The following is a 57,671-nucleotide window of genomic DNA, read 5'->3' as shown; positions in this document are numbered from 1 at the left end:
ACGGCAACGTTGGCAATCGGAATCATTGATGTGTTTAGCTGTGAAATGATCGGTTTGGAAACCGACGCTGGTAACTGAACGGATGCAAGTATTTCCTGTACATCCTGTTTTGCCTGTTTCATATCCGAACCGCCAGGGTAGACGAGATCCACTTTCGAATATCCATCTCCGGTTCGTGAGTAGATACCGGTTTTTCCGTTGACTTTGGCCAGTGCCCGTTCAATCGGGTCTGTCACTTCCGATTCCATCGTTTTGGAATCCATTCCTTGCCCCATTGAAATAATGGTCACTTGCGGATTATCGGCCTCCGGCAAAAATTCCATTGGCAGCCTGAAGTAACTGACTACACCGATCACCAGAACCAAAATGGTTAGTACACTGACGGCAGCCTTATTACCCATGGCCCATTTAGTGAATTTAGACATTCATAATTCCTCCTGAAAGTTAATGGCAAATGAGGATTGTTCTAAGCTGTAACTTTATTGTAGAAAACGAAATGCTCGCAAACATTGAGCCGGAGGATTAACTTTTCCTAAGTCTTTAGTCTTAGCTGGTGATGGGTCAGAAGTGGGGAGGTTGAGTAATATGTGCAACTATAGTGGTCGCAGCAAGGTGCTTATTTAGCGGATAAGATCTTAATAAGGAAAATTTCCCTTCTTAATGAACGAATACAAAAAGAGCGTGTTTCGAATCCGGCGAATGGATTTGAAACACGCTTTTATGTATATTTTTCAATTATTGACAAGGTACATGATTCTGTACTTAAAGGGCAAGTTTCACATTAGTTAGTGCTTGCTGCAGACTTCCTCTTGTTATTTGATCGCTGAAATCCAAACCGAGACTGACGGCAGTTTGGGCAATTTCAGGTCTAACCCCGGTGATGATTGTTTGAACTCCGAGCAGCTTTAGAGCAGAGGACAGATTGAAAATTTGCTGTGCGACCATGGTGTCAACAATGGCTACCCCTGACAAATCGAGAATCAAATTGGTTACCTTTAATTTCCCAACTTCTCTCATCGTATTCTCCATCAATAATGAAGCACGTTCAGTATCTATATTTCCGACTAAAGGCAGGACGGCGATTTCCTTGGAAAGGGGAACAACCGGCACTGATAATTCAATGAACAATTTTTTAGCATTCTCGAGATTGGCTGTGTAATACTGAACAAACGTTAAACTGAAACAGTAAACTGCATGGTCGAGCATCGGGTCAACAATCCTACATGTTGCGAACAAAGTCCTTACAGACATATCATGTTCTAAAACTACTTCTTCTATCACTTTTCTAATATATGTACGATATAGAATTGTATCTTTTAAAGCTTCATCTAAGGACACACCCAGTTTAAACACATAATCAGAAGCTTCCTTCGCCCAATTTTCAATTTGTTCAGTTGCAACTTCCTCTTGAACATTTTGGATAAGGAATTCTCCAAAAAGACCAATGAAATTTGCTCTGATCTCGGTGATTTTTTCTTCAATTGAAGACGGGATTGTTTGTCTTTGTTCTATTGAAATTTCTGATAGTCTTGTTTCATGTATTTCCTTGGCTAACTTAAATTTTTTCTCTAACAATGTTTCTCCGATTAACTTCAACTCGTTTTCCATGCTCATCCCCTCCAGAGTTTATATTTATTTAACTTCCCATTATATAGTAAAGCATTCGAATATATACAAGCAAACAAATATGTTTAGCTTCAATCATTATAAATGGTAGAAAGATAAAAAGTATAATCGAGTTACATGGTTAATTCGGGGAAGGGATTTTTGTTCTTTTTGTTGAAGTAATTGTTCTATAGGTAAAAATAACAGTTGGTTGGGTGGATCAAGGAATGAATAAATCAATAGCAATACTCTTTTTAGCTTTGCTAATATTTGCTTTAAATGCTTGTTATAGTAGTAGTACGATCTCGTTGGTTAAAAATGAACGAAATTTTGTATTAAGGCAAGGGGTTATTATATGAACAAAATTAAATACATATCTATTCCGCGTAATTCAAGAATTATTGTAATATCAGATATCCATGGTGAATTAGAGCTCTTTAAAAGGCTATTAGATAAAGTCAACTACAACGACAAGGAGGATTACTTAATTATAAATGGAGACCTTTGTGAGAAGGGGAGGAACAGTAAAGGCGTTGTTGAATATATATTGAAGCTAACATCTAATAATAGTAAGGTTCATGTTACAGAAGGAAATTGTGACACGTTAGTTGAAGATTTAATAGAAGAAAACCCGAAATTAATAAATTATTTAGTTGCGAGAAAGAACTCATTATTAAATGAATGGCTTATTGAGTTGGATTTTAATATAACTGATAAAACTACAGTTCAATCGATTAAAGAAGTATTAATACATAATTATTCTAAAGAAATAAAATGGCTATCAGAGCTTCCAACAGCTATTGAAACAGAAGACTATATTTTTGTCCATGCCGGGTTGGATAGTATTGAAAATTGGAAAGAAACTGATCGTCTTAAAGCGATTAGCCTTTCTGCTTTTTTAGAAAAAACTCATAGTGCTAATAAGTATGTAATAGTCGGTCATTGGCCAGTTGTAAACTATTCAGAAGAAATATTTTCACACAATCCGATCATAAATCCTACTAAAAGAATTATTGCAATCGACGGTGGAAACGTCATTAAACAAACAGGGCAATTAAATGCATTTATCATAAACAGGGGTTCAGTTGAAGATACATTCAATCATCTATATATTGATCAGTTTCCAGAGGTGAAGGTTACTAAAGATTTTGAAGCAGATTCAAAAATGATCGGTTCTGTGAGTTACCCAAAATTTGAAATACAACCAGTTGAAAAAGGAACTGATTTTACCTTAAGTAAACAATTGAATACGAACCAATTACTATATGTGAAAAATGAATATATCCAAAGAAATGATAGTGGAGCTTATTTTGTTAAAACAGATTTATCTTGTTCTCAGATAAATTTAAACACAGGAGAAATAGTTTCAGTAATTGACGATGCCTGTAGTGGATATAGTTTAGTTAAAAAAGATGGTGTCGTAGGTTGGGTACCAAAAGAAAGTTTAGCGGATTTTTAAAAGAGGATTTCTTTAACAATAGGGGGCGTTAATTCTTTTAAAAAGGATTAACGTCTTTTTTGTTGAATATCTTAACTAATAAACGCAGCATTCCTACCCTGAAAATTCACGATCTAAAAAGCTATAAATAAAAAGGAGAAGATTTTATGAATCAATATAGCCATATTCCACAAGGCTATGTTTGTCCATTTTGTCTATTAGTATCTGGAGTTGAGGACGAAGAAAATAAACTGATCCAGTCTAAACAGAAAGATATTATATATAAAGATGACTATGTAACAGCACTAATTGCATCACTATGGTGGCCAAATAATAAGGGCCATGTAATTATCATTCCTACCAAACACTATGAAAACATATTTGACTTGCCTATTGAAGTTGCAACTCGTATTCATGAGTTGGCTAAGACGGTTTCGTTCGCCTTAAAAGAGTGTTACAAATGCGATGGGATTTCCACTCGTCAACACAATGAACCGGGTGGAAGTCAAGATGTCTGGCATTATCACTTACACGTGTATCCCCGTTACTACAATGATAATCTATATCAAACGAAAGGCAGTTTAAGTTCCCCAGATGAAAGGGTGAACTATGCTGAAATGCTAAAATTGTGGTTGGAGAAAAATAAGATTTAAACGGAGTCCAAAATGCAATTTAGCGGATGGTATAAGGGGGAAGGTATAGATTAACTACCGAAAATAGTTTCTCTAATTCTTATTTTTAGGTCAATTATTCTTTTGTTCCTACCATCAATTGTAAATCCCGTTTCACCTAAAGGGGTGTTGATCCAAGAAGGGATGGATGCCCTGTTTGTTAAATACTTTAGCTAAAGGACAGGTAAGTTGAAAAAGTATGTACAGACTTACAATGGGAGAATGGAGAATGAAATGATAGAAAAAAACTTCAAAGAACAAACTGAGAACCAATTACAAGTATTGTCTGAAGTTAGTACAATTTCTAAAAAAATTGGAATTGAGTTTTGGTTACGTGGCGGGTGGGCAATCGATTTTTTGCTCGGAAAGATTACTCGTCCACACGATGATATTGATTTAGTTACATGGATAACAAATCGGGAACGTTTAGAAATTGAACTTGAAAAGGCTGGATATGTGAAGGCATTCGTTAAAGAGGAATTTCGTGATTGGCAGTCTGATTTTTGCAAAGAAAATGTAGAAATTACACTATCCTATATAACACGAACAGTGGATGGAAACCTTATTATGCATGGATTACCTGAATGGATCTGGAGACCCGATTCTTTACATCCTCAAACTTTTGTTTTGAACCAAATAGCTGCTCAGGTATTAAACCCTAAACAACTTTTGGAAGAAAAAGAAGTCTATGAGCAGATTGGTCGAATACCACGACAAAAAGACTCAGAAAGCAAAAAGATACTACAACAAATAATTGATGAGACAATGCGTGAAACAGAGGCGTAGAGTCATTAAAGGATTAAGTCCCTTTTGTTGAATAAGCAATTTTTAATTGGCAAATAGAATATTTATATTTAACAGTAATGTTTCTTTGTTCATTTAATATCAACAACTGGGAACGATGGGTTTTATAGAAAACTTGGATTTAAAAAACGATTCCGCTAATTTAGTGGAATCGTTTTTCTTGTTAATGAACCGTCCGGTAAATTTCCGAAGCGAAAACTTCGTACCCTTTTTCAGTCAGATGAATTCCATCGTCACTGATCAGTTCTTTTAAATCGCCTGCACGTTTAATCGCAGTCCGGACGTCAATAATCAGGACATCCAGTTCTTGGGCAACTTGCTTTAGTGCACGGTTATATTGGCTATGCCAATGTTCAATTCCGCCGACTTTACAGATCCAATCACTTACATTAGAACTGAAACTTTGAACAATCCGATTATAATAACGAACGGGATCTAATGGGGGTAAGCTCGAAAGAATTGGTGTGATACCTTCATCCTGGATTTTGCTTATCATGGTAGTCATATTTTCTCTGTACTGTTCCAAAGGAACGGTCGCTTCATACTCATCCTGTTCACGCTTGGCCACTTCCACCCATGGAAAATCACAATCATTTCCACCAACCCCGATGATGACGTAGTGAGGCTTCTCTGCGAAGACATCGCGTTCCAAGCGGTCCATCATTAAACAGGAATTGTCGTTAAACACGCCTTTATTGACAATTTCCACTTCGTTAGACTGTTCATTGAATAAATTTTGTAAAACATTTGGGTAATTATTCTTCAATATCTTTAGTCGGCCATTAATGAACGATACACCACGTGTCAAACTGTCTCCAAAGCATAAAATTTTCATTGTTTACCTCGAATTAATTAGTATTTTACAATACCATTTTAGCAACAATGTAAAAAATATCATAATGGTAACCATCGTTTGGCTCGCATTCTTTGTTCAGTGGAATGAGTGAAGCATTAGAGATAGTAAAACAATCTAAATCTTAATTTAATCCGAACGGATAAACGTACTTTGCAATAAATAGCATACACAGTTTTTGATAAAAAAGGACAAAAATAAAATCTGTATCTTTGATATAGTTACAACAAAGAGGAGTTCTTACAGAATATCGATAGAGTATTGTTAAAAAGGTGGTGAATAATGAATTACTTAGTCAGTGTACAAGCGGCAATAGATTTTATAGAGGAAAATATCGAAGAGAAAATAGAGTTAGAAGAAGTCGCAAAAAAAGCTTCCATGTCACTCCCGCATTTGTACCGAATGTTTTATTCTCTTACTGGGTATCCAGTAAAAGACTATATGCGTAAAAGAAAAATCAGCATTGCTTCAGACCACCTAAAATACTCAAAACGATCAATCTTGGACATTGCCATTATTGTTGGTTTTGAATCACAGGCTTCTTTTACAAAGTCATTTAAGAAAATAGTTGGAATTACTCCGAAAGTATATAAAGAATCTGATATGTTCTTTAGTTTCGATCGGATTGATCTATACGAAAAAATAAATTACTTAGAGGGAAGGGATCTGTTCGATAAATATCCAGATATTAAAGTAATTCAACTTAAAGAAATGACTGTACTCAGTTATATACATAAATTAGACCATTTAGATGGAATTGAAAAGGATGCACTTGTGGTAGTTCAAAAGATAGTTCAGAAATCTGATTTAGATCAGAAAAAAATGAAGATTTTTGGACGAAATATAGAAATCGATGAAGTTTTGGATGAGAAATCAAATCTATATGCATATGAAATACTAATTTCATATGAAGATCCTATCACTAACCAAATAGCAGAAATGCAAATTAAAACTATCCAGGGTGGAATGTATGCAGTCGGTGTCACACCATCAACTAACGATTACGCTATATTATCATTATGGAACCAAATGTATTCTGAGTGGTTACCTAAAAGTTCGTTTACAGAAGGCTCACATACCTATTTGGAAGAGTACATTACCTTTAATGAGAAACTTGTTCGAATGAAACTATATTTGCCTATTAAACGCCAGTCAAAACCTGAAATGATTAAAGTAGAGGAAACAGAATCTTTTTACGTGACATATAGTAGGTTTTACGGATCCGAATGCCAGAAGAAGGCTGATGAAACTTTATCTGAATGGTTGCAGCTAAATCCATCAACAGACTATTCTAGTTGCTTGCTTTACTTCTCATACAACTATGATGCTGAAAATGAAATGGAGCATTGGTGTGAATATGGTATTACCAATTATTTTAGCTATGAAGATATAACCACTCAAAATGTTCATCAAAAGAAATTGGACGGTGGGTTATTCGCAGTAATAGAAACAAAATCATACGGAACACTTACTGGTATTTTAGAAATCATTCACCGCTGGATCGTAAGTGGAGAAAAATATATATTAGATGAATCTAGACAATGGTTTGCTCAATATCAATCCTCTTTTATAAGTTCGTCTGATATTAACGTGTGTGTGCGAATCTATTTACCGATTATAGAAAAGGAGCAAACTGTATGGGTGACAGAGCTGTAAGAAACATTTTTCCTTTAGAAGATTATCTTCCTCAACGAACTCCACAATCATTACAAGTTCTATTAGGCCAACGAGGGAAGCATCAAAAAAGCGGAAAATTAGAAGTGAATACAGTTACTATTGAACCGATTCACATGATAGCTTTAAAAGTTAAAGGTCGCATGGAAAACTTTGAGGCGGGGCAGGAAGTCAGAAAAGGATGGAAAAAACTAAAGGATATCATTTCTTCTGATCGTTCAATAACAATGGAAGGTAATGAAGGAATTGTCTTTTATAATCAACGGAATATGCTGCAATCTGATGGAACAGTTGAGCTTTGGATCGGAGTTAAAGTAAGTGATATTGCTCATACACCTCAGGAGTGTATACGCTTGACGATACCCAAAAGAAAGTACGCTAAAATCGATTGCTGTTGTTTTAGTAGAGCAGAGATGAATCGTAGATATACTTATTTGAGTGAATGGATTAAAGAAAATGGATACCAAATTGAGAATGGTATTGATGCTTTTTCTCTTGAACCAAATCGACTTGACTCATTTAATCCTTTTGAAATACCAGCTCATGAGATTCAGGCATTTGATTTTGATATTTTATATCCAATTATATAAAGGAGAGAAAAATTTTGAGTAAATCATTCATTGAACAAGTACATTATATCAGAATCCCTGTTAGAGATTTAGAGCAGTCTGCACAATGGTACAAAGATGTGTTAGGACTACAATTATTAACTATTACTGAGGATCCATTTGCGATTTTAAAAATTAATGAAGGACCCTTTTTGATAACTTTAGTTCCTACTGAAGATGATACATTTGCACATTTTACAATTGACAATAAGCCTGCCTTTAGCATTGGCTTTACTAGTCCAGAGTTATCTAATTTTCATCAACACTTACTTGATCATCAAGTTAAGGTCGATGATATAGAAGAAGATAATGGTCATGCCTATTTCCACTTTTATGACCCAAATGGTAATAAACTTCAAGTACACTGGTAAGATAATGATAAATAAATTTCCATATTTTATAAACGGGTGCTTAAACGGAAAAAGAACGGGAACGTCCATTTCGGACGTTCCCGTATTTTTTCTGAAAAATAACAACCTAATTATAAATAATGGATAGGAAATAGTAGCTTTATGAATTTCTTATCCAAAATTACGAGTGCGTTGATCCGTGAAGGGATTAATGTCCTTTTTGTTGTACCAAATCTAAAGCGCCAAGACAGTGAAAGCAGAAAAATGAAACTTAATGGTTTATTATTCGTACTTAAAGTACAATCGAAAACTAAATTGGATGTATCTACAGCTAATGGAGGTTACAATGAAAAAACTAAAAGTAGGTTTTTTAATTGCATTTATTATGATGATGGCAAGTTGTTCAAATACAAATGAAAAATTCACATTTGAGGAAGAGTTATTAAATGCATTAGATAATTCTGGGATAAATTATTATGAGGAAATTATTCATTACGAGATTAAAGATAATTTTATTATTGGATTTTACACGGCAGATCATAGTATATTCCACACAATATATGATTTATCTTCAGGTACAATAAAAAATATTGGTCGTGGAGGTAGTGTTGATCAGAATGGTGGAATAGCAATATTCGAAAAGCATGAACATATGCCTTCTAACTTATCCTATTTTAGTAGTAATAACCCTGATGTAGAGAAAGTAGAAGTTAGAGGGGAGCTTGCTAAGAAAATAAATTATCAAGATCTATCGTTTTGGATTATTTTTAGCGACGAACCTATAGCTGAAGAAGATCTTATTGCATATGACGACCAAGGAAATCAAGTGAATCTAATACAATGAGCGATGAGTTTCAAACTGAAATTACCAATGTAATAGCATATCAAGGAAAGATTGTAGGAAGTTATTTTAAAAGTTTAACCTTTTTTAGTATGTCTTGATAAGTGCCTCGACTGCCACAGATTAGGGTGTAAAGAAAAAATGCTGGAAGAGCCCAGCATTTTTCAACCTGTATGAACTTGATCATATGGAAATTTGAATGTTTCTCTTTTTTGCTTTAAGAATAAAAAGAATAAAGTCAGTGGACCAATTCGTCCGATAAACATAACGATGCATATAATCACTTTTCCGATACTACTCAAGTCTGCTGTTATTCCTGTTGATAGTCCTACAGTTCCAAAAGAGGATACTACTTCAAAGGCCAATGGCAGCACCGCGATATCCTCTGTAAGTGTTAAAAGAAAGATAAAGAAGAAAATAATGAACATACTCACAGTTGTAATGGCAAGCGAACGAATTAGAACCTCCGTCCTGATCGACCGGCCGAATAAGTGTGGTTCTTGTATTCCTTTCACAAATGAAATGCTTGCCAGGACGATAACGATAAAAGTCGTTAATTTAATCCCAGAAGCTGTCGAAGCTGTGCCTCCACCTATAAACATCAAAATCATCGTGAAAAGTAATGAAGAATCTTCCATTTCTCCGGTAGCTATCGTATTGAAACCTGCGGTACGGGGAGTAACGCCCTGGAAATAGGAAGCCAAAACTTTATCGTATATTGAAAAGTTACCTATTGTATCTGGATTGTTATATTCCAAAATAAATAATGTAATCGTTGCTACAATGTTTAAAATAATGGTTCCGACAACCATCATCTTCGTATGCAGACTCCACTCCCTAAAGGTTTTCTTTTGAAAGATCTCCATGACAACAACAAAGCCAAGTCCACCGATTATAAACATCATCGATAAAATAATATTGACAACAGGGTCTCCTGCAAATTGAACCAGATTATCAGGAAATAAAGAAAAACCTGCATTATTAAAGGCTGATATAGCGTGAAATACACTATAATAAAATCCCTTATTCCAACCGTACTCTGGTATCCAATGAAGGGACAACAAAATAACGGCAGCTCCTTCAAATGCGAAAACAAAGATCAAAACCCAAATTACCAGCTTAACCATTCCGCCGGCTGTAGACTGGCCAAGGGACTCTTGAACATAAATTCTATTTTTTAACCCTATTTTTCTTCTCAGTAAAGCCAGAAGAGCCACAGCAAAAATCATTAAACCAAGTCCGCCGCATTGTATTAAAACCAATAGGACAATCTCTCCAAAGAGCGTCAAAGTGGAACCGGGATCAAAAACACTCAAACCCGTAACTGTCGTACCCGAAGTCGCAACAAATAATGCATCTACCCAAGAAATCGGGACTTCTGTGGCAATGGGTAGTTTTAATAGAAACGTTCCAATGATAATTAATAGTAGAAAACTGCCTGCAATAACTGTCAAAGGTGACAACTGTCGGTGTCGACTTTGTTTTGTAAACATAATTGTTCACTTCCTATTTTTATACTCCTTTTTAAAAACCAAAGTGCTTGAATGGATTAGGTCAATGCAATCCTTCAATAAGAAATATAAAAATGCCCATTAGGTTTTATATAACCCATGGACATACATGATAATTGTTAACAATTATTCCACTTCCTCTCTCTTTAACGCTTATGAGGTTAGCTGACGGATTAGGACAAAAGAGTAGCCCTTCCTACACTGTAGGATTCACCCCGTGACATCGAAAAAACGATGTTGAATGGGTCCCCCACTCCATAAAGGATTAAGCGGTATTTTTAGTATGAATTTTTTAATAAGAATCATATTACTCTCATTAGTTCTGGATGTAAATCTTTTTTTTAGCGATTCCTTCTCCTTTTAACCCTTTCGTTTTATACCAATTATGAATCCGTCGCTTAAGGGATGTCACAAACTCTTTTAGCTTTTCAAAATTACATAACTACCATAAAAAACAACCTATATTTCCAAAATTTAAAACAATTGTAATATTTGTATTTTAAATTCATAGAATTTACTTTACAATTTAATTGATACCAAAAAAGGGGGAGTGTGGGATTTGAGAAAGAAGATCGGAGTTATTTTAACTGCATCAGCTTTATCAATCAGTTTAATTTCACCAGCTGTTAGTGCAACGACAGTAGAAGGGCAACCAGTAAAAGTGGTAGCAAAGGCAGAAGCAACAAACAAGGAAGTCACCAAAGAGGATTTGCTCAAGAAGTTTCGTTCAGTTTTTCCTGGGATGTTTGACTTTGTTAAGGATTCAGATTTTCACATGAGTTCATATGATCCTTATCCGTATCCTGGTTCAGAGGAAGAGACAACAAGATATAATTTATCATTCTATAAGCGGGAGAAAGGTAAGAATATTCATGGAAGCATCGGATTTTATGGGGACAATCTAGAAATTGAAAACTTCTATTATGAACCTCCTGCTACTTCTGACGCTCTGTTTCCGGCAAAAGTTTCAAAGGATGAAGCAAAAAAGATTGCAAACGATTTTGTGAAGAAATACCTTAAAAATGCCCAGTACAAATTAGATGAAGAACAGCAAGATTACTATTATTATTCAAAGCAAATTTTGACTCAGCCGATCAGGTACAACTTTTCCTTCAAACGTATAAAGGACGGAGTTCCGATTGCTGACCAAAGTGCAAATATCACAGTCCTTGGAAGTGGAGAAATTGTAAACTATTATAGTTCGCAACTAACGAAATCTCCTACTTTTGATGATGTAAAGAAAGTAAAAGATCAAAAAGAAGTGTTGGAAAAGTTTAAAGAAAACCTTACAACAAGACTCCAATATCAAGTGAATACCAACTATGAAACTGGTAAGAGTGATGTGAAGTTGGTTTATGTGCCTGAAATTCTGAGTATGAATGCACTCACGGGTGAATGGTTCAACGGGAAAGAGTTTTTAGCAGTAAAACCAACTAAAAAGGAAGTAGTGAAAATTGTTGAAACTGCATTGCCAGTTAAGCAAAAGGAAATGACGAAAGAAGAGGCAAAGAAAGTTGCAGAAAAACTGTTACAAGTGAAATCTGACAAAATTAAGCTAAGCATCCAATCGGTGGAGGAAGTTAAAAACCAAAATGGCGAAGAAATCATCAGTGTTCAATATATGTATAACTACGCTAATGGTGGTACGGGTTCTTCCTTAGAATTTGATAAGAAAACGGGTGAGCTGATCCAATATCATAATGCACAAAATAGTTTATTGTCAGAGATCAATGAGAGAAAAGTAGAAAACCCAATTTCAAATGACCAGGCGGTTGCTCAAGCAGTTAAGTATTTAAAAGAATTTGTTCCTTCTTATCTCCATGAATATGCTATGCCGATTGAGGAAAGCAATTACGACGAATACATGGGTTCTTACTATCTAATCTTCCCTCGGATCGTTAATGGTGTCACAGTAATGGGAGATCAGATTAGTGTAGGGATTAGTCAAGACGGCTCATTAAACAATCTAAATGTTAGCAGACCAAAGATTGACGAGTGGCCAACTGTAGATAAAATAATCACTGCGGAAAAAGCGATGGAAACGTTGAAGAATGCGCTAAGTGTAGATATGAGTTATATGAAACAAAACTACAAGAAAGAAACGAAGCATTATCACTTAATGTATGCTCCACTTTTCAATGAGAAAGCCTTTAATGTGTTAGATGCTAACTCAGGTAAATGGATTAACCAATACAATATAGAAGAGACACCAGAGATTTCTCACCCAACAGCTGCTGAAGAATTGAACTATTTGATACGTGCAAAAGTATTGACTGTAATGGATCCAAAGAAATTTAACGCTGATGCGGCTGTGTCAAAAGGGGAAGCCATCAAGATCATGATGAATTCCTTAACATATATTTATGACACAGGCTATTATGGACAAATAGAGGGTATGAAGCAGTCCTTTACAAATATCGATCCTAAACACCCTTCCTATTCAGCAATTGAACGGGCAGTAGAAGCAGGGATTTTGAAAACAGATCAGACTACCTTTGATGCCAATAAACCGGTTACGAAAGAAGAACTGGCCGTATGGTATGTGAGAGCACTCGGTCTTGAGGCAGCAGCCAAACAACACCAAATCTTTAAAAATGAATTCACTGATAGCAAAAAGATTAAAAAGGAATACGCCGGTTATGTAATTTTGGCGGACACACTTGGATTGGTAAAGGCAGAGAAAAAACAATTTAATCCAACAAAACAAATCTCATATGCTGAATTAGCAGTGTCCTCGATCCGCTTAGCGCATGAAATTGCTAATAAGGAAAGAGACTTCAGATATGTGTACTAAATCTTAATATGAAATTAGGAGGGTCGTGGCCAGTAGTCACGACCCTCTATTTTTTGGACAATTATATTCATGTGAAAAATGAATGACCTTCCTCGTATTGAATATAAATGAAGGTAGTACTTATTCTTCATGACCAGCATGTTCCATATCGACATGTTCTATCATTTAACCAATTCTCATTTCTATTAAATTGAGTCTAACTGTGATAGTAGACCAAACGAATGGTTTCACTCGACATATACTTTTACTAAGAAATCGATAGGGGGTGAAAGTTTATGGGCGCAAGAGCTGGCGTTGGAGGATATGGAAACAACTTTGCTTTACTCGTTGTTCTATTTATCCTGTTAATCATTATAGGTGCTTATTATTATGGCGGCGGATATGGCGGTGGTGGTTATTATTGATCCATCGAACCATGGACAAGTGGCGTGTAACTATTTCGTAAACGAAGCCATCTAAAACTTCTCCTCTTTTTAGATAATCCATGTAGAACCTTCAAGTAAGGGCATAAAAGATAAAGACCTAAGCACTTAAGCTTAGGTCTTTATTGATGATATATGGGGTGATCTATTTAATAATAACTCAAAGTTCAAAACAAATTAGTTTCAGAAGTGTTCCCTTTAGCAGCCTGATTAATGGGTCATGCCGTCTATCTTATCAACGTACAGGGTTCCATCTTTTTGAACTTCAGCGTAGAAAACCTTAGAGACTGAGTTAATACCTTTAGACTGTAATTGCTGATCCAACCATTGTTTGTTAAGATTCAGCTTATTCAAATTCTCGTTGTTAATTTCCCCGTCTGATACAACCGCAGTTGGAATAGGGAACATATTGTTATGGCTAACTTGCTGGATATTCAAATCACTTTTTGTCAGAGGCTGTTTAGTTTCCTTTTTCATTACTGAAACACTACCGTCAGTCTCAAATATTGCATAGTCCACATCGGAAACGGAAAACACATTTTTCTTTCGTAATAATGCATTCAGAGAGTCGACGTCTAAGCGAACTTTCCTAAGTGCATCTTCTAAAAGTTCACCTTTTTGGATTAAAATAACCGGCTGTCCTACAATAATCTTCCGTGCAGCTTGGGATTTAATATCTATGATTCCAAAAACAACAGTGAAAATAGTCCATAATACTAAAGCGGTTAGTCCGTAACTAATTTTTAGACTCGGATCAATTGCCAGGGAAGCCCCTATAGTACCAATTGAAATGGCAGATACAAAATTAAAGAAAGTCATTTGAGAAATTTCTTTTCTACCCATAATTCTTGTTAGGATAAACAACGTTAAGAAAGACAAGACAAGTCTTATGGAAAGCTCGATATATGACAAAAGATTGAACTCCTTTCAAGACAGGAATACCTTTATTGTTTCAAATTCATTTGTATTTATGCGTCTATATTAATGAGCTTAGTGTATTGATTATTTTTTGAAGGAAATAGGTCATAGTTACAAGGGTCTAATGAAAATGAATAGAACAGTATCAAAAAGAAAAAGGGTGAATAAAATGAGGGGGATAACAAATTAGGAGTGAAGGCCATTAGCACTTTTGTTTCACAATCATTGGAGGAAATCCATTTTTGGTCGAGAATAATGAAGGAACATGCCTTGTTTCTCAGTTTAGGGTTTAGTAGTGACGATCAAGAACTAATTAATGAAGCCCGTTACTTTTATGCCCTTTTTGATAAAATAGAAGAAAATTTAATGAATTATAATGTAGATTCTGACCCTGAACTAATTCGAAGGTTAAATATTGAGGTATATCAGGCAGCTGCAGCAATATGGGCATATAAGAGAAAGGTACTTGGATTGATTTTGCGATGCGAAATACATTCTAATAACTATCCTTTGTTAGTAGACCATGTTAGCCGAGAAGCTGCCTATTTTGTTAAACGTCTTAGAGAATTAAATGAAGGTAAATTAAAGCCGCTGCCAGAAGCCATTATTAAGGAAAATGTGTTTTTCCTAAAAATTATGGCAGACCATGCAAAGTTCATTGGTCATTTGCTTGATCCGTCAGAGAGGAAATTAGTAGATCAAGCACGAGAATTTAGCCATGATTTCGATCAGCTCCTCTACCAAGCGATGGATTTGGATCATATGCGTCCTCAGTCCGAGACTTCACCTCTCTTAGACCAATTCCTTGACCAAAATCGAGTATCCGTTAAATCTCTGCGGGACTTTAAGAAAACAGCCCGAGATTTAATTGAGGCTTGTCGAATTAAGAGTAATATTCACCCGTTATTAGCTGATCACGTATTTAGAGAAGCCGATCGCTTCCTCCATATTATTGACCGATTTGAGGAAAGCCTTACTTCTGGTGAACAATTTGTAATGGGCAATGGGTTAATCACCGATATGTAAATATAGATTAAGGGACGTCCATATAAGGATAGTCCTTCTTTTAATGTATGGGTGCCTCGGGTTCTATGTTAGTAAGGAGTATATTAGGGTTCAAAAAAGGGATCCATTGTTTAATACAGAGGATCCCATTACTAATGATATACTTCTATAAATTTTAACTTTAGAGTAGGTGGCTTACATATAATCAGGTTCGGTATGTACCTGAAGAAAACTGTGTGGATTGATCTTCAATATTTCATCTTCTATTTCTTCAGTGATTCTGTGACTTTCTGCTACAGTTAATGTATGATCCATCGTTACAGTTAAATCCACAAAAATCATACTCCCATGAGCACGGCATTTAACGTCTTTTACCATAGTCACCCCTTCTACTTTATCTGCAGTTTCCGATATAGTATCAAGCATCTCTTCATCAAAACCATCCGTAAGAGTAAGTACGGAATCCTTAAAGATATCTACAGCAGTTTTGATAATCAGAACGCCAATGATAAAGGCGGTTACTGTATCAATAATTGGAAAGCCGTAGATGGCCCCTACAATCCCAATGGATGTCCCTATACTGACCCATGCATCGGAACGGTTATCATAAGCAGCTGCTTTTACGGCAGTACTGTTAATTCGTTTGCTTAAACGAATGTTATAAAGATAGACAAAATACATAACTATTGCACTGAAAAAAGCAACAATTGCTGTAAGTCCAGAAGGAGCTTCTTTATCTGGTACCCAAAATGATTGAATGGCATCTCCTAAAACGTGTAAACCGACCATTGCCATGATGAAAGAAGCAACAAGTGATGCGACAGTTTCGGATCGGAGGTGACCGTACCTGTGATTTTTATCAGGTGGTCGTTGCGATATTCGCAAACCAATTAGCACTGCAATTGATGCAATGATATCAGTTGTATTATTAAGTCCATCAGCTTTTAAAGCATCGGAGGAACCTAAAAAACCAATAGTAAGCTTAAGGACACTTAGGATTACGTAGGCACCAATACTGATCCATGCACCTTTTTCTCCCTGCCGTAGGTTTGAATAGATCTCCATAATGTTTCCTCCATGCAAAAGTTTTGCCCATAAGAAAACGACTCCCTTAAAGAGAGTCGTTGAGATTCGTTCTGAACGTATCTATAGAAATATTTGCTTGTATTTTGGGCGCTTTGTTACTTTAACAGAGAGATTAGTTACTTGCAATTTAAAATAACATAAACAGAAAACTTCATCAGTTTAACCTATTACATAATCATTTCCTAACTGTTCGATTACTTTTGAAGGTGAGTCACCATACGTAACCCCATGAGTATAATCTTTCGAAATACTTTACTCTGCTAAATTACTAAATTAAATGATTGACAACGGTAAATCGCCTATGTTAATTTATACATACAGTATTTAACGCTCTAACACATTAGTGAACTAAAGTATTTGAAATGAAAAGGGGAATGGTTTAAATGAAAAAAATGATTTTAGCAATCCTTACATTGTTCATAGCTTCCACGGTTTTGGCAGCTTGCGGCCAGTCTGATGCGAGCTCAGGATCAGACAAAGATACATTGGTCATCGGAATTGACGATAAATTTGCACCGATGGGATTCCGGGATGAACAAAATGAGATCGTCGGATTCGATATCGATCTTGCCAAAGCGGCTGCTGAAAAAATGGGTGTAGACGTAAAATTCCAGCCAATCGATTGGAAAACAAAAGAATCAGAACTTAGTAGTGGACGCATCGACCTTATTTGGAATGGGTATACCATTACTGACGAGCGAAAAGAAAAAGTTCTATTCACAAAGCCTTACTTAGCAAATGCACAGGTTGTTGCGACTTTAGCAGACTCTGATATTCAATCTTTAGAGGACTTGAACGGGAAGACAGTCGGGTTACAATCTCTATCTTCGGCATCTGATGCATTAAGTGCAAATCCAATTAGCAAAGATATTAAATCGATTAGCGAGTATGCTGACAACGTGTTGGCACTTAGTGATCTGAAATCAGGCCGCGTAGATGCAGTTATCATCGACGAAGTTGTCATCGATTACTACATGTCTAAGGAAGGGGAGTCATTCAAAGTATTGGATGAATCCTTAGCTCCTGAAGAATATGGAATTGGAGTTGCGAAAAATAACGAAGACCTGCTTAATGACTTGCAGGCTGCACTTGATGAAATGAACGAAGATGGAACGGCTGGCAAGATTTCTGAGAAGTGGTTTGGGGAAGACAAAGTACTGAAATAATCACAATCGGGCAGGGTGAATCCCTGCCCTCGCGTTTTGAGGAGGAGCATGTATGTCGATGGATTATGTATTAACAATTATGAAGCCGATGCTTGAAGGGGCAAAAATGACCATCCTGTTATTTTTCATTGCCCTTATTGTATCCATCCCGTTAGGATTCCTTCTGACTCTTGCCGTTAGAAGCCGAATCAAACCGGTGTCTGTACTTGCACAGGTGTTCATAACCGTCATCCGCGGTACGCCGCTCCTCCTTCAATTATTGTTCTTCGTGTTTGGACTTCCAATGATTCCAGTCGTCGGAGAATACTTAGTGATGGACCGATTTGTTGCCGCAACATTGGCATTCATTTTGAATTACGCAGCTTATTTCGCAGAGATTTTCCGTGGTGGATTATTGGCAATTGATAAGGGGCAATACGAGGCAGCGCAGGTTTTAGGCTTGAACCGCTGGCAAACGACGACGAAAATCGTCTTGCCACAAATGTTCCGCATCGCTTTGCCTGCCGTAGCGAATGAATCCGTCACACTGGTAAAAGATACGGCACTACTATACGCGGTCGCGGTACCGGAATTGTTGCACTTTGCACAGACAGCTGTTAACCGTGATTTCACGATTTTCCCGTACTTCCTTGCGGGTGTCATATACTTAGCGATTACTTTGTTGCTCACGTTCTTCTTTAAATGGTTAGAGAAGCGCTTCAAATATGAATGAGGAGGTGGATACCATGTCGTTGGTTTCGATTAAGCAAGTAAAGAAATCATTTGGACCATTGGACGTATTAAAGAATGTATCATTCGATGTAAACAAAAATGAAGTAGTTGCCATTATCGGTCCGTCTGGATCTGGCAAGAGTACTTTGTTAAGAAGCTTGATTTACTTGGAAGAGATAGACGGTGGATCCATCCTCTTCGGTGATGTAGCGTTAGTGGAGGATGGAAAGTATGCAGCGAACATTAAAAACATTACAAACCGAATGGGAATGGTGTTTCAACAGTTCAACCTGTTTCCGCATCTCAACGTCAAGGAGAACTTGGAAATTGCTCCGAAAATGACAAATAGGATGCCGGTGGCTGAAATCGGGAAAAAAAGTGAGGAGCTATTGGAGAAAGTCGGATTGACTCAATGGGCCAACTCGTATCCGAACCAATTATCCGGTGGTCAAAAGCAGCGTGTTGCAATTGCGAGAGCGCTCATGATGAACCCTGAAATCCTGTTATTCGATGAACCGACGTCTGCACTCGATCCGGAACTGACAGGAGAAGTGCTAAAGGTCATGCGGGATTTGGCGAAAGAAGACATGACAATGGTTGTCGTCACCCACGAAATGGGATTTGCTAAAGAAGTGGCGGACCGTGTAGTGTTCATGGACCAGGGTGAAATAGTCGAGGAAGGCGATCCGGCTGAAGTATTAGTGAATCCGAAGCAGGAACGAACAAAAGCGTTTTTAAAAAGAACATTAAACAAATAGAAGGTGTCCCACTCGAAAGGGGACACCTTTTTCATCTATTCTTTTTTCACCCTTTTGCGGACGATGAAGTATACCACAGCGCCCGTCAACAGGAATAGCAACAAAATAGGAAGATTACCTATGAAAAATACAATCAGTGCTGATCCGGCCGATAATAGGTAATTCGTACTCGTAACAAATTGCTTCTTCGTTTTTTGCCATGTATTCAGCTCTTCTTTTTCTATATCAGGGATGATGACACGATTTTCGTACATAGCTATTTCAATCGTTGAGAAGGATGTTTGATTCTTTAAGTAGTTCATTTTCCCAACGATTATTTCAATTTCTTCCTGAACCTTTGCTAAGTCTGTGGAGATTTTCAATAAGTCCTCAGTCTTTTGGGCACCCTTCATGAATTCCAAAAGTCTCTCCTCGACTGCCCGTTTCGACTTTAAACGGGATTCCAAATCAACATACTGCTCAGTTACGTCCTGTCCGGTCACTTGGCGTTCCAATATTTTTGCAGCTTCTTTTTCAGCATCGTTTAAGAACGCCTGAAAATGCTGTTCCGGAATTCTGAGGGTCATTTTACCGCTTGAAGTTTCGTCCTCCCGGTAAACGTTCGATTCAACTATGTATCCGTCATACTTGTTAACCTTGTCTTCTATAGAAGCTTGAGCGTCTTCAATATTCTTTACATTTACCTCTAAGTTGGCTTTATGGATAATCATCCGATTGACAGTAATATTAGAATCACTTTTTGCTTCTTCTACATTTGATGATTGTGTAGTCTTTTTTTCTGACGTGTTTTCCATTGCTACTTTTGAACTTTCAGCTTCTTCTGCAGCCATATCAGCAGGTGCCCGATCTGCGGATTCCATGGAACCGCTTGAGTCGTTATTACTGCAAGCTGCTAATAACATAAACATACTAATGAACCATATGAAAAAAATTCTTTGATTTCTCATTTCCCATCCTCCTGTCTTTATTCAGTAGACGAGTCAAAGGCGAAAAAATTACAAAGTTTCCAAAAATATATAAGAATTCTTCATCTAACGTTCGGTACTTTCAGTGGTATGGCTGGCTGAACAGGTTTAGAACACAGTGGATAAAGTAATATTGGATGTCAATTTAAAAACCGTAGCCCAAAATTGAGCCACGGTCATGAATATATTTAATAGATATCGTAGTCCAAATCGTAATCGTATTCTGCATCGTAAGCGTATGCTGTAGAGAAGTCGGAGTCATAATAGGATCTTCTTCTGCGTGGACGGCGAGGGTTACATGTGAATGATGCGATTTGATTCACGTCAATTCCAAAGTATACCCATCCTCTACGTGTGCTCCATCGATAACCAGCGACAGAGCGGCGGCCAACAAACGTCGGATAGAACCAGAAGCTATTGCCATTTACTAACCAGATATAGGTATTACGGTAAAGGCATCCGTAAATGGCACCGGGATCAACGGCAAAGGTACCCATTTGACCGGCTTCACGTTCCGGCGTAAATTGTGGTGGAGCAGATGTAGGGGCTTGCTGACCTCCCGGCCGCTGACTCGTTGGATTGCCTTGGAATCCTCCTCCAGGGAATGGACCTCCTGGCATTTGACCCGGCATTCCGCCTGGCGTTCCACCAGACATTCCAGGGAATTGACCTGGCATTCCTCCTGGCATCCCTCCAAATTGACTTGGCATTCCAGCCGGCATCTGGCCTGGCATTCCTCCAAATTGACCTGGCATTTGTGTTGGCATCCCACCTGACATTCCAGGGAATTGTCCCGGCATTCCCCCAGGCATTTGACCTGGCATTCCTCCAAATTGACCCGGCATTTGTATCGGCATTCCACCTGGCATTCCCCCAGGGAATTGTCCTCCTGGTGGTATGTTTCCTGGCGGCATATTAACCATGCATAATCTCTCCTTTCAGGAATCTCTGTATCATATGCCCGATTTTTCAACGTGATTGGACGCAAAAAAGCTGTCCACTATAGGGACAGCTTAATTTTAATGTTCATGTTCTCTTAGTTTTTTCGGTGGCTTTGTCGGTTTGATCCATAATCCTAATTCTTTCCGTTCCTTATTCAACGCTTTATATAAGGAGAACATCATCAAGATCATGATGAACGAAAACGGAAATGCTGCAATGATGAGCGAGTTTTGCAAGGCAGTCAATCCATTGGCCGAAAGCAAAATGACAGCAATCGCTGATTGAGCAATCCCCCATGTAAATTTAACTGTATTCGGCGGCGTGAGTGAGCCTTTAGTGGTCTGCATCCCTAATACAAATGTAGCTGAATCCGCACTCGTGATGAAAAAAGTACCGATTAGGATAATGGCTACAATTGAAAGAACCATGGACAACGGAAGATCACCAAAGGTAGCAAACAGAATTTCTTCTGTCAGGAGCTCCCTCATATCAGTACCACTCTGTTGGACATGAATAGAAGTTGAACCGAAAGCAGCAAACCAAAAGAAACTTAAAATGGTAGGAACCATTAGAACGCCAATAAGGAATTCACGGATGCTTCTTCCTCTTGAAACACGAGCTATAAATATGCCGACAAATGGTGACCAAGAAATCCACCATGCCCAGTAGAAAATGGTCCAGCTGTCAATCCAGCCGCGTTGTTCGATATCCAATGGTGCCGCCCGGAAGGACATACGTACCAAGCTTTGTAAGTAGGATCCGATTGAATCAGTGAACATATTGAAAATGAGTAGGGTCGGTCCAAGGGCGACGACTAATATTAACAAGATCGCTGCAAGAACAAGGTTTGTGTTGGATAGATATTTGATTCCCTTGCTTAAACCGGACCAAGCAGATATGAGGAACAAAACTGTGACGACTGCAATAATAATTACCTGTACGTAAAATTCATTCGGAGTCCCGAATAAATAAGAAAGCCCTCCGTTAATCTGAATTGCACCAAATCCTAACGTTGTGGCAACTCCGATTACTGTTGCAAATACAGCAAGAACGTCAATGACAGTTCCCCAAGGACCAGACATATGTTTGCCGAATAAAGGTTCCAAAGTTGCGGATACAAGACCAGGTTTACCTTTTCTGAATTGGAAAAAGGCGAGGGCAAGCGCCACGAGACCATAGATCGCCCAAGCATGAATTCCCCAGTGGAAGAATGTATAGCGCATAGATTCTCTAAATGCAGCATCGGTCATCGCTTCTTCTGTTGCTGGACTCATAGCGTAATGGGACAATGGTTCCGCAGCTCCCCAAAAGACGAGTCCAATCCCCATCCCGGCAGAAAACAGCATAGCAAACCAAGAAATTTTTGAGTGCTCAGGTTTCTCGCCAGGTTTACCAAGTGTAATCTGACCCATTGGACTAACTATGAAGAACAAACAGAAAATGACGATAATCGTAACGAGGGTCAAATAATACCATCCAAACGAGGAAGTGATGAAAGCCTGGATATTTCCTGTCACTTCTTCAAAACTTTTAGGTGCTAATGCACCGTATAAGACAGAAGCGAAAGTAATCGCAACTGAGATCCAAAAGACGTTTGAGATTTTTTGCACGTGCAACACCTACTTTTTTTTTGTTAATTTACCCTTACCCAAATGAATTATGATTTAACATAAAGAACGAAAAATAGAAAAGAATAAAAGGATACTGTATGATGGAACGAGAAATACGCAGTGTAACACAGGCTGTCTGCTAAGAAAAGCATAAAATGTACCAAATGACTGAATACAGAAGGATGATGATAATGACACAAGCAAATCTTGAAACAGCTGCTTTAAATGTGTTGAAAGATAAAATACAAACGATACCAACAGATGAAGGGGCCATCTATTTGGTCGGCCCGATCCGTCTGCCCGTAAATCTTTATGGGGAGACTGTCGTATTTCAATGGTACTGTTGGTTGAATCAATGTGAATTAACAGATGACTATCAAGAGATTATTGATAAGCTTTCTTCTGCAAATTTGGCTGAATATCAACAGTCCAGCGTTTTAGTATACGGAGATTTTGAAAACTCTGAGGAGGCCTTAATCCGGTTCCATTCGATTTGTCATACTGGTGATATTTTCGGAAGCCAACGTTGTGACTGTGGCTTCCAATTGAAGCAATCTATGCAGAACATTGTAGATCATGGAAATGGTGCGCTCTTCTATTTAGCGAACCACGAGGGAAGAGGCATCGGTTTGTTCAGCAAAGCGATGGCTTATGTTTTGCAAGAAAACGGATATGATACAGTCGAAGCGAATATTGCCCTCGGCTTTGTGGATGATGCGCGTAACTATGATGATGCCATCCGAGTCCTTAAGACGTTACGTTCAAAACCGGTGACGCTGATGACAAACAATCCAAAAAAAGTGGAAGCGTTGAAAGAAGCTGGCATGGTATTGTCTCATCGAGTACCGTTATGGGGCGGAGAAACAGAATTCAATGAACAGTACTTGCAAACAAAAGTGAACCGATCTGGGCATATCGGGAAGGAAAAAGCTGAAGGGGCTTGTTCGAATGACTAACCATAAGTTTTATATGGACCTGGCATTGAAGAATGCAAGGTCCATGAAAGGTCAAACGGATCCGAACCCTTTAGTCGGTTCAGTCATTGTGAACCATAATCGGATTGTCGGTTTTGGGGCTCATATGAAAGCGGGAGAACCACATGCCGAAATACATGCCCTTCGTATGGCGGGTGAGCAGGCGAAAGGCGGAACTATATATGTGACCCTTGAACCTTGCTCCCACTATGGAAGGACAGGTCCGTGTGCACTTGCAATAGTAGAAGCAGGCTTGAACAAGGTGGTCATTGCGACACTTGACCCGAATCCGATAGTGGCTGGGAATGGCGTTAAAATCCTTCGAGATGCCGGTATAGAGGTTGAGGTAGGGATTTTGGAAGAGGAATCCAGGAAAATGAACGAAGTGTTCAATAAATTCATTGTAACGAAAGAGCCGTTTATGACAATGAAGGCAGCGAGCACATTGGACGGGAAGATTGCTACTTACACGGGTGATAGCAAGTGGATCACTTCCACGGAAGCAAGGCATGATGTCCATGTATTAAGAAATGAACATATGGCGATTATGGTTGGAGTCAATACAGTCATTGCGGATGATCCTGAATTGACGACACGTATTCCGAATGGACGGAATCCAATCCGGATCATTATGGATTCAACCCTTCGGATTCCGATGGACGCTAAAGTGTTAAACGATGGCCAGGCGAAAACGATAATTTTCACCTCTGAAAAATATGACATCGAAAAACGGAGTGCCTTGGAGACATTAGGCGTTGAGGTTATACCGACTACAGGAGCTGTACATACAGAACCGAAAGAAGTTGTTCGCATTCTTGGAGAGCGGGGCATCTCATCGGTGTTGATAGAAGGCGGCGGCTCTATCCATTCAGCGTTTTTAGAGAATCGTTTAGTCGACAAAGTGGTACATTACTTCGCACCCAAACTGATTGGCGGCCAATTTGCTCCGACATTTTTGGAAGGTGCTGGGGCAGCATTGATGAAAGAGGCAATTCAGTTGAAGAATGTCGCAGTCACTCAGGTTGGACCAGACTTCAAGTTTGTCGGCTATCCGGAATATACAGGTGATGAAGAATGAAATTTGGATTCGACATTGATGACACGCTCATCCAGCTGCGTGAGCATGCTTTCCACATATACAACCGTAAATTGAATAAAGATATTCAAATCGATGAATTCCACGCACTGAACCGTGTAGAAATCCACGAGCCATTCGGCATGACGGATGATGAGGGCAAGAAAATGTGGATGGACCATGTTGAAGATATTTATTTCTCAGAATGTCCCCCTTATCCGGATGCGGTGGATACACTTCAAAAGCTTGAGCGGGAAGGGCATGAAATCTACTACATAACCGCCCGTTCAAAAGAATTTGGAGAACGGACGATGGACTGGATGATCAAAGCGGGCTTTCCTGTTCATCCAAAACGTTTCTTTTACGGTATGGATGATCATGAAAAAGTTCACATCATTGAAGAACTTGAACTCGATTATTACTTTGACGATAAACCTGCAGTGGTTGAGACATTGAAAAATCCACGAACAAAAGTGTTTTTGAAGAACCAGCCATACAATCGTCACTTAGAATTGCCAAGGATTGATAGTTGGAATGAGTTGTTTGATTATATATTGGAAAAAAAGTAAGAGGAACTTAAAGTGAGCTGTCCAGAAAACGTTCTGGAGAGCTTTTTTTGACGAGTCGCAAAAGAACTGTAGTGAACTGCAAAAGAACTTGTTAAACCTGCAGAACATTTGGTAGGACCTGCAAAAGATAGCCCGACAAATGCAAAAGAACGGCTATAAGGTGTAAAAGGCAAGACAAAGTTTAGGTGAGTTGCAAAAGATCTCTGTAAACCTGCAAAAGATACTCTTTTACCCGCAAAAGAATAGCAGCGGGGTGCAAAAGAGAATCCGGCGTTCAGGTCAGATTCTCAATATCAGATTTTATTGTAAAAGAATGGAACGATTTTGATTAACAAACGTATTAACTTGTAATAAGGAATACAATAACAATAATCAATGAAGTAACCGAATATCCTTTTAGATGAGGGGAGAGTTAAATGGCAGATCCAAAAGTGATTCAGACTTTTAATCGCCAGGCGAATTCGTATGAGAAGCGGAGAAGGAAATTACAACATGCTGAAGAACGAAGCAGATTGTTGAAACAGCCACTGGAAAAGTCCTTGAAGTATCTGTAGGTGCAGGAAATAATTTTCCGTTTTATCCTGTAGATGTTCATGTGACAGCGGTGGACTTCAGCCAGAAGATGATTGAGAAGGCGAAGGAAGCAGCTGAGGAATATGGAGTGGAATGCGAATTCTTGGTATCTGACGTGGAGAACTTAATGTTCCAGGAAAATACTTTTGATACGGTTGTTTCCACTTTATCGTTATGCGCTTATAAGGACCCGGAAGAGGTTCTTAAGCAAATGAAGAGCTGGGTGAAGCCTAATGGAAACATTCTGCTACTCGAACATGGTTTGAGTTCGAAACAGCCTTACGCATGGCTTCAAAACCGGTTGGACGGATTATCTGTGAAATTCATTGGCTGTCACCAAAATAGAGATATTCTGAAGATGGTCGATCATTCAGGGATTGAAATCAGACAGATGGAAAAGATGATGTTGAATTCCGTTTTTCTAATCTATGGAGTCAATCAACAGTAGGAAATCAGCTAAAGGTACAGAAAGTTCTGTGCCTTTATTTTTGTGAATCTTTCTTCCCATTCAACCGTAGAATGAGTAGCAACTTAGAAATGAGGGATTGAATGGGTAGCATATTATTGTTTTCACTAATTGTCGGCATCATCACTACAGTTCTCATCTTGCCATTATTTACAAAAGAAGATGAGACAGAGCCTAAACCATTTTCTATTGGTGTAGTTTCGATTATAGTTTTAGTCCTGCTCTTTACAATCGGGGCTTTTATTCTCTATTATTTTACAAATCAAGATCGTAACTGGTCATCATTATGGCCTTTGGCAATAATTGTAACAGGACTTGGAATGTTCGTATCGAAAGGTATGGAGCAGAAAGTTAAAGGGGTTCTCTTCCTAAGTTCATTAGTCTTTGGGATTTATATAATGACGGCTCCTTTATTCAATGCGGATGAAAAGTATGAGTCGGTTGAAATGGCTCAAAAAGAAGAAATTACGCCATTCGACGAAACGAAAACTCCGGCAAGTGTACCTCCTGACTTTGCTCGTAATAAAATGAGAAAAGCGTTCGGACAAGTGCCGAATACAAGCTATTATGAATTAGGTTCGCTTCAGATTCAAAAAGTAGCTGGTGAATTTGTTTATATAGCACCGGTTGAATTTTCCGGATTCTTCCGCTGGTTGAACGGTGATACGACACCAGGTTACTTTACGATGAGTGCGACAGACTCGTCGGATAATCCAAAATTCATTAAAAGTGAAATGGCTTACACGCCTTCGTCTTATTTCCACAAGAACTTAGAGCGTCATATGCGGATGAATAACCCGAATGCAATTTTCCATGGGGATGCTCAATTGGAGATTGATGATGAGGGGAAACCGCATTATATCCGTTCGTATGGGGAGTTCATTTCTGCTCGTAACGGATTTACGGTACATGGTATCGTCATGGTAGATCCGGCAACAGGTGATACAGAAACATTCTCTTTAGATGAGGTGCCTGAATTTATCGACGGTGCAGTTGCCCCTGAAGCAGTCAGCTTGCAAAATAGCTATTACGGAAATTATGTCCATGGTTTCTGGAACAGCAAGTTCGGAAAGAAGGACGTGAAAATTCCTTCGGATGAGGGGACGGAAGCGAATGTGAGTCCGATCTTTGGTGAGGACGGAGTGATGTATTACTTCACTGACTTTACAAGTCCGAAAGAAGGTGTGGATTCGATGCTTGGCTACTCATTGACGAATGGCCGTACAGGCGAATCTACGTATTACACAGGGAACTTAGAAGAGTCTTATATGGATTCCGCCGGAGCACTGCAGATTATCGAGAAGCGGTTCATCGAGAAAGAGTGGCACGGAGAGATGCCGGTTCTCTACAATTTCTATGGTGAGGCAAGCTGGTTGACACCGGTTCTTGACTCGAATGGATTCCTGCAAAACTACTTCATCGTATCTGCGGCTAATCCTGAAATTTCCGCATACGCAACAACACCGAATGAAGCATTGAAGTTATATAAGACGGCGTTGCAGCGTGGCGGCAGCTCGGTTGATGGAACCACTCAAGGGGAAGATAAAAACGTATCCGGCTCTGTTGTCCGAGTCTTCAAAGAGCGAGTCAGCGACTATACGTTAATATCGTTCTACTTAGATAACAAACAGAACTTTGTCGTATCCTCCGAGACTTCTCCGCTTGCCATCTACTTGGAAGAAGGCGATCAAATCGAAGCGGTGTACATGGATACTGGTGAGATGTTCTTGCCGGTGAAAGAATTGAACATTAGTGGCCTTGAATAGTTATGAAGGTACGATCATCACAAGTTGGTGGTCGTTTTTTTTTGATAAAGTTGATAGACGACAAAGAATGCTGTGATACTCGACAAGGAATAGTGTGATAGACGACAAAATATAGTGCGATAGTCGACAATACTGCGGTTATTTAAGTGGCTGACCCTCCTTCGGTAGGTAGTCGACAAACAAGTTGTAGGTAGACGACATGTATGTAGTAAATAGTCGACAACTATTAGGTAAGTAGTCGACACGCGAAAGGTATTTCATTAAGGTCGTAACAAATCAATCTAAACCTTCGTCTAATCCGTAAAGAAGATGAAATGGAGTTGAAAGGTTTTGCGAAAATTGATGCTCCTGCTATTCTCTGCATTTCTATTAGCAGCTTGTGGGACGGAAGGCGGGCAAAAGTCAGGGACCGAAAAGATAGATGTGGTTGAAAAGAAGGAAGAGAAGGTTGAGAAAACTCCACTTATTAAAGGTTTTATTACTATTAATGGAACCGAACATGAACTGATTTTAAATGAAGATAACCTGGAAGGAATCCCACTTAGTGAATTTGCTCAGCAACTCACTCCTATACGTGTTAATCCTGAAGAAAAAGTAATGATTCATATAGACAACGATCCTTATATTACGGTTCACTACGGGGCGGAGAAAGTGCCCGTTGAGTCAGATAGCTTCAATGTCCCTTATGAAACGGGCAGCTATATTTTTACTATAAAAGCACAATGGCCGAATGAAGAAGCGACTTATATAACTGTACTCGAGGTGCCGTATCAATTTAAACGGGTTGAACGTGAAACAGAGCCAAATGATCCGAACCCATGGATCCCATCGCCGAATGGTGATAAAGAAGTGTTGCTGGAAGGCTATGGAGAATTTGAATCAGTGGGAACGATCGTCTTGAAGAACGTGAGTAACAATACATTTGAAAACATTGAACTAAATGGAAGACAATGGACTCCAAAACAAATCGAGTGGTTTGATAATGACTCCTTGTTAATGATAATAGGCTACACGTATGGTACTGTTACGCGTGGTGGAGATGTCTATCATCTGAATTTGGATACACTTGAACTCACACCTGTGATTGAACTCTCTGATCGGGAAGAAGTGGCGGATTTTAAGATTGAAGGCAATCAATTAATTTACGATGTATTCATGCATGATGAAGATTATAACGATGGACATAAAGAGACACGAACATTTGATTTAACAACAATCTCTGATATATAAAGCTTACAGTGTTAATCCTAGTGGGTTGACACTTTTTTGATGGGTACTTTTCTTGGATTACTTTAACAGAATATAATTTAGAAAATATTTCCGTACTTAAGAAAACTTTTTCCGTCATTGCCAGTCTAATTATTGAACACAGGGGGAGAGGTGTACATTTTGACCGAGACAGAACTGGTGAAGAGAGCGAAAAAAGGGGACGATGAAGCCTTTCTTTCTCTGATCCACCTACATAAGGAAGCACTATTCAGGACGGCGATTTCCTATTTGAAGGATGAAAATAAAGCATTGGAAGCTGTACAGGAAACAACTTATCGTGCGTATAAAAGTATCCGTTCATTGAAAAAGCCTGAGTACTTTAGGACATGGCTGACGAGAATCATCATGAATTATTGCAATGATGTTCTAAAAAAAGAAAAGCGGGAGATTACTCAGGATGAACTGCAATCAATGACCGGTATGGAACAAGACCATACGTACTTAGAAGTGGAAGAGGCACTTAATACATTGCCAATAGATCTGCAAGAACTGGTTCGTTTAAAGTATTTTCAAGACTTGAAAATTAGAGAGATTGCAGATTTGTGGGAAGCGCCGGAAGGAACGATCAAGACAAAATTGCATCGAGCACTAATTGCTCTACGAAGGCACTTTGAAGAAAAGGGGGAAACGAAACATGTTTAAGGACGAAGAAGAGAAATTAGCGACTTGGAAACAGTCCATCGAGCAAACGGACATCCCTTTTGATAAATTGGATCAAGCGATTAAGTTAGGTTATGACCGAGCCAAAAAGGAAAAATCGAATCGTAGACGTAAGATCCAAAAACAAAGTTTCCTATCCATTGCTGCAGCTGCAGTCCTGTTCTTGGTACTGATCACCTCCATACGCGTCTCTCCTGCATTCGCACAAGCAGTCGCTTCAATACCAGGTATGGAAAAATTGGTCGCTATCGTATCGGATAATAAAGGACTGCAAGCGGCAATTAAAAATGATTACTACCAGCCAGTCGGGGTGACGGAAACGAAGGATGGAATCAGTGTTACGTTGGACGGAATTATTGGGGATGATACGGGAATGGTGCTCTTTTATACGATTGACTCGTATAACAGTCAAAATGGCCAGATAGAAAGTCTCACGGTACTGGATGAGCATTCTAACGAAACTCTTCCAATAGGAACAATTAGCTATAGTCTTGATTCGGCATTAAATGGTTTCACAACAGCGACTATTCAATGGAAAGAAAAAATTAAATCACAAAATTTGTTACTTAGCTTTAATATCAAGAAAGGCACCGAGATTCAGACAATCGATATCCCATTTACTTATAAGGATCTGGGCAAGGAAGGAAAAATTTACTCGTTGAATGAAACGGTGGAAGTCAAGGATCAGAAGATTACGGTTGATTCGGTGACAATAAACCCTCTCAGTACAGAAATAAAGGTAAAATTCGATCCTGAAAATACGATGAAAATCTTCGGATTCGAAGATTTACGGATTGCCAACCAAAGTGGTGAAATATGGTCTTCTATACAGAATGGCGTAACAGCCTCACATATTAGTGATAATGAAGTTATTTATTACTTACAAAGTAATTACTTCGATCAGGCAAAGAATTTAACTCTTTATTTCAACAAAATCATGGCATTGGATAAGGATCAAACTGAATTAGTTCTTGATACAGAACGAAAGGAAATTTTAAAGCAGCCGGAAGATAATCGGTATGAATTAATTGATATAGTAAATGGTGACATAGTTAACGATGGAGATCCTGGAAACAAAAAAAGTATCGTATTCAAGTTTAGGAATGAAAAAGGGTTTAAGCATTTTCCTTTTAGCGAGGCGAAGGATGCTGACGGGAAAAATTTTAACGGATTTAGCTCATGGCAAACGACAGGACGAGAATATGGGGATTGGGGATTGGAGCTTCCCGATGAACCATACAAGAACCCACTCACATATAAATTAACCGCCCATCCAAATTGGATTTATGGTGATGTGAAGATAAAACTGAAATAAAGTTTGTTAGCTGCTTCCAAAGGTGGAGGCAGCTTTTTTGGAATAAAAAGAAATGATTAAAAGGAATTTGCGTACAGTTTGTGGAAATATTTTCTATAGATAGATAATGAGGGGGAATGGGATTGAAGGATCATTTCAGGTTATTTGTGATTTTAATAATACTTTTCTTGAGTTTAACCGGGTGCTCAGAAGAGGAAAAAGTTTCACCTGAAGAGGCAATTTGGAACGAAGTTGCATACTGGTCTTCGGACGAATTTGAAGGAAGGCAAACAGGTACAGCGGCAAATGAAAAAGTAAGAGATGAGATTGTGAAAAGGTATAAAACACTTGAACTGAAGCCTGTATTCGGAGAAAACTATTTGCAGCCATTCAACATGCTTTTCTTGAATCCGGATGAAATAGAAAAACGTTTAGTTATACATATGCAGGATGGCACCGAGCAGGAGTTTATTTACGGGAAAGACTGGTTGGAAAGATCTTCAGAACCAAACATACATGTTGAATTACCGATCAGTTTTCAAGAGAGCAAAAATAATATTTTGGTGACGGAAAAACAGCTGCCACCTTCTGAACAGATCCGTGTTCAATTTGTAAAAAGTAAATCTTTCAGCAAGGTTTTAACAGCCTATAATCCTGAAAGTGGTTTATTCCAAATAACAGAGACTTTATATGCTTATCTGAAAGAAAACGAGAAAAAGATAAAAAAAGTAGGTCTAATCTATTCAGGCCGCCGTACACCGATCACTGCCCATAATGTAATCGGGAAAATAGCGGGGGAGAACTCTGGCGAAAAAAGAGCCATTATCATTTCCGCACACTTCGACCATGTAGGGAAGGTTGGAGCGGAGACTATACCGGGAAGTATTGATAATGCGAGTGGGTTGACAGCTTTATTGAATATTGCTGAAGAGTTAGCTGAGCAATCAAAGAGTCAGCCATTCTCTTCGGACATTTTCTTCGCTGCATTCAATGCAGAAGAGAGTGGACTGTTGGGCAGCCAGGCTTTTGTAGATGAAATCTCATCACAGTATGATTCGATGGCCAATATAAATTTGGATTGCATTGGTTACAAAGATGGTGGAAGAATTTCGATAACCGGTTCTAATAGCGGAAGTGCCAATTTAAGTGAACAACTGACTGCATTGGCTAAAAAAAGCGATGTACAGCTGCACCACATACTCGAAGATGGTATTTCTCTTCGTAGTGATCATGTATCTTTTTTAGATCAGCATTATCAGGCAATTAATATATCACAGGAAAAGTATCCAGCTATTCACTCAACTGAAGACAATATGAATCAAGTGGATGCAGGGCCCATACTAAAAGTTATTGAGTTAGTTGTTGATTTTGTTAATGAACATCAAGATGAAAGTTTTATAACTGCATTAAAGGAAACAAACGACAATGCATACGAAATGGAATCCATGGAACATCGGAAAGAGCTGAAATTCGGAGAGTATAAAACGTACCAATCAGATGTCACCGGAAACTTGGAAACTGTTTTAAATCTGGAACGGGTTATGACGGAAGAAGAATCACAACCCTTCATTTCTGCATTAGAAAGCAGTGGTTTTCAACTAAGCATTGCGAGTTTTAGATATAATCCAATGGATGATTTTGATCCAACGAAAGGTAATATTGGAGAGATTAAAAAATTCTCTAATGATGAATTAAAGAAAAATGTAATTCAAGTAGACGTAAAGAAAGACGAGGAAGATTTGTATCTACAGATCATCTCGCAAGAAGTTAAAATGCCATTTAACAGTGAACCGGAATCTTTCGGGGAGTGGGAACTTCGAGCAGGATGGGATAGTGGGAAAACCTATTCAAGTGCTTTTAGGACGATGGATTTCCAGGGGCATACATTCTCCATTTTGATACAAGGAACATTTTCTAAAAGCACACTTGAGTCTTTTATTGAAGCATTTCCGATAGACGTGGCAATAGAGATGTTAAGTCAATAAAAACTATTGAATGGAACCGTCAGAGTACGGTTCTTTTTTTGTATGTCATTTAAAAGGTAGGACACAATATTCGAAAGTGCCCTACTGGAGAGATGACCATGAGAAAAATACTGAATAAAATTCTGGTATGTTTGATGATTGCTGTATTCTTTTCGCCTTCCGTCAATGCGAGCAAAAACTCAGTTGAACAATTAGAGAAAAGGCTAAAATCTCTTGAACCTGAGAAGGCGGTAGACATCGAAGATCCACCCTGGAAAGAACGGCCCTTTCCTACCATTCAATTTCCCATTTCCAAAGTGATCTCAACAGGAACCCAGATTCCATTTCAAGTAATTCTGGATAAGCCAGATTATCAACGCCCAGCCTTTAAAGCAGATTGGCATAGTTCTGTAGGACGTTGGAGTTATGTTCCAACCAGAGTCCATTTTGCTTTGCATCGATTATTTACTGCATTTGATCTCGGATTGTCCGGGTGGTACGATTTTGAGGGGAATTTAGGAATCAACGTAGAGATGTCCCAAAGTGATGATTTGGATTTATATATTGTTGCCTTTCAAACCGAAATAACAAAGGTCTATACAAAAGGAAATCAAATTGTAGTAGTCGGACGTCCAAAACGAAATGGCGTGCAAGCAATCACGATTAAAGTACATGACTTAAAGCCGAATTCCGAAAAAGAGTCATTGCTTGTTCAGCTGGCCACAGAAGACGGCGATGAAATAGACTATTCCTTAAATGAATATCTTCCTCCTGATATACGAGAAAAGATACGCGAAGGGAAGTAAAAGAAGCTGCTTCATGAAGAGGCAGCTTCTTAACTGTTCTGGCATTCCATATTGAATGATTTGTCGACTACCTTGCACATACATGTTGACTACCTTTCATGTGAAGAATTTCAAACATTTATTGTCGTCTCTCACCCCATTCTCTGTCGCCTATCGCACCACAACTCTCCCAATCCTTCATTCCTTTATCAAACTACCATAATAGAAATTTTCAAAAAACAACAACTAATCTCTAAACCTTTTCCGTGATTCCATATAGAATGGAAGGGAGAATACAAAGGAGGGAATGTTATGGGAGAGAATTCACAACGTGTGGTCCGTTATAGGGGAACGGAGCTGAACACGAAGGGGTGGCAGCAAGAGGCGGTACTACGGATGCTGATGAACAACTTGGATGAGGATGTAGCGGAAAGGCCGGAAGACTTAGTCGTATACGGCGGAATCGGTAAAGCTGCCCGAAACTGGGAAGCGTTCGATGCGATTGTCCGCTCGTTAAAGAATCTTGAGAATGATGAGACACTCATGGTCCAATCTGGGAAACCGGTGGCCATCTTTAAATCACATACGAATGCACCAAGGGTCCTTATCGCCAACAGTAATTTGGTTCCTGCGTATGCCAACTGGGAGCATTTCCATGAACTCGATAAAAAAGGCCTTATGATGTACGGGCAAATGACGGCGGGAAGCTGGATATACATTGGCTCCCAAGGGATTGTCCAAGGTACATATGAGACATTCGCTGAAGCGGGACGTCAACATTTCGGAGGATCCTTGAAAGGAACGATTACATTGACCGCTGGACTTGGCGGAATGGGTGGTGCACAACCGTTGGCAGTCACGATGGCAGGTGGTGTCTGTATCGCGGTGGAGGTCGATGAATCAAGAATCGATCGCAGGATTGAAACTCGCTATTTGGATACAAAAACGGATTCCCTTAAAGAAGCGATCCGCCTTGCGAATGAAGCGAAGAAAGAAGGAAAGCCGCTTTCGATCGGCTTGTTAGGGAATGCAGCGGAAGTACTGCCTGAAATGCTGACAACTGGTTTTATTCCGGATGTCCTAACAGATCAGACCTCAGCCCATGATCCGCTAAATGGCTATATACCAATTGGCATGACACTCGAAGAGGCAGCGGAACTCCGAAATGAACGTCCTGAGGAGTATGTAAAACGTTCGAAGACGTCCATGGCGACACATGTCCAAGCAATGATCGATATGATGGATCGCGGCGCCATAACATTCGACTATGGAAACAATATCCGTCAAGTTGCGAAGGATGAGGGAGTAAAACGGGCATTCGATTTCCCAGGATTTGTGCCGGCGTATATTCGCCCACAATTCTGTGAAGGGAAAGGGCCGTTCAGATGGGTAGCCCTTTCCGGTGATCCGGAGGATATTTACAAGACGGATGAAGTGATCTTGCGTGAGTTCAGCTATAACGAGAACTTATGTAACTGGATCCGTATGGCTCGGGAGAAAATCCAATTCCAAGGACTTCCTTCCCGCATTTGCTGGCTCGGTTACGGGGAGCGTGCTCGCTTCGGAAAAATCATTAATGACATGGTTGCTTCAGGTGAATTAAAGGCTCCTATTGTCATCGGGCGTGATCACCTCGACTCAGGTTCAGTAGCATCTCCTAACCGGGAGACGGAAGCGATGAAAGACGGTTCCGATGCAGTGGCGGACTGGCCGATATTGAACGCCATGATCAACGCAGTAGGTGGAGCGACATGGGTGTCCGTCCATCACGGTGGCGGCGTCGGGATGGGGTATTCCATCCATGCGGGTATGGTCATCGTGGCAGATGGAACAAAAGACGCGGAGGAACGTTTGCAGCGAGTCCTCACTTCCGACCCTGGAATGGGAATTGCGCGCCATGTAGACGCAGGGTACGAACTGGCAGAGAAAACAGCACGTGAAAAAGGGGTTAACATCCCAATGTTGAAAACGGAGGCGATGAAATGAGTAAACCGATCTGGATCAGGCATGCAGCACAACTGGCGACATTAGCCCAGTCCAGCAAAGGTCCACGAATAAAAGAGCAGATGAGTGAGCTATCAATACTTAAGGACGGTAGTCTGTGGATAGAGGATGGAATCATCGAAGCGGTCGGAACGTCGGCACAACTGGCGGAAAAGTATAAGGACCGGGTGGAAGAAGCAGAGATTATAGACGCGACCGGGCATTTAATAACACCTGGACTTGTCGATCCGCATACGCATCTTCCATATGGAGGCAGCCGAGAGCGGGAATTTGAAATGCGGCTGGAAGGCGCCACTTACATGGAAATTATGAATGCGGGTGGAGGAATTCATTCCACGACTCGCATGACCAGGCAAACGCCAGAGGATGAGCTTGTCGTACAGGCGAAACGAAGACTGGACTCCTTCCTGAAACACGGGGTCACGACAGTAGAGGCTAAGAGCGGCTATGGTTTAGATGTGGAGAATGAATTGAAACAGCTGAGAGTCGTGAAAAGGCTAAACGAGGAACATCCAACAGATATCATTCCGACATTCATGGGTGCTCACGCAGTTCCGGTTGAATTCAAGGGACGTGAAGAAGATTACGTTGACCTAATCATCAACGAAATGCTTCCAGCTGTAGCGAGTGAAAAGTTGGCCGTTTTCAATGATGTGTTTTGTGAAGTTGGAGTATTCACTCCTGAACAGTCGGAGAGAATCTTGGAAGCCGGCAAGAAATATGGTTTAATCCCTAAAATCCATGCGGATGAAATCGAGCCGTATGGCGGGGCGGAGCTTGCGGCAAAGATCGGAGCGATTTCAGCAGAACATTTATTGAAAGCTTCAGATGAGGGCATCGAGAAAATGGCTGAAGCAGGAGTCATCGCTTGTCTACTGCCGGCGACTGCACTATTCCTTCGTGAGGAGGCGGCAAAGGGACGGAAAATGATTGATGCAGGCGTACCAGTTGCCATTTCAACAGACTGCAACCCGGGTTCTTCACCAACTACCTCTATGCCGCTTGTTATGAATCTGGCGTGCATTTCTATGAGGATATCACCGGCTGAAGCCTTAACTGCAGCTACGTATAACGCTGCATGTGCAATTGGTATGGAGGAAAAGGTTGGATCTCTGGAAGTGGGCAAACAGGCAGATATAGTACTGTGGAATGTATCCAATTATCAAGAGCTTCAATACTTATTCGGTGTGAACCATGTTAAATCAGTTTGGAAAAAAGGCGTATCAGTTATTTAGTGCTTCATCATAACAGCTTGCTAACACTTTAATATGTTAATATTTTACAATTATTCATTGTATTCGATTGATTCCAACTCTATAATTTGAAGTAATAAAACTAAGACGATTGGCAGACAGCCAGTCGTCTTTTCATAGGATGGGATCTAATGATTGAACTGACTGGTCATACGTTAGCTATAAAAGATTTAAAGCGCATTTTATTCAACAATGAACAAGTCTCGCTTAGTAAAGAGGCATTAAAGAAGGTTGCCAACAGTAGGGAAGCGGTAGATAAGATTGTGCGCGAGGGACGTATCGTATATGGGATTAATACGGGATTCGGCAAATTCAGTGACGTGGCAATTGAAGAGAAAGACACGAAAGCCCTTCAACTTCATCTAATCCGTTCACATGCTTGCGGAGTCGGGGAACCGTTCCCAGAACTTGTTTCCAGAGCCATGCTTGTGCTTCGTCTAAACGCACTATTAAAAGGACATTCCGGTATTCGCCAAGAAGTATTGGACCGATTCGTTTATATGATTAATCACAATATCCATCCGGTCGTTCCACAGCAAGGGTCTTTAGGTGCTTCCGGCGACTTGGCTCCTTTAAGCCACTTGGCATTAGTGCTTTTAGGTGAAGGTTCCGTTTGGCGAGACGGTAATTACGTTCCTTCAGCTAAAATCTGGAAAGAGCATGGAATCAATCCGATCGTTTTGGAAGCAAAAGAGGGTCTTGCACTCATTAACGGAACTCAGGCCATGACCGCTCAAGGTGTGCTCAGCTATATCGAAGCGGAAAGTCTCGCTTACCAAAGCGAGTGGATTGCGGCACTTACGATGGAAGCATTACATGGAATTACGGATGCATTTAATCCGGCAATCCATATTGCACGCGGCTATCCGGAGCAAATTGAAGTCGCTGCACGGATGCTTAAATGGTTGGATGGAAGTAGGTTAACGACACGGCAAGGGGAAATACGTGTTCAGGATGCCTACTCAATCCGATGCATTCCACAAATCCACGGAGCGAGTTGGCAAGTATTGAACTATGTTAAAGAGAAGTTGGAGATAGAAATGAACGCTGCGACGGACAACCCGCTAATTTTCGATGATGGCGGACTTGTATTGTCTGGTGGTAATTTTCATGGACAGCCCATTGCCTTTGCAATGGATTTCTTAAAAATGGGTGTGGCTGAACTTGCGAATGTTTCGGAAAGGCGGATCGAACGCTTAGTCAATCCTCATTTAAATGAGGGACTTCCGCCATTCTTAAGCCCTGAACCGGGACTTCAATCCGGAGCCATGATTTTGCAATATTCCGCGGCCAGCTTGGTCTCAGAGAATAAAACATTGGCACATCCCGCATCGGTCGATTCTATTCCTTCATCAGCTAACCAGGAAGACCATGTGAGTATGGGGACGATCGGTTCAAGGCATGCGTATGCTATTATCCAAAACGCACGGAGGGTATTGGCGATTGAAGCATTCTGTGCCATTCAAGGATGCGAGTATCGCGGAGTGGAGAAAATGTCACCGTCCCTTCATGAAAAATGGAAGGAACTTCGAAAAATCGCACCATCCATTACAGAAGATCGGATTTTCAGCGAAGACATCGAGAGTGTACAGCAGTATTTATACGAAACTGTGAAAAACTAATGTATAGTGGATATGTACATTATTATTTATATTTGGAGGTTTCATGATGAAAAATGAAGCTTTAATTATCGTTGACATGAGTAATGATTTTGTAGCTGACACTGGTACGTTGACGGCAGGAAAACCAGCACAAGAAATTGTTCCGTATATCCGGAACATTGCGGATGACTTTTTGAAAAATGATGGCACCGTTGTAGTGGCGATGGATGCTCATGCTGAAAATGATCCGCACTTCAAGCTTTGGCCAGCACATAATGTGGTTGGCACAGAAGGGCAAAAACTCTATGGAGAACTTGCTGAATGGTTTGAAGAACACCAGTCGGACCAACGTGTTCTATATGTGCCGAAAGAAAATTACAATGCATTCCATAATACAGGATTGGCGGAAGAACTCCGCAAACGCGGAATCGATAAAGTACACGTCGCAGGTGTTTGTACGGATATTTGTAACTTCATGACGGTTGCAGGTGCAGATGCTGAAGGCTTTAAAACAGTGATCCATAAAAAAGGATCTGCTACATTCAGTGATAAAGGACCAGCAGCCATTGATCATATGAAAGCTATTTTCCATACGGAAGTGGTGTAAACCATTTAAACAACAAGAGCGCTGATCTTCCTACAAAGATTTGCGCTCTTTTTTAGAATATGAAAGGAGTTTTATAGTGAAGAGGTTTCAGGGGATAGGGTTTGTTCTTTTGTTTTTATTAGCTGCATGTTCACCGCCTGTTCAAACTGTTCCAATGGAAAAGGTCATTTTTTCCGGAGAAGGGGATGAATGGAAAATAGAGTATCAATACGATCCTGCAGAGTATGCGGAAAAAAAGGTTAATTGGGTACAGTTGGAGCCAAAAACACTTGATGTTTCGAACATCGATTTATCAGATATGGATATCGAATTTAAAAGCAGAGATGGTGTAATAACCGGGAATGTTGGCGGTATGAAAACAAAGATAGAAGAGAATACGATATCATTTTTAGTGGGAACTGTAAATTTCGATACTTACGAAGAAGACGAATTCCAATTTACAGTCATTTATAAAGATCAACGAGATGATATCAAATTAAAATTACGATAAGTCGGAGAGTACAAACCATCAAAATTGAGAAGTGAGGGAGTATAGATGAAAAAATTAGCTGCAGAAGGAAATACAATATTTGCATTTTCAAAGAATAATAAACCAGCAAAATTTGTGGATAGTGGAGAGACTATTGAGGTTGAAACGATCGACGCTCTATCCAATCAAATCCAGACAGAGGACGACACGATTGAAGCAATTGACTGGGAACGGGTCAATCCTGCTACGGGTCCCATCTATGTGAATCAGGCAAAAAAAGGCGATATTCTAAAAGTGACAATCGAGAAGATTAACATCAATGACCAAGGAGTACTGCTCGCTGGCCCTAACCTAAGCCTAATAGGTGAATTCGATCAAATGACGAAGAGAATCGTCCAAATCAGAGAGGAACAGGTCATCTTCAATGAAAAAATAACATTCCCAATACAAAAGATGATTGGTGTGATCGGGGTTGCACCTGAACACCGGGATATCTCTTGTGGCACACCTGATTCTCATGGCGGCAATATGGATACAACGATTATAAAAGAAGGCTCGGAATTATACTTACCTGTCTTTGTGGACGGTGCATTGTTCGCATTAGGTGATTTTCACGCTGCGATGGGGGATGGGGAAATAAGTGGTACCGGTGTTGAAATTGCTGGTTCTGCTATCCTTAAACTTGAAGTTGTTAAGGGCGAATCCATCGAACATCCAATCGTTAAATACGAAGAAGGACTATCGTTTATTGCGTCAAAAGAGACATTGGACGAAGCGGTTAAAGTGGCAACAAAACAAGCGGTCCATTTCTTGAAAAATAATACAGACCTGAGCTTGGAAGATGCGACAATGCTAATGAGTGCAGTAGGTCAGGCTCAAGTCAGCCAAGTGGTAGATCCCTTAATGACAGCTCGCTTCCTCATCCCTCAATTTGTGTTGGATGCTTACCAAATAACAGCATTTTAAATCTTGTAAAAGCAGACTCGCCTACATCAACAGGGTCTGCTTTTTTCTTTATAGGTAGGAGGAAACTATTTAATGTGTATATGAAAAATCTATTACCAAAAGAAAGTGGTATCTCCAATATCTATAATACGGTATCATAGATAATAGACAGATAGGAGGAATCCGGAATGGACGAAACTACCCAACAACCGCATATTTTACTCGTCGACGGAATGGCACTCCTATTCCGCTCGTTTTTCGCGACTGCGGTCCGTGGCCAATATTTTAGAAATGCAGATGGAATCCCGACGAATGGCGTATCAGGTTTTGCTCGCCATGTCATGACAGCGCAAACAATTTTTCAACCGACCCACTTGGCAGTTTGCTGGGATATGGGCGCTTATACATTTAGAAATGATCTGTATGAAGGATATAAATCGAACCGCCCGGAACCGCCTGAAGAGTTGAAGCCTCAGTTCGATATGGCACGGAATGTATCAGAAATGATGGGATGGAAGAACTTCGGCGAACCTGGGATGGAAGCGGATGACTTGATCGGTACGATCACAAAAAAATACAATGATGCGAAAATCACGATAATTAGCGGAGATAAAGACTTACTTCAATTACTGAAACCAAATGTTCAAATTGCTTTTACGAAAAAAGGATTTAACATATATGACATATACTCGCATGAGAGATTTGTTGAAGAATACCAAATTGCTCCTCATGCTTTTGCGGATGTGAAAGCCTTCATGGGTGATTCCAGCGATGGCTACGCCGGTGTAAAGGGAATTGGACCAAAAACTGCACTTCAATTCATCCAAAAATATGGATCGGTAGATGGAGTATTGGAATCTTTACACGAACTGACTCCATCACAGCGAAAGAAAATTGAAGAGAACTTAGAAATGCTTCACCTTTCAAAAAAACTTGCAGTCATACACTGCGATTGTCCAATTGAAGTAGACATCAAAGACCTTTCACTTCCAGTTTTCAATGAAGAGTTATTACAGGAATTAGAAGCATCAGGACTTGGCAGTGTTGCACGGCAAGCGGTAACTCTTATTTCATAATTCGCTTAGGATGGTGACTTTTTTGGAGAAGTTTAAGGAGCATATTCGTGTATCTATCCTTGCTGAAGTTGATATGTTAACCGAAGCGATCACGAATGAGCAGAATATGAGATATCCTGAGTTTTTCATTTTTGAAGATGAACTGATTGAAATAAGGAAGAGGTTCATTACTCTCATTGCGGATTGTATGACCTCTTCTGAGGAAGAGCGGGTTAGCCGGGCGAGAGAAGAAGGTACGGCTGCTGGTTATGCGATGTCGCATAGTAACTTTGGGTCCCTCGACATGTTTGTGCGGGAAGTGCCTCATTACCGAAATACCATAGGCAGTTTCATTAAATATGAAGTTATTGAAAAGAACTTTAGTGTTGCGGAATTATATGAAATCTTAACGATCTTAGATTCTGTGATCCATGATTATATTTACTTTTTCTCAAACCAATATGTAGAATACGAAAAGTTAGTAATTGCACGTTCTAAGGAAATGGTGACGGAATTGTCCGTCCCCCTCGTATCGATCAACGATGACATTGCGATTCTTCCATTAATTGGGACAATTGATACGGAACGGGGCAATATGTTAAGGGAACGGGTACTACGTGAAGCATATGACATGAAAGTGCGGACGTTGATCATCGATGTATCCGGACTACAAGCGATCGACACGTTTGTTGCCCAGCAACTATTTCAGTTGTTCGAAGCACTGAGGCTTTTAGGTATCCGCCCGATAGTAAGCGGAGTTACACCGGCAATCGCTCAGACTTTTGTTCAATTATGCGTATCATTCGGAGATGTATCGAGTTTCTCTTCTTTAAAGTTAGCTTTAAAGGAGTTATTTCGGCGAAATCCTGACAAATGATAGAATGGCAGCATTTTTGCTGTAAGAAATTTTCCGAATCCGGCTGGATCTGTTTCTTCCGCCGTTGTCATGGATATACAAACATAGATCATATTCAGTTTCCTCAAAGCCAATCACTGGAACCCAATGATATGAAAATTCAAAAGTAGACATCCATCTGAATGAAAAATAGCGATCGAACTTTGCGGCAACCGGCCTGCCAGCGCAAAGTTCTTTTTTTACGCCTTCAATAAGGGTTTCTTCAACAATCCACTCGTTGCCTAAAATCCGCCTCATATTTTTAATGAAATGTCGTTTGAATAACCCAATTTTCGTTGTATGTAACAGCTTATAAAGTTCATTGGCCGATAAGCGCTCCTGTCCGTGATGTTTCATCAGAATGGAAGCAGTAACTGGACCGCATGCAGAATTCCGGTACCTTTCGTCAATCTGTTCACTGTATTGAGATTGACCTTCGACTTCGAGCAAAACTTTCAAAAAAACCACCTCTATATGAAAGGATAACAGACAACTAAAATAGAACTTATATTAAACCTTCCCCGATAGGGAAGGAAACCAATCATTCGGGGGAATGGACATGATTCATTTTAAGTCATTAGACACTTTATCGTTTAAAGAAGCATCAGAACTTTTTAATAAAGGATTCGAAGGATATTCGATTCCGATGAGTCCGCCATTGGATGCATATGTCGCGAGGTTTGGCAATGAAGGTCTTTCACCGGAGTGTTCAGTTGTCATGTTAGAGGATGAAAAGCCGATTGGATTTGTTCTTCAAGGAATTAGGGAAGTAGACGGAAAGAAAATTTCATGGAATGGGGGAACAGGAATCATCCCTTCACACCGCGGCAAAGGACTCGGAAGGCAGCTTATGGAAGGAGCTGAACAAGTCCTCAGGGAAAAGGGAGTTCATATCTCCACTTTGGAAGCCTTGTCAATGAATGAACCGGCGATTCGCCTCTATCAAAGTGTCGGTTATGATATCGAAGATCAATTATTATTCCTGGAACAGGAGGGGAGGATCGAATATTCTCCTGCAGCGATTGCAACCGAACGTTTCCCTGCTTTCCAAGCTATCGGCGCATCCATTTTTAATCCGGTTGTTCCTTGGCAAATCGATCCAGCCAACACCCCAAAAGTTGGAGGAGAAGTTTTGGTGGCGAAGAGAGGGAATGACGTCATCGCTGCCGTATTATTCCGCAAACGACAGACGAACGGTAAAGAAATAGAAGGGATTACCTTATTCCAGGCGGTTGCTGAAGAAACGGATGAAGGCTTGTCTGCGTTGAAAGCATTGTTGGCTGAAGCAATGGAATTCACAAAGCCCGTTAAGCGTACTACTTACAATTTCCAGATAGGTGATGGAAGAGCTGTCGATTTCCTGAAGAGTGTTGGGTTTAAGGAAACGAATATCTCACAAGTTTTTATGGTGAAAGAATTGTAAAAAATAAGACCAGCCCACATGGCTGGTCTTATTAAGTATGACACTAAGCACTAAAAATCGAACCCCAATTGTATACAACCGTGTAAACCAGGGTAGAAACTAACAAAGCAGTGTTGAAGAACATATATTTAGTTTCGGACCAACAATATACAATTATAGCTAAGCCAACAGGTGCTCCCACTAAAGCAAACCAAGGGAAATCATTGTTACTTAAATAGAGGGAAAATGCAAAGTTTGCAATTAAAAAAAAAGCCAAGAAGACTTGATTCATGACTCTTAATTCCCCGCGAACATATTCAGTCATTTCAAAACCTACTTTCGTGTATATGTAGTTAATCATAACATTATGTAATAGTTCTATAGAATCAATAGAAATGTAAGTCTTTAATTCAAGACTTTAATGTTTCAATCATGAGAATGCCCAAGTTTCCGTGAATTTTTACTATACCTCAAATTTTTGAGACAATAAAAAGGGCCATCAATTTATCAAATAAATTGATGGCCACTTCTATTGTAATATTGTTTTACTACACGTTTTGACTTTGTAAAAAGTCGGTCACTTGTTCTGGCGATTTGGCATTGGCACTGTGTAAGTGTGCAAGCTTTTCGCCTTCCTTGAAAATAAGAAGACTTGGAATCCCCATCACTTGTTGCTCTTCAGCAATCTCAGGGAAGTTGTCGCGATTAATTTCGTACCAAGTGTATTGGGTGTACTCTTGCTCAATCGGATCGATGAACATATCCATCCGTCGGCAGTCCGGGCACCATCCAGCCTCAAATTTAACGAGGACAGGTTCTTTGCTGTTTATAACTTCTTTAAATTGGTCTGCAGTTGTAATTGGTTTCATGAACTATTCCCTCCTTTTAGGAATAGTGTACACGGAAACCGTACGTGCAGAAAGATATTTGCTTGCTATTGCAACTGTTGTTTTGAAGTCGTAAATTGTTGCTCCGCTTGCTTAATTTCCGCTGATTGTGCCGGAGTAATGGAATACCAACCATGTTGGAACATTAAGTCGTAGAAATTTCGTTGCTGTTTCGATGTATCTTCAAAGATTCCTAAAATCGATTGATAAAAAGCATCGTGACTCGCCTCGTGCAACGCAGTAACATATGAATTGGCTAAATGTTTTTCGGTTGAAAGTGCATCTGTAATGAGGTCACGATCATTCATTTCAGGAGTATCGGGTACTTGTGCGGTCGGGTTTTTGATAGTCGAAGATTCCATTATGATTGTGCACCTCCAGCATTGTCCTTCATGAATTGCAACAACTTATCATAGTGTTTAGCATGCATTTGCTCGGCAGCTTCAAATTCCTTTTTCAAGTCAGGCATCTTGCATTGTTTGGACATGGCACGCATTTTTTTTGCAGCTAATAGATTCCAGTCAAGCATATCAGTCAGAAAAGAAAGATCTTTCGTCGAAAGTGCCTTAGGTGGTTCCGGAAATAGAATCGGTTCACGAGTATTGGAAGTATAGTCCTGTGAAAATAAACCCATAAGATGGTCTCCTTTTTTGTATTTTGTCGGGGTTAGTATGCTTGAATGGAAAAATCTTATTCATTTTCGTTCATTAAATATTGCGAAAATAACTATTTTGGAATAAACTAAATGAAAAGAAAGCGTTTTATTTTTTTATCTAAAAAATGAATGAGTATTCATTCAATGGGGAAGGGGCGTTTCATTTGTCATATCAAATCAATAAAGCGGCTGTATTGGGATCGGGCGTAATGGGTTCTGGGATTGCTGCCCACTTAGCGAATATCGGTATCCCGGTAGTTCTTTTGGACATTGTACCGAGGGAATTGACAGCAGATGAAGAGAAGAAAGGCCTTACACTGTCTGACAAATCAGTAAGGAACCGTTTTGCAGAAGGGGCGCTGCAAAAACTTTTAAAACAAAAGCCTGCTCCTTTGACTTCGAAAAGTAATCTATCACTGATTACCACCGGTAATTTAGAAGATGATTTAGAAAAATTGAAGGATGTCGACTGGATCATTGAAGTCGTTGTTGAAAGATTAAATGTGAAAAAAGAATTGTTCTCCAAGTTGGACTTTGTTCGTAAAGAGGGTACGATTATCAGCTCAAATACTTCCGGTATCAGTATCGAAGCAATGGCTGAAGGTCGTTCGGAAGATTTCAGGAAACACTTCCTGGGCACGCACTTCTTTAATCCGCCTCGTTACTTAAAGCTATTGGAGGTTATTCCAGCTTCCTCTACACTACCTGAAGTGGTAGATTTCATGGTGACTTTCGGTGAGGACCGCTTAGGAAAAGGTGTTGTCCTGGCGAAAGATACTCCGAACTTTATCGCTAACCGGATTGGTACATATGGACTGTTGGTCACTTTACGCGAAATGACCACACGCGGTTATTCCGTCGGGGAAGTAGATTCGGTTACTGGTCCACTGATCGGCCGCCCGAAATCTGCTACTTTCCGTACTTTAGATGTTGTTGGGTTGGACACATTCGCACATGTCGCGAAGAACGTCTACGACCAAACTGAAGGAGAAGAACGTGAAATCTTTGACGTGCCGGATTATTTACGGAAGATGATTGAAAACGGCTGGTTAGGTTCAAAGTCCGGCCAAGGTTTCTTCCAAAAGAAAGACAAGGATATTTTAGAATTGAACCTTGAAACATTTGAATACGAGCCAGTGAAAAAGTTGAAGACGCCTTCCATTGAAATGGCTAAGCAGCAAAAGGGCTTGGCTGCGAAAGTGAAGTCGCTTGTTCATGCGAAAGACCGGACAGGTGAACTGCTCTGGAGCATACTTTCACCGACATTGCGTTACTCTGCTCAGTTAAACGGTGTAATTGCTGACTCGATTGTGGAAATTGACCGTGCGATGAAATGGGGATTCGGCTGGGAACAGGGACCATTTGAAGTATGGGATGCAATCGGTGTAAAAGAATCGGTTGAACGGATGAAAGCGGAAGGCGCTGAAATTCCTGCTTTTGTTGAGTCTTTATTGGCCAAAGGCTATGAGTCTTTCTATAAAGAAGTAGACGGAGACGTGTATTTCTTTGACGGAGAAGACTACAAGCCGGTTTCGGTTAATGAAAAAGTGATTGACTTGAAACGCTGGAAGAAAAAGCACGGTGTCATCAAGAAGAATTCTGGCGCAAGTTTAGTTGACTTGGGGGATGGCGTGGCTCTACTTGAGTTCCATTCCAAATCGAATGCGATCGGTCTTGATATCATTCAAATGATCAACTTCGCTGTTGAAGAAGTGGAAAAGAATTATAAAGGATTGGTCATCGGGAATCAGGGACGTAACTTCTGTGTCGGCGCGAATTTAGGAATGATTCTTATGGAAGCGCAAGATGACAATATTTTTGAACTTGACTATACGATCAAAGCATTCCAAAATGCCATGATGAAAATCAAATATAGCCGCAAGCCTGTTGTGGCTGCTCCATTCGGAATGGCTTTAGGCGGAGGCGCAGAAGTGTGCTTGCCGGCTGCTCACATTCAAGCATCGATGGAAACGTATATGGGTCTCGTGGAAGCTGGCGTCGGCCTGATTCCTGGCGGAGGCGGAAACAAAGAGCTTTATATGAAGCACTTAAAAGGTCTACCGCACGGAGTGCAAGTCGATTATCAGTTCGTGGCGAATAAAGTGTTTGAAACAATCGCGATGGCAAAGGTTTCAACTTCTGCTGAAGAAGCGCGTGAAAACAATTTCTTGAACTTTGCAGATGCTGTAAGTGTCAATAGCGACCACTTGCTCTACGATGCAAAACAAGCTGCGCTTCGGTTATATGAAGGTGGCTATCAACCGCCAAAACGTGAAAAGGTTCCAGTCACTGGAGAGTCAGGATATGCAACGCTTCTGTTAGCGGCGGAAGGGATGTTCCTCTCCGGGTATATTAGCGAACACGATTTGAAGATTGCGAAAAAGTTAGCATATGTACTATCAGGCGGCAAGGTGCCATATGGAACTGCAGTGGATGAACAATATTTACTCGACTTGGAGCGTGAAGCATTCCTGAGCTTAGTAGCGGAGCCGAAATCACAGCAAAGAATGCAGTATATGCTCATGAAAGGGAAGCCATTGCGCAACTAATTGGTGCACGGCAAAGGAGGAAAAGAGATGCGTGAAGCAGTAATTGTAGCCGGTGCTCGTACACCGGTCGGTAAGGCGAAGAAGGGGTCACTTGCTACAGTACGACCAGATGATTTTGCAGCTTTGACCGTGAGGGAAACATTGAAGCGTGCTGGGAATTATGATGGTCCGATTGATGATTTAATCTTGGGATGTGCGATGCCTGAAGCAGAGCAGGGTATGAACGTAGCTCGCAATATCGGAGCATTGGCCGGTTTGCCGGATACGACCCCGGCGATTACCATTAACCGTTTCTGTTCATCCGGGTTGCAATCAATTGCATACGGAGCGGAACGTATTATGCTCGGAAGCTCCGATACGGTTCTAAGTGGCGGAGTGGAGTCAATGAGTATGGTACCGATGATGGGGAACACGATTCGCCCAAATTCGAAGCTTGCTGAGACGGCACCACAGTATTACATGAGCATGGGGCATACCGCGGAACAAGTGGCCAATAAGTACGGAGTCAGCCGGGAAGACCAAGATGCATTTGCCGTACGTTCGCATGAGTTGGCAGCCAAAGCCATTGCGAATGGTGTATTTAAGGATGATATCGTTCCGGTGGAAGTAACGAAAAGAACGGTTGATGAAAATAATAAATTGGTAGAAAAAACGTTTATCTTTGATACAGATGAAGGGGTACGACCAGGAACAAGTATGGAAACGTTAGCGAAACTGCGACCTGCTTTTGCGGCGAAAGGGAGTGTGACAGCAGGGAACGCTTCCCAAACTTCTGATGGTGCAGGAGCAGTGCTATTAATGGATCGGGAAAAAGCGATGGCAGAGGGGTTGAAGCCAATTGCAAAATTCCGTTCATTTGCAGTCGGTGGTGTTCCTCCTGAAGTAATGGGAATCGGCCCGATTGAAGCGGTGCCGAAAGCGTTGAAGCTTGCCGGTTTATCGGTCGAGGATATCGATCTTTGGGAGTTGAATGAAGCGTTTGCTTCGCAATCGATTCAAGTCGTCCGCCATTTAGGAATCGACATGGATCGGGTTAACGTGAATGGTGGAGCAATCGCATTGGGGCATCCACTCGGAGCGACAGGAACCATATTGACATTGAAATTAATGACGGAACTCAAACGCCAAGGTAAACAATTCGGGGTAGTCACCATGTGTATCGGCGGCGGTATGGGCGCAGCAGGCGTCTTTGAATTGCTCTAAAACAAAAGGAGGATGAAAGATATGTCAACTTCAACACAAGGGATGATTAAAGGTGGAAGCTTCTTGATCGAGGATGTGGATGTAAACCGTGTGTTTACACCAGAAGATTTCACAGATGAGCAAAAGATGATTGCCAAAACAACAGAGGAATATGTAACAAACGAGGTATTGCCGCTCGTAGAGAAACTGGAGAATCATGAATTCGAACACTCTGTAAAACTATTAAAATCTGCTGGAGAGCTTGGACTTTTAGGTGCTGACGTACCTGAAGAGTATGACGGACTGGGTCTCGACAAAATTGCATCAGCTTTGATTGCTGAAAAAATGTCACGTGCCGGCGGATTCTCCATTACTCATGGTGCACACGTTGGAATCGGTTCCTTGCCGATTGTATTATTCGGGAATGAAGAGCAGAAGCAAAAGTATTTGCCTAAACTTGCAACAGGCGAATTGATTGCGGCTTACGCTTTGACAGAGCCTGGTTCCGGATCGGATGCATTGGGAGCTAAGACAACTGCCAAGTTGAATGCAGAAGGAACACATTACGTGTTGAATGGTGAAAAACAATGGATTACGAATGCTGGCTTTGCTGATGTATTTGTCGTGTATGCGAAGATTGACGGCGAACAATTCTCCGCTTTCATCGTTGAGCGTGCATTTGACGGAGTATCCGTCGGGCCTGAAGAAAAGAAAATGGGAATCAAATCGTCTTCCACTCGTACGTTGATCTTAGAAGATGCAAAAGTTCCGGTTGAAAACCTATTAGGTGAGGCTGGCCGTGGTCATGTTATCGCCTTCAATATCTTGAACATTGGCCGTTATAAGCTGGGAGTAGGTACAGTTGGAGGTTCCAAACGAGCACTCGAACTGGCGATTGCGTATACAAACCAACGCCAGCAGTTCAAGACACCAATCTCTTCCTTCAACTTGACGAAAGATAAATTAGCGACCATGGCGTCACGCTTGTATGCAGCAGAAAGCATGATGTACCGGACGGTTGGTTACTTCGAAGACCGTATGAGCCAGTTAAGTGCAGAAGAGCAGAAGGACGGAAAAGCGATTGCGGCATCAATCGCTGAATATGCAATCGAATGTTCCATCAACAAAGTGTTCGGTACGGAAGTGCTCGACTATATTGCGGACGAAGCAGTGCAATTGCATGGCGGGTACGGTTTCATGCAGGAATATGAAGTAGAGCGGATTTACCGTGATTCCCGGATCAACCGGATCTTTGAAGGGACAAATGAAATCAACCGACTATTAGTACCAGGAACATTCCTACGTAAAGCAATGAAAGGCGAGCTTCCTTTATTGCAAAAAGCGCAAGGATTACAAGAAGAATTGCTTATGATGATGCCGGAGGAAATTGAAGACGCACCATTGGCACAAGAGAAATATTTAGTGAAGAACGCGAAGAAAATCGGTTTGTTGGCAGCTGGTATGGCCGCAACACGTTTCGGTACAAAATTGGAAGCGGAACAGGAAGTGTTAGTGAACATCGCGGACATTGCAAATAACTTGTTCGCCATGGAATCCGCATTATTACGTACGGAAAAAGCAATCGCACGTGACGGAGAGGAAAAGGCAGCACAGAAGATCCTCTATACAGAGATCTTCTGTCAAGAGGCTATGGAGCAAATCGAGAGAGATGCAAAGGAAACATTGATCGCTTCTGTCGAAGGAGACGACCTACGTATGATGCTTTCCGCGCTTCGTAAGCTGACCCGTTACAATCCGAAGAACTTGATCAAATTGAAGCGTGAGGCTTCGGTCAAATTGATCGATGCGGAAAAATATGTAGTTTGATAAAAAAAGGAGACCGGATCGCTTAAAGCGGTCCGGTCAATTTATTTAATAAACCTCCCAATACTACCGAACAGACTTTGCATAAGTCGTTTTTTATTAATCAGCAGTTCTCGCCACTTCGCTTTCCGTGGGCTTGGCTTCAGCCTCCTCGTCACTACGTTCCTGCGGGGTCTTCAGCTCAAGCTATTCCCACAGGAGTCTACGTGGAGAGAACTGCTTGTTATACAATTTTGAATGAATTTATCCACATAATACTATCTATTTTAGTATGTGCAATAAGCGGAAGGCGGCGACTCCTGCGGGACAGCGAGACAGTCCAAGACCCCGCAAGCGCAGCGAGGAGGCTTGGCGCGAGCCCGCGGAAAGCGACCGTCTGGAGAGATTGCTCCAGATATATCTTCTGCAGTAATAATAATTCTTTTTTAAACTTTACGATCGATTAGTCGATATGCATTGTTTTATCCTATTGAACCGAAGCATCCTGTCAAAGAAAGGACTTGTTCAATTCATTTTGATACAATGAAAAGAAAAAAGGAGATAATCCATGACACTTACATACTATGGTTATCCAAAATGCGGCACGTGCAGAAAAGCAAAGAAATGGCTGGACGAACAAGGGATCGACTATACCGACAATAATATTGCGGAAACCCCTCCGTCTGCTGAACAATTAAAGGAATATATCCAAAACAGCGGACTACCCCTTAAAAAGTTCTTCAATACAAGCGGTCTCAAATACAAAGAGTTAAATCTAAAGGACAAGCTACCAACAATGTCTGATGAAGAACAAATTCAATTACTTGCGTCAGATGGAATGCTGATTAAACGGCCGATTGTTTCAGATGGAAAAAAGGTCACTGTCGGCTTTAAAGAAAATGAATTTGAAGAGGCGTGGAGTCGTTAAATCATCTTGTATTTCAAGTGAAATTATGTAACACTTATGCTGAATGTATTTAAATGCTGGAGGGGTCCAAATGAGCTTGCCAAAAGAACTTAAATATTCAAAAGAACACGAATGGGTAAAACTTGAAGACGGCAAAGTACGTATCGGCATTACAGAATTTGCACAATCCGAACTAGGTGATATCGTATTTGTTGAGCTGCCGCAAGTCGGCGACGACATTAAAGTTGACGATGCTTTCGGAAGTGTGGAATCTGTTAAGACGGTTTCAGAACTTTATGCGCCAATCAGCGGTAAAGTAGTGGAAGTGAATGGACGTTTAGAAGACAGCCCGGAATTGGTTAACGAAGATTCCTACGGTGACGCGTGGATGATAGTGGTTGAGCCTGCCGATTTGGCGGAGTTGGATGCTCTATTATCTGCTGAAGAATATGAAGAATTGATCAATGCCTGAGCATACATGAAAACGCCGACATTCTGCCGGCGTTTTTTTCATTAACTATAAAAAGTGAATGAAACCGTGTGGAAAGGTGGATAACGGTTCATTTAGGGTAAAATGTTCGTATAGATGATCCGGAGAGTCAATTTACCCAATGGTATCTGCCGGAAAACGGTGATTAGGGGTGCTTGCGATGTTTGGTGAAAAAGTGATCATTGTAGAAGGTCTTTCTGATAAGAAAAGGATTGAGCCGCTCATAGCAGAACCTGTCGTCATTTTGTGTACGAATGGGACAGTTAGCCCGACGAGGCTGGAAGAACTGATGGCACCATATGATGGATCGGAACTTTTTGTCTTTGTCGATGCTGATAAATCGGGCGAGAAATTGAGAGCATTGTTTAAACGAGAATACCCAGAGGCGATGCATTTATATACAGAACCAGTTTATCGTGAGGTGGCTACCACCCCTATTAAAGTTTTAGCAAACCTACTAATGGCTGCAAATATTGATATACGCAGCGAATTTTTTGTGTAAGGGTGATTCGATGTTAGAATGGACGCGTGCGGACTTTGAACAGCAAAAAGAACAATCGAATGTTACAGCGTTTTACTTATATACGCCTTTATGCGGCACGTGCCAAGTCGCTGGAAAAATGATGGACGTTGTCGCGGAATTGGTTAAGGATGTGCCGATCGGCAAGGCCAATCTCAATTATTTGGAAGACTTGGCGATCGATTATGAAATCGAAAGCGTTCCGTGCCTCGTAATTACCGAGAACGGTGAATTGAAAGAAAAAATTTACGCTTTTCAGTCTGTTCCACATCTATATGAAAAATTGAAGAAATGACCTTGACGAAGATACTTTGCCGTGTTAAAGTAACCATTAATGTGTTTCATAATTGAATATGTTTGCTCTTATTGCGAGAGGTGGAGGGATGTGCCCGATGAAACCCGGCAACCGTCATGAAAATGAAATGGTGCCAATTCACACAAAGCGAAGGCTTTGGTAGATGAGAGAATGGACGATCGTTTTTACGTATGCGTAACCTTTCTGCTCTTCTTGCGGAAAGGTTTTTATTTTGGGGTAAGAATATAGATAGAACGCCAATTATTGAGACATACAGGAAATTTGGTTCGGAGGTGAGAAGGATTTGATTGAGTTAACTAACATTACGAAAACTTTCCAAACGGATAAAGGAACGTTGACTGCCGTGGACAGTGTGAACCTTTCGGTACGTCAAGGTGAAATATTTGGTGTGATCGGCTATAGTGGTGCCGGAAAAAGTACATTGATCCGGTTGTTGAACGGATTGGAAAAGCCTACTGCCGGAACGGTTACTGTGAACGGACAAGAAATTTCATCCATTAGTGGTCAGAAGCTGCGGAACGCCCGACAGAAAGTCAGCATGATCTTCCAGCATTTCAACTTGCTTTGGTCCAGAACGGTTGCCGAAAATATCGAATTCCCTCTTGAAATAGCAGGGGTTGCTAAAGAACAACGAAAAAAACGTGTTCTAGAACTAATCGAATTGGTCGGTCTCACTGGGAGAGAAAATGCTTTTCCGTCACAACTATCAGGTGGACAAAAGCAGCGCGTCGGAATTGCACGTGCCCTCGCCAATGAACCGGAAGTCCTTCTCTGTGATGAAGCGACATCGGCTCTGGATCCGGAAACGACGGATTCCATTTTGGAGTTGCTGGTGGATATTAATGAGCGATTGGGATTGACGATTGTCCTCATTACTCATGAAATGCACGTCATCCGTAAAATCTGTCATCGTGTTGCTGTAATGGAAGCAGGAAAAGTAGTGGAGTTAGGAAATGTGTTGGAGGTATTCCAATCTCCGAAACAACAGATCACGAAGCGATTTGTAGCTCAAATTACCGAGTCGGGGGATTCTATAGAAACGGTTTCGAAATTATTGAGTCAATTTAACACCGGTAAGCTCATCAAGCTTATATTCGTAGGTGATCGAACTGAACAGCCAATCCTTTCGAGATTGATCAGAAATTTCGATGTGGAAGTGAATATTGCTCACGGCAATGTTTCTCATACGAAGGGTGGAGCTTACGGAACCCTGATCCTTCACATTGACGGGAAACCCGAATTGATCAATCAGGCTATCCAGTTCCTTCATGATGAAGGAGTCAAAACGGAGGTGTTAACACATGCTTAGTCAGTTATTTCCGAATGTCGACTGGGAACTGATGTGGGAAGCAACTCTCGAGACACTGTATATGACAGCGATCGCAACTGCACTGACTTTTGTAATCGGTCTTGCTTTAGGGATTTTGCTCTTTTTGACAAGTCCTCATCAATTATGGGCGAATCGGTTTTCAAATATATTAACAGGTGCATTCGTGAATATATTCAGATCGATTCCATTCATTATTTTAATCATCCTATTAATACCGTTGACGAAATTCTTGCTCGGCTCCATCCGCGGACCGAATGCAGCTTTGCCGGCTCTGATAATCGGAGCGGCACCGTTCTATGCAAGGATGGTATTGATTGCACTTCGTGAGATTGATAAAGGGGTAATTGAGGCAGCGAGATCAATGGGTGCCAAGACTTCGACAATCATATTCAAAGTACTCTTCCCCGAGTCATTACCAGCTTTACTTTCCGGTATTACCGTCACTGCCATTGCTCTGATTGGCTATACCGCGATGGCTGGAATCATTGGTGCCGGCGGACTTGGAAACCTTGTTTATATGGACGGTTTCCAGCGAAGCAGGGAAGACGTTACATTTGTAGGTACAGTTTTAATCTTAATCATGGTGTTCCTCATCCAGTGGATCGGGGATTCCATTACATCCAGGATTGACAAACGATAAGGTGACAACGGGGGAACCCGTCCACATAGACATTTTGAAGACAAAAGGAGAGTTTACAACGATGAAGAAGTTTGTAGCAGGAATTGTATTATCCGTCAGTGCTTTAGCATTAGCAGCTTGCGGAACAAGTGATGAAGGATCTTCGAACGGATCCGGCAATGGCAGCGAACTGAAAGAATTGAAAGTTGGTGCTTCCAATACTCCACATGCTGTCATTTTAGAGCAAGCGAAGCCGCTTCTTGAAGAAAAAGGCATCGAGCTTGTAATCGAGGAATATACAGAGTACGTTATGCCAAACCAAGACTTGGATTCTGGTGATTTGGACGCTAACTACTTCCAACACATTCCGTACCTTGAATTGCAAATCAAAGACCACGGCTATGACTTTGTCAATGCTGGTGGCATCCATATCGAACCAATCGGAATCTATTCGAAGAAATATAAATCTCTTGATGAACTTCCGGACGGGGCAACTGTTTTGATGAGTAACTCTGTTGCTGACCATGGCCGTGTACTTTCTCTATTGGAAGCTCAAGGGCTGATCAAGCTTGAGGAAGGCATCGACAAAACTGCAGCTGAAGTTAAAAACATTTTAGACAATCCAAAGAACCTTCAGTTTGATGCAGATTACGACCCAGCACTTTTACCTCAAATGTATGAAAATGAAGAAGGGGACATTGTCGTCATCAATTCAAACTTTGCCATCGACAATGGTTTAAACCCGATTGAAGATTCTATTGCAATCGAAGGATCTGAATCTCCTTATGTAAATGTTATTGCAGTACGTGCTGGAGATGAAAACAAAGAAGAAATTAAAGCGTTGGTAGAAGTGTTACATTCAAAAGAAATCCAAGATTTCATCGTTGAAGAGTGGGGCGGCTCTGTCGTACCAGTTGAATAGTAGGGAAACGAGGCACCGGGCAACCGGTGTTTTTTTGTTATCCTAAGATACTGACTATTTCGACTTTTAGGTAAACCATTCACTTTTATAATTCAATGTGTTAAAGTGGGTTTATTATTTAGAAAAGACAAATGTACATATGGGGAGGACATGAAATGAAGATTAAAATTAATCTGATTTGGCGCATTGTCATTGCAATAGCTTTGGGTGTTGCACTTGGGTCATTTGTACCTGAATGGTTTGTACGAGTATTCGCTACATTTAATAATATTTTTGGCGGGTTCCTGAACTTTGCGGTTCCATTGATTATTATTGCTTTCATAGCACCTGGGATTGCGAAACTTGGAAAAGGTTCTGGCAAGCTCTTAGGTATAGCTACTGTTGTCGCATACACTTCAACAATTTTAGCAGGGGTTTTGACATTTTTCGTAGCAAGCAATCTATTGCCTTCAATAATTCCTAATCACTCAGGGGAGGCATTTGAAAATCCTGAAGAGTTCTTAGCATCTTCCTTCATTAATATTGAAATCGTGCCAATGATGGGAGTTTTAACAGCTTTAATTTTTGCATTTTTAATGGGAATAGGGATTGCTGCTACCGGCAGTAAAACACTTGGAAAAATCTTTGATGAATTCAATGTCATTATCGAAAAATTAATAACAGCAGTGATCATTCCATTATTGCCAGTTCATATCTTCGGAATCTTCATGAACATGACATTCGGTGGACAAGTTGGAAAAATTCTATCAATCTTTGCCATCGTATTTGTGATGATCATTATTCTCCATTGGATTATGCTGATGATTCAGTATTCCGGAGCAGGTGCTGCAGTAGGTCAAAATCCATTTTCACTGATCAAGAAAATGTTGCCTGCTTATTTCACGGCTCTTGGTACACAATCATCTGCAGCAACAATTCCCGTCACATTGAGACAAGCTCGTACAACTGGAGGTTCTCCTAAGGTTATCGATTTCACTGTACCTTTGTACGCTACGATTCATCTTTCGGGTAGTACGATTACATTAGTGTCCTGTGCGATCGGAGTTATGATCTTAAATGGTCAAGCGGTTATGTTCTCTGAATTCCTTCCGTTCATTTTAATGCTCGGTATTACAATGATCGCTGCACCTGGT

General features: G+C 40.4%; 56 protein-coding genes, 1 pseudogene and 2 riboswitches (2 of these 59 running past the window's edge). Of the genes and pseudogenes, 44 read left to right on the top strand and 13 right to left on the bottom strand.

Translation table 11 applies throughout. From position 1 onward, the window contains the following. Together ACFOZY_RS13545 and ACFOZY_RS13540 are read right to left on the bottom strand one after the other, a co-directional pair. On the bottom strand, positions 1-425 hold the start of the coding sequence (locus ACFOZY_RS13545) for an efflux RND transporter permease subunit (protein WP_378156402.1). 2,611 nt of this gene lie to the left of the window's left edge; the window shows 425 of its 3,036 coding nt (coding positions 1-425); the start codon lies at positions 423-425; its stop codon lies off the left edge, out of view. A gap of 337 nt (positions 426-762) precedes the next feature. Beyond that, positions 763-1,608: an STAS domain-containing protein gene (locus ACFOZY_RS13540; RefSeq protein ID WP_378156400.1), complete on the bottom strand. Its 846-nt coding sequence runs from the start codon at positions 1,606-1,608 to the stop codon at positions 763-765. Between the two features lie 352 nt (positions 1,609-1,960). On the opposite strand from ACFOZY_RS13540, the gene ACFOZY_RS13535 reads away from it, so the two are divergent. The 3 genes from ACFOZY_RS13535 (at position 1,961) to ACFOZY_RS13525 (ending at position 4,500) form a co-directional block, all read left to right on the top strand. Further along, a complete protein-coding gene (locus ACFOZY_RS13535) occupies positions 1,961-3,064 on the top strand; it encodes a metallophosphoesterase (RefSeq protein WP_378156398.1) in 1,104 nt (367 codons plus the stop codon). A gap of 146 nt (positions 3,065-3,210) precedes the next feature. Further along, positions 3,211-3,696, top strand: coding sequence for an HIT family protein (locus ACFOZY_RS13530; protein WP_378156396.1), 486 nt, complete (start codon positions 3,211-3,213; stop codon positions 3,694-3,696). Positions 3,697-3,936: 240 nt separating this feature from the next. Further along, positions 3,937-4,500, top strand: coding sequence for a nucleotidyltransferase domain-containing protein (locus ACFOZY_RS13525; RefSeq protein ID WP_378156394.1), 564 nt, complete (start codon positions 3,937-3,939; stop codon positions 4,498-4,500). Positions 4,501-4,681: 181 nt separating this feature from the next. On the opposite strand, the gene ACFOZY_RS13520 is transcribed toward ACFOZY_RS13525, so the two are convergent. Then, complete coding sequence (locus ACFOZY_RS13520) at positions 4,682-5,353, bottom strand: SGNH/GDSL hydrolase family protein (RefSeq protein WP_378156392.1); 672 nt, start codon at positions 5,351-5,353, stop codon at positions 4,682-4,684. Positions 5,354-5,653: 300 nt separating this feature from the next. Here ACFOZY_RS13520 and ACFOZY_RS13515 point away from each other — a divergent pair, with 300 nt between their 5' ends. The 4 genes from ACFOZY_RS13515 to ACFOZY_RS13500 all read left to right on the top strand — a co-directional run bounded on the left by ACFOZY_RS13515 (position 5,654) and on the right by ACFOZY_RS13500 (position 8,847). Next, a complete protein-coding gene (locus ACFOZY_RS13515; protein WP_378156390.1) occupies positions 5,654-7,027 on the top strand; it encodes a helix-turn-helix domain-containing protein in 1,374 nt (457 codons plus the stop codon). Next, a complete protein-coding gene (locus tag ACFOZY_RS13510) occupies positions 7,009-7,635 on the top strand; it encodes a GyrI-like domain-containing protein (protein WP_378156388.1) in 627 nt (208 codons plus the stop codon). Before ACFOZY_RS13515 ends, ACFOZY_RS13510 begins: the two co-directional genes overlap by 19 nt. 14 nt (positions 7,636-7,649) lie before the next feature. Then, the gene (locus ACFOZY_RS13505) at positions 7,650-8,024 is read left to right on the top strand and encodes a VOC family protein (protein ID WP_378156386.1); all 375 of its coding nucleotides are present in this window, start codon (positions 7,650-7,652) and stop codon (positions 8,022-8,024) included. Positions 8,025-8,349: 325 nt separating this feature from the next. After that, positions 8,350-8,847, top strand: coding sequence for a hypothetical protein (locus ACFOZY_RS13500; RefSeq protein WP_378156384.1), 498 nt, complete (start codon positions 8,350-8,352; stop codon positions 8,845-8,847). Positions 8,848-9,008: 161 nt separating this feature from the next. On the opposite strand, the gene ACFOZY_RS13495 is transcribed toward ACFOZY_RS13500, so the two are convergent. Continuing rightward, entirely contained in the window at positions 9,009-10,337 is a 1,329-nt protein-coding gene (locus ACFOZY_RS13495) for a TrkH family potassium uptake protein (protein ID WP_378156382.1), read from the bottom strand. A gap of 153 nt (positions 10,338-10,490) precedes the next feature. Continuing rightward, positions 10,491-10,637, bottom strand: a riboswitch (cyclic di-AMP (ydaO/yuaA leader). A 277-nt stretch (positions 10,638-10,914) separates the two neighbouring features. On the opposite strand from ACFOZY_RS13495, the gene ACFOZY_RS13490 reads away from it, so the two are divergent. Beyond that, entirely contained in the window at positions 10,915-13,149 is a 2,235-nt protein-coding gene (locus tag ACFOZY_RS13490) for a YcdB/YcdC domain-containing protein (RefSeq protein ID WP_378156380.1), read from the top strand. A 275-nt stretch (positions 13,150-13,424) separates the two neighbouring features. Beyond that, a pseudogene (locus tag ACFOZY_RS13485) lies at positions 13,425-13,517 on the top strand (YjcZ family sporulation protein); the annotation flags it as partial. Between the two features lie 264 nt (positions 13,518-13,781). Here the strand turns inward: ACFOZY_RS13485 and ACFOZY_RS13480 are convergent. Next, positions 13,782-14,483, bottom strand: a complete 702-nt coding sequence (locus ACFOZY_RS13480; RefSeq protein ID WP_378156378.1) for a DUF421 domain-containing protein — start codon at positions 14,481-14,483, stop codon at positions 13,782-13,784. Between the two features lie 198 nt (positions 14,484-14,681). On the opposite strand from ACFOZY_RS13480, the gene ACFOZY_RS13475 reads away from it, so the two are divergent. Next, positions 14,682-15,515 carry a DUF2935 domain-containing protein gene (locus ACFOZY_RS13475; RefSeq protein ID WP_378156376.1) on the top strand — a complete coding sequence of 278 codons (834 nt, stop codon included), beginning with the start codon at positions 14,682-14,684 and terminating at the stop codon, positions 15,513-15,515. A gap of 174 nt (positions 15,516-15,689) precedes the next feature. Here the strand turns inward: ACFOZY_RS13475 and ACFOZY_RS13470 are convergent, their stop codons facing one another. Next, positions 15,690-16,559, bottom strand: coding sequence for a cation diffusion facilitator family transporter (locus ACFOZY_RS13470; protein ID WP_378156374.1), 870 nt, complete (start codon positions 16,557-16,559; stop codon positions 15,690-15,692). 404 nt (positions 16,560-16,963) lie between these two features. Between ACFOZY_RS13470 and ACFOZY_RS13465 the strand changes: the two genes are divergently transcribed. The 3 genes from ACFOZY_RS13465 to ACFOZY_RS13455 are packed head-to-tail and all read left to right on the top strand — an operon-like array spanning position 16,964 to position 19,215. Next, positions 16,964-17,746 (top strand): amino acid ABC transporter substrate-binding protein, encoded by a 783-nt coding sequence (locus ACFOZY_RS13465; protein ID WP_378156372.1) that lies wholly within the window; start codon positions 16,964-16,966, stop codon positions 17,744-17,746. Positions 17,747-17,804: 58 nt separating this feature from the next. Then, positions 17,805-18,458, top strand: coding sequence for an amino acid ABC transporter permease (locus tag ACFOZY_RS13460; protein WP_378156809.1), 654 nt, complete (start codon positions 17,805-17,807; stop codon positions 18,456-18,458). A gap of 13 nt (positions 18,459-18,471) precedes the next feature. Then, entirely contained in the window at positions 18,472-19,215 is a 744-nt protein-coding gene (locus tag ACFOZY_RS13455; protein ID WP_378156370.1) for an amino acid ABC transporter ATP-binding protein, read from the top strand. Positions 19,216-19,250: 35 nt separating this feature from the next. Here ACFOZY_RS13455 and ACFOZY_RS13450 read toward each other — a convergent pair whose 3' ends face one another. From ACFOZY_RS13450 to ACFOZY_RS13440, 3 genes are all read right to left on the bottom strand, one after another. Next, positions 19,251-20,162 carry a DUF4349 domain-containing protein gene (locus ACFOZY_RS13450; protein WP_378156368.1) on the bottom strand — a complete coding sequence of 304 codons (912 nt, stop codon included), beginning with the start codon at positions 20,160-20,162 and terminating at the stop codon, positions 19,251-19,253. Positions 20,163-20,368: 206 nt separating this feature from the next. Beyond that, positions 20,369-21,103 carry a hypothetical protein gene (locus ACFOZY_RS13445; RefSeq protein ID WP_378156366.1) on the bottom strand — a complete coding sequence of 245 codons (735 nt, stop codon included), beginning with the start codon at positions 21,101-21,103 and terminating at the stop codon, positions 20,369-20,371. Between the two features lie 96 nt (positions 21,104-21,199). Further along, positions 21,200-22,738, bottom strand: coding sequence for a glycine betaine uptake BCCT transporter (locus ACFOZY_RS13440; protein ID WP_378156807.1), 1,539 nt, complete (start codon positions 22,736-22,738; stop codon positions 21,200-21,202). 185 nt (positions 22,739-22,923) lie between these two features. Between ACFOZY_RS13440 and ACFOZY_RS13435 the strand changes: the two genes are divergently transcribed. The 19 genes from ACFOZY_RS13435 to ACFOZY_RS13345 all read left to right on the top strand — a co-directional run bounded on the left by ACFOZY_RS13435 (position 22,924) and on the right by ACFOZY_RS13345 (position 42,938). Further along, the gene (locus ACFOZY_RS13435; RefSeq protein WP_378156364.1) at positions 22,924-23,688 is read left to right on the top strand and encodes a GTP cyclohydrolase II; all 765 of its coding nucleotides are present in this window, start codon (positions 22,924-22,926) and stop codon (positions 23,686-23,688) included. Next, positions 23,681-24,784, top strand: a complete 1,104-nt coding sequence (ribD, locus tag ACFOZY_RS13430) for a bifunctional diaminohydroxyphosphoribosylaminopyrimidine deaminase/5-amino-6-(5-phosphoribosylamino)uracil reductase RibD (protein ID WP_378156362.1) — start codon at positions 23,681-23,683, stop codon at positions 24,782-24,784. Before ACFOZY_RS13435 ends, ribD begins: the two co-directional genes overlap by 8 nt. After that, positions 24,781-25,350 carry a 5' nucleotidase, NT5C type gene (locus ACFOZY_RS13425; RefSeq protein WP_378156360.1) on the top strand — a complete coding sequence of 190 codons (570 nt, stop codon included), beginning with the start codon at positions 24,781-24,783 and terminating at the stop codon, positions 25,348-25,350. The genes ribD and ACFOZY_RS13425 overlap by 4 nt, the downstream gene beginning before the upstream one ends. Before the next feature lie 416 nt (positions 25,351-25,766). After that, a complete protein-coding gene (locus tag ACFOZY_RS13420; RefSeq protein ID WP_378156358.1) occupies positions 25,767-25,904 on the top strand; it encodes a hypothetical protein in 138 nt (45 codons plus the stop codon). Then, a complete protein-coding gene (locus ACFOZY_RS13415; RefSeq protein WP_378156805.1) occupies positions 25,862-26,371 on the top strand; it encodes a class I SAM-dependent methyltransferase in 510 nt (169 codons plus the stop codon). The genes ACFOZY_RS13420 and ACFOZY_RS13415 overlap by 43 nt, the downstream gene beginning before the upstream one ends. Positions 26,372-26,472: 101 nt before the next feature. After that, positions 26,473-28,155 carry a hypothetical protein gene (locus tag ACFOZY_RS13410; protein ID WP_378156356.1) on the top strand — a complete coding sequence of 561 codons (1,683 nt, stop codon included), beginning with the start codon at positions 26,473-26,475 and terminating at the stop codon, positions 28,153-28,155. 330 nt (positions 28,156-28,485) lie between these two features. Continuing rightward, positions 28,486-29,385, top strand: a complete 900-nt coding sequence (locus ACFOZY_RS13405; RefSeq protein WP_378156354.1) for a DUF4652 domain-containing protein — start codon at positions 28,486-28,488, stop codon at positions 29,383-29,385. Positions 29,386-29,544: 159 nt separating this feature from the next. Then, positions 29,545-30,066: a sigma-70 family RNA polymerase sigma factor gene (locus tag ACFOZY_RS13400; protein WP_378156352.1), complete on the top strand. Its 522-nt coding sequence runs from the start codon at positions 29,545-29,547 to the stop codon at positions 30,064-30,066. Then, positions 30,059-31,399 (top strand): DUF4179 domain-containing protein, encoded by a 1,341-nt coding sequence (locus tag ACFOZY_RS13395; RefSeq protein WP_378156350.1) that lies wholly within the window; start codon positions 30,059-30,061, stop codon positions 31,397-31,399. The genes ACFOZY_RS13400 and ACFOZY_RS13395 overlap by 8 nt, the downstream gene beginning before the upstream one ends. Before the next feature lie 122 nt (positions 31,400-31,521). Beyond that, on the top strand, positions 31,522-33,363 hold the full coding sequence (locus ACFOZY_RS13390) for a M28 family metallopeptidase (RefSeq protein ID WP_378156348.1): 1,842 nt from the start codon (positions 31,522-31,524) through the stop codon (positions 33,361-33,363). A 98-nt stretch (positions 33,364-33,461) separates the two neighbouring features. Next, positions 33,462-34,148, top strand: a complete 687-nt coding sequence (locus ACFOZY_RS13385) for a hypothetical protein (protein WP_378156345.1) — start codon at positions 33,462-33,464, stop codon at positions 34,146-34,148. Between the two features lie 291 nt (positions 34,149-34,439). Then, a complete protein-coding gene (gene hutU, locus ACFOZY_RS13380) occupies positions 34,440-36,113 on the top strand; it encodes a urocanate hydratase (protein WP_378156342.1) in 1,674 nt (557 codons plus the stop codon). Next, a complete protein-coding gene (hutI, locus tag ACFOZY_RS13375; protein ID WP_378156340.1) occupies positions 36,110-37,366 on the top strand; it encodes an imidazolonepropionase in 1,257 nt (418 codons plus the stop codon). Before hutU ends, hutI begins: the two co-directional genes overlap by 4 nt. Before the next feature lie 149 nt (positions 37,367-37,515). Then, the gene (gene hutH, locus ACFOZY_RS13370; RefSeq protein WP_378156338.1) at positions 37,516-39,006 is read left to right on the top strand and encodes a histidine ammonia-lyase; all 1,491 of its coding nucleotides are present in this window, start codon (positions 37,516-37,518) and stop codon (positions 39,004-39,006) included. Positions 39,007-39,049: 43 nt separating this feature from the next. Next, complete coding sequence (locus ACFOZY_RS13365; RefSeq protein ID WP_378156336.1) at positions 39,050-39,592, top strand: cysteine hydrolase family protein; 543 nt, start codon at positions 39,050-39,052, stop codon at positions 39,590-39,592. Between the two features lie 76 nt (positions 39,593-39,668). Continuing rightward, entirely contained in the window at positions 39,669-40,082 is a 414-nt protein-coding gene (locus ACFOZY_RS13360) for a hypothetical protein (protein WP_378156334.1), read from the top strand. Between the two features lie 45 nt (positions 40,083-40,127). Beyond that, positions 40,128-41,027, top strand: coding sequence for an acetamidase/formamidase family protein (locus ACFOZY_RS13355; RefSeq protein WP_378156332.1), 900 nt, complete (start codon positions 40,128-40,130; stop codon positions 41,025-41,027). A gap of 167 nt (positions 41,028-41,194) precedes the next feature. Continuing rightward, a complete protein-coding gene (locus ACFOZY_RS13350; RefSeq protein ID WP_378156330.1) occupies positions 41,195-42,082 on the top strand; it encodes a 5'-3' exonuclease in 888 nt (295 codons plus the stop codon). Positions 42,083-42,104: 22 nt separating this feature from the next. Further along, complete coding sequence (locus ACFOZY_RS13345; RefSeq protein WP_378156328.1) at positions 42,105-42,938, top strand: STAS domain-containing protein; 834 nt, start codon at positions 42,105-42,107, stop codon at positions 42,936-42,938. Here the strand turns inward: ACFOZY_RS13345 and ACFOZY_RS13340 are convergent. After that, entirely contained in the window at positions 42,912-43,415 is a 504-nt protein-coding gene (locus ACFOZY_RS13340) for a C39 family peptidase (RefSeq protein ID WP_378156326.1), read from the bottom strand. The genes ACFOZY_RS13345 and ACFOZY_RS13340 overlap by 27 nt on opposite strands. 100 nt (positions 43,416-43,515) lie before the next feature. Between ACFOZY_RS13340 and ACFOZY_RS13335 the strand changes: the two genes are divergently transcribed. Then, a complete protein-coding gene (locus ACFOZY_RS13335) occupies positions 43,516-44,379 on the top strand; it encodes a GNAT family N-acetyltransferase (protein ID WP_378156324.1) in 864 nt (287 codons plus the stop codon). A 527-nt stretch (positions 44,380-44,906) separates the two neighbouring features. Here the strand turns inward: ACFOZY_RS13335 and ACFOZY_RS13330 are convergent. The 3 genes from ACFOZY_RS13330 to ACFOZY_RS13320 all read right to left on the bottom strand — a co-directional run bounded on the left by ACFOZY_RS13330 (position 44,907) and on the right by ACFOZY_RS13320 (position 45,879). Further along, positions 44,907-45,227 carry a thioredoxin family protein gene (locus tag ACFOZY_RS13330; RefSeq protein ID WP_378156322.1) on the bottom strand — a complete coding sequence of 107 codons (321 nt, stop codon included), beginning with the start codon at positions 45,225-45,227 and terminating at the stop codon, positions 44,907-44,909. 65 nt (positions 45,228-45,292) lie between these two features. Next, on the bottom strand, positions 45,293-45,607 hold the full coding sequence (locus ACFOZY_RS13325) for a spore coat protein (RefSeq protein WP_378156320.1): 315 nt from the start codon (positions 45,605-45,607) through the stop codon (positions 45,293-45,295). Then, a complete protein-coding gene (locus ACFOZY_RS13320; RefSeq protein WP_378156318.1) occupies positions 45,607-45,879 on the bottom strand; it encodes a hypothetical protein in 273 nt (90 codons plus the stop codon). The genes ACFOZY_RS13325 and ACFOZY_RS13320 overlap by 1 nt, the downstream gene beginning before the upstream one ends. Positions 45,880-46,025: 146 nt before the next feature. Between ACFOZY_RS13320 and ACFOZY_RS13315 the strand changes: the two genes are divergently transcribed. The 11 genes from ACFOZY_RS13315 to ACFOZY_RS13265 form a co-directional block, all read left to right on the top strand. Continuing rightward, the gene (locus tag ACFOZY_RS13315) at positions 46,026-48,449 is read left to right on the top strand and encodes a 3-hydroxyacyl-CoA dehydrogenase/enoyl-CoA hydratase family protein (RefSeq protein WP_378156316.1); all 2,424 of its coding nucleotides are present in this window, start codon (positions 46,026-46,028) and stop codon (positions 48,447-48,449) included. Positions 48,450-48,476: 27 nt separating this feature from the next. Beyond that, a complete protein-coding gene (locus ACFOZY_RS13310) occupies positions 48,477-49,652 on the top strand; it encodes an acetyl-CoA C-acetyltransferase (protein WP_378156313.1) in 1,176 nt (391 codons plus the stop codon). Between the two features lie 21 nt (positions 49,653-49,673). After that, positions 49,674-51,458, top strand: coding sequence for an acyl-CoA dehydrogenase family protein (locus tag ACFOZY_RS13305; protein WP_378156310.1), 1,785 nt, complete (start codon positions 49,674-49,676; stop codon positions 51,456-51,458). 544 nt (positions 51,459-52,002) lie between these two features. Beyond that, on the top strand, positions 52,003-52,362 hold the full coding sequence (locus ACFOZY_RS13300; RefSeq protein WP_378156308.1) for an arsenate reductase family protein: 360 nt from the start codon (positions 52,003-52,005) through the stop codon (positions 52,360-52,362). A 70-nt stretch (positions 52,363-52,432) separates the two neighbouring features. Beyond that, positions 52,433-52,813, top strand: a complete 381-nt coding sequence (gene gcvH / locus ACFOZY_RS13295) for a glycine cleavage system protein GcvH (protein ID WP_378156306.1) — start codon at positions 52,433-52,435, stop codon at positions 52,811-52,813. A 178-nt stretch (positions 52,814-52,991) separates the two neighbouring features. After that, positions 52,992-53,333 (top strand): toprim domain-containing protein, encoded by a 342-nt coding sequence (locus ACFOZY_RS13290; RefSeq protein WP_378156304.1) that lies wholly within the window; start codon positions 52,992-52,994, stop codon positions 53,331-53,333. A gap of 10 nt (positions 53,334-53,343) precedes the next feature. Further along, the gene (locus ACFOZY_RS13285; protein ID WP_378156302.1) at positions 53,344-53,646 is read left to right on the top strand and encodes a thioredoxin family protein; all 303 of its coding nucleotides are present in this window, start codon (positions 53,344-53,346) and stop codon (positions 53,644-53,646) included. A gap of 65 nt (positions 53,647-53,711) precedes the next feature. Beyond that, a riboswitch (SAM riboswitch) is annotated at positions 53,712-53,816 on the top strand. Positions 53,817-53,950: 134 nt separating this feature from the next. Then, a complete protein-coding gene (locus tag ACFOZY_RS13280) occupies positions 53,951-54,976 on the top strand; it encodes a methionine ABC transporter ATP-binding protein (protein ID WP_378156300.1) in 1,026 nt (341 codons plus the stop codon). Continuing rightward, positions 54,969-55,637 carry a methionine ABC transporter permease gene (locus ACFOZY_RS13275; RefSeq protein ID WP_378156298.1) on the top strand — a complete coding sequence of 223 codons (669 nt, stop codon included), beginning with the start codon at positions 54,969-54,971 and terminating at the stop codon, positions 55,635-55,637. Before ACFOZY_RS13280 ends, ACFOZY_RS13275 begins: the two co-directional genes overlap by 8 nt. A gap of 61 nt (positions 55,638-55,698) precedes the next feature. Then, complete coding sequence (locus ACFOZY_RS13270) at positions 55,699-56,538, top strand: MetQ/NlpA family ABC transporter substrate-binding protein (RefSeq protein WP_378156295.1); 840 nt, start codon at positions 55,699-55,701, stop codon at positions 56,536-56,538. A gap of 155 nt (positions 56,539-56,693) precedes the next feature. Then, positions 56,694-57,671 carry the 5' portion of a dicarboxylate/amino acid:cation symporter gene (locus ACFOZY_RS13265; protein WP_378156293.1) on the top strand. 225 nt of this gene lie beyond the right edge of the window, so 978 of the gene's 1,203 nt are visible here — the first part of the coding sequence; its start codon is at positions 56,694-56,696; the stop codon falls past the right edge of the window.

This window comes from Chungangia koreensis (genome assembly GCF_042651785.1).
GTDB classification, from domain to species: domain Bacteria; phylum Bacillota; class Bacilli; order Bacillales_A; family Planococcaceae; genus Chungangia; species Chungangia koreensis.
This window is presented reverse-complemented; position numbering and strand designations above follow the sequence as displayed.

Coding starts and splice junctions, on each gene's coding strand:
- ACFOZY_RS13540 (WP_378156400.1), bottom strand. CDS start 1,608: ATGGAAAACGAGTTGAAGTTAATCGGAGAAACATTGTTAGAGAAAAAA.
- ACFOZY_RS13535 (WP_378156398.1), top strand. CDS start 1,961: ATGAACAAAATTAAATACATATCTATTCCGCGTAATTCAAGAATTATT.
- ACFOZY_RS13530 (WP_378156396.1), top strand. CDS start 3,211: ATGAATCAATATAGCCATATTCCACAAGGCTATGTTTGTCCATTTTGT.
- ACFOZY_RS13525 (WP_378156394.1), top strand. CDS start 3,937: ATGGAGAATGAAATGATAGAAAAAAACTTCAAAGAACAAACTGAGAAC.
- ACFOZY_RS13520 (WP_378156392.1), bottom strand. CDS start 5,353: ATGAAAATTTTATGCTTTGGAGACAGTTTGACACGTGGTGTATCGTTC.
- ACFOZY_RS13515 (WP_378156390.1), top strand. CDS start 5,654: ATGAATTACTTAGTCAGTGTACAAGCGGCAATAGATTTTATAGAGGAA.
- ACFOZY_RS13510 (WP_378156388.1), top strand. CDS start 7,009: ATGGGTGACAGAGCTGTAAGAAACATTTTTCCTTTAGAAGATTATCTT.
- ACFOZY_RS13500 (WP_378156384.1), top strand. CDS start 8,350: ATGAAAAAACTAAAAGTAGGTTTTTTAATTGCATTTATTATGATGATG.
- ACFOZY_RS13495 (WP_378156382.1), bottom strand. CDS start 10,337: ATGTTTACAAAACAAAGTCGACACCGACAGTTGTCACCTTTGACAGTT.
- ACFOZY_RS13470 (WP_378156374.1), bottom strand. CDS start 16,559: ATGGAGATCTATTCAAACCTACGGCAGGGAGAAAAAGGTGCATGGATC.
- ACFOZY_RS13465 (WP_378156372.1), top strand. CDS start 16,964: ATGAAAAAAATGATTTTAGCAATCCTTACATTGTTCATAGCTTCCACG.
- ACFOZY_RS13460 (WP_378156809.1), top strand. CDS start 17,805: ATGGATTATGTATTAACAATTATGAAGCCGATGCTTGAAGGGGCAAAA.
- ACFOZY_RS13455 (WP_378156370.1), top strand. CDS start 18,472: ATGTCGTTGGTTTCGATTAAGCAAGTAAAGAAATCATTTGGACCATTG.
- ACFOZY_RS13450 (WP_378156368.1), bottom strand. CDS start 20,162: ATGAGAAATCAAAGAATTTTTTTCATATGGTTCATTAGTATGTTTATG.
- ACFOZY_RS13445 (WP_378156366.1), bottom strand. CDS start 21,103: ATGGTTAATATGCCGCCAGGAAACATACCACCAGGAGGACAATTCCCT.
- ACFOZY_RS13435 (WP_378156364.1), top strand. CDS start 22,924: ATGACACAAGCAAATCTTGAAACAGCTGCTTTAAATGTGTTGAAAGAT.
- ribD (WP_378156362.1), top strand. CDS start 23,681: ATGACTAACCATAAGTTTTATATGGACCTGGCATTGAAGAATGCAAGG.
- ACFOZY_RS13425 (WP_378156360.1), top strand. CDS start 24,781: ATGAAATTTGGATTCGACATTGATGACACGCTCATCCAGCTGCGTGAG.
- ACFOZY_RS13420 (WP_378156358.1), top strand. CDS start 25,767: ATGGCAGATCCAAAAGTGATTCAGACTTTTAATCGCCAGGCGAATTCG.
- ACFOZY_RS13410 (WP_378156356.1), top strand. CDS start 26,473: ATGGGTAGCATATTATTGTTTTCACTAATTGTCGGCATCATCACTACA.
- ACFOZY_RS13395 (WP_378156350.1), top strand. CDS start 30,059: ATGTTTAAGGACGAAGAAGAGAAATTAGCGACTTGGAAACAGTCCATC.
- ACFOZY_RS13385 (WP_378156345.1), top strand. CDS start 33,462: ATGAGAAAAATACTGAATAAAATTCTGGTATGTTTGATGATTGCTGTA.
- hutU (WP_378156342.1), top strand. CDS start 34,440: ATGGGAGAGAATTCACAACGTGTGGTCCGTTATAGGGGAACGGAGCTG.
- hutI (WP_378156340.1), top strand. CDS start 36,110: ATGAGTAAACCGATCTGGATCAGGCATGCAGCACAACTGGCGACATTA.
- hutH (WP_378156338.1), top strand. CDS start 37,516: ATGATTGAACTGACTGGTCATACGTTAGCTATAAAAGATTTAAAGCGC.
- ACFOZY_RS13365 (WP_378156336.1), top strand. CDS start 39,050: ATGATGAAAAATGAAGCTTTAATTATCGTTGACATGAGTAATGATTTT.
- ACFOZY_RS13355 (WP_378156332.1), top strand. CDS start 40,128: ATGAAAAAATTAGCTGCAGAAGGAAATACAATATTTGCATTTTCAAAG.
- ACFOZY_RS13350 (WP_378156330.1), top strand. CDS start 41,195: ATGGACGAAACTACCCAACAACCGCATATTTTACTCGTCGACGGAATG.
- ACFOZY_RS13335 (WP_378156324.1), top strand. CDS start 43,516: ATGATTCATTTTAAGTCATTAGACACTTTATCGTTTAAAGAAGCATCA.
- ACFOZY_RS13330 (WP_378156322.1), bottom strand. CDS start 45,227: ATGAAACCAATTACAACTGCAGACCAATTTAAAGAAGTTATAAACAGC.
- ACFOZY_RS13325 (WP_378156320.1), bottom strand. CDS start 45,607: ATGGAATCTTCGACTATCAAAAACCCGACCGCACAAGTACCCGATACT.
- ACFOZY_RS13320 (WP_378156318.1), bottom strand. CDS start 45,879: ATGGGTTTATTTTCACAGGACTATACTTCCAATACTCGTGAACCGATT.
- ACFOZY_RS13315 (WP_378156316.1), top strand. CDS start 46,026: ATGAATGAGTATTCATTCAATGGGGAAGGGGCGTTTCATTTGTCATAT.
- ACFOZY_RS13310 (WP_378156313.1), top strand. CDS start 48,477: ATGCGTGAAGCAGTAATTGTAGCCGGTGCTCGTACACCGGTCGGTAAG.
- ACFOZY_RS13305 (WP_378156310.1), top strand. CDS start 49,674: ATGTCAACTTCAACACAAGGGATGATTAAAGGTGGAAGCTTCTTGATC.
- ACFOZY_RS13300 (WP_378156308.1), top strand. CDS start 52,003: ATGACACTTACATACTATGGTTATCCAAAATGCGGCACGTGCAGAAAA.
- gcvH (WP_378156306.1), top strand. CDS start 52,433: ATGAGCTTGCCAAAAGAACTTAAATATTCAAAAGAACACGAATGGGTA.
- ACFOZY_RS13290 (WP_378156304.1), top strand. CDS start 52,992: ATGTTTGGTGAAAAAGTGATCATTGTAGAAGGTCTTTCTGATAAGAAA.
- ACFOZY_RS13285 (WP_378156302.1), top strand. CDS start 53,344: ATGTTAGAATGGACGCGTGCGGACTTTGAACAGCAAAAAGAACAATCG.
- ACFOZY_RS13275 (WP_378156298.1), top strand. CDS start 54,969: ATGCTTAGTCAGTTATTTCCGAATGTCGACTGGGAACTGATGTGGGAA.
- ACFOZY_RS13270 (WP_378156295.1), top strand. CDS start 55,699: ATGAAGAAGTTTGTAGCAGGAATTGTATTATCCGTCAGTGCTTTAGCA.